Origin of the sequence: Streptomyces sp. NPDC090127, from assembly GCF_044746945.1 — a bacterium.
Taxonomy (GTDB): Bacteria; Actinomycetota; Actinomycetes; order Streptomycetales; family Streptomycetaceae; genus Streptomyces.
This window is the reverse complement of sequence record NZ_JBIVDE010000004.1, coordinates 625,723-681,845: the sequence shown is the minus strand read 5'-3', so window position 1 is coordinate 681,845 and position 56,123 is coordinate 625,723. Positions and strand designations below refer to the sequence as shown.

The following is a 56,123-nucleotide window of genomic DNA, read 5'->3' as shown; positions in this document are numbered from 1 at the left end:
GGCGCCCGTGAGGACTAGGACGAAGAACCGTCGGGGGAATTGTTGGTGTTCGACAAAAGTCTAGGACTGTGAATCGCCGTCGGCCAAGCGTCCCAGGATCAGCGCGATTCGCAGCGTGAACGCGGACCGGACATCGGAGGGTGACCAACCGGTGACGTCTGTCACACGTCGAAGCCGGTAGCGCACGGTGTTGGGGTGCACGAAGAGCATCCTCGCCGCGCCTTCCAGACTGCTCGCCTGCTCCAGATAGACACTCAGAGTTTCCAGCAGCGCCGAGCCCGCTTCCTCCAGCGGTCTGTAGATCTCCTCCACCAACTGGTCGCGGGCAGAAGGGTCGGACGCGATGGCGCGCTCCGGCAGGAGATCGTCCGCCAGGACCGGCCGGGGAGCGTCCTGCCAGGCCGTACACGCCTTGAGTCCGGCGGCGGCGGCCTGCGCGGAGCGGGTCGCGGCGAGCAGGTCGGGGACGACGGGCCCGGCGACGACCGGCCCGGCGGCGTACGGCCCGATCAGCGCCTTGGCGACGGCGAGGGGGTTGTCGTTGCCACCGGCGATGACGACCAGCCGGTTGCCGAGGACGCCGGTGAGGACCTGGAGCTTGGCGTGCCGGGCGGCGCGCCGGATCGCCTCGACGGTCAGCTCGCTGTCGCCGTCGGGGGCGGTGCCGAGGACGACGCAGACGTGGTCGGGCGAGTTCCAGCCGAGGGCGGCGGCCCGTGAGACGGCGCCCTCGTCGGCCTCGCCGGAGAGCACCGCGTTGACGACGAGGGACTCCAGGCGCGCGTCCCAGGCGCCCCGGGCCTCGGCGGCCTGGGCGTAGACCTGGGCGGTCGCGAAGGCGATCTCGCGGGCGTAGACGAGGAGGGCCTCGCGGAGGATGGACTCGTCGCCGGGGGCGGCGACCTCCTCGATCGCCGTCTCCATGACCTCGATGGTGGTGCGGACCATCTCGACGGTCTGGCGCAGTGTGATGGCGCGGGTCAGCTCGCGGGGCGCGGTGCCGAAGACGTCGGTGGAGATGGCCTGCGGGGTCTCCGGGTGCCGGAACCACTCGGTGAACGCGGCGATACCGGCCTGGGCGACCAGACCGATCCACGACCGGTTCTCGGGCGGCATCGCCCGATACCACGGGAGCGTCTCGTCCATACGGGCAATGGCGTTGGCGGCGAGCCGACCGGACGACTGTTCGAGGCGCTTGAGGGTCGCGGAATGGGGATGAGCGGCGTTCGTGGGTTCGGGCACGGGAACAAGACTGCCTTATCGGGACGCCCGGGTGCGGGGTCGGGGCCGTTTCCCCCGTGGGGCCGCACCTCCCGGCCGCCGCGCCGCCGGGTGGCGCTCCCGGGCTACCGTTTGCGGGTGATGCGTATCCAGCGGGCCGGGGACCGTTACCCCGGGGGCGACGCGGCGGGTGGGATCGAGACGTGGCACGCGTTCTCGTTCGGGCCGCACTACGACCCCGACAACCTGCGCTTCGGCGCCGTGCTCGCCTGCAACGAGGAGCGGCTCGCGCCCGGGGCGGGCTTCGACGAGCACCCGCACCGGCACACCGAGATCGTCACCTGGGTCGTCGAGGGCGAGCTGACCCACCACGACACGGCCGCCGGTCACACCACGGTCGTCCGCCCCGGTGACCTCCAGCGGCTCAGCTCCGCCGGGGGCGTACGGCACGAGGAGCGCAACGACGCCGACGTGCCGCTGGTCTTCGTCCAGATGTGGCTCGCCCCGCTGGAGCCCGGCGGCGACCCCGCGTACGAGATCGTCCGGGGCATCGCCGACTCCACCCCCTACGCCCTCCCGGAGGCGGCCGCGATGCTCCACGTCCGGCGCCTGGAGCAGGGCGCGCGCACGGCCGTCCCCGACGCCGACCTCGTCTACGCGCACGTGGTGCGGGGCACGGTCCGCCTCGCCGGCGAGGAACTCGCCGCCGGTGACGCGGCCCGCGTCACCGACACCCGCGACCTGGCCCTCCTCGCCACCTCGGACGCGGAGCTGCTCCTCTGGGAGATGCGGCGCCCCTGAGGCACCCCGCCCGCGTCAGCGGGCCACCGCGCTCTTCGCGCGCCACTGCTCCCAGCCCACGTTCCACGCCCCGTAGCCGTTGCCCTCCGCCACCGTGCCCTTCGTCTCCGCGCCCTGGATCTCGAAGGGGTCCCCGGGGCGGACCTGGCCGTAGAACCACGCCGCGTCCGCGTCGCTCATCCCGATGCACCCCGAACTGCGGTTCGCACGGCCGAAGTTGGCCGCGTTCCAGGGCGCCGCGTGCGCGTACATGCCCGACCACGTCAGCCGCATCGAGAAGTCGACCATCTTGTCGTACGCGTCACCGAGCCCGACCGTCTCCGAGTTCATGTTGATCGTGCCCTCCTTCGCCATCAGCACCGCCGTACCCCGCCACGACCGCTTGTCGCCCCCGGGTGTCCCACCCGATACGGGGATCGTGCGCACGGCCCGCCCGTCGCGCTCCAGGACCAGCCGCTTGGTGTCCAGGTCCACTTTCACCACCTGCGCCGCCCCGGCGACCGTGAACCCGGTCCGGTAGTCCCGCACGAACCAGCCGCCGCCCGAGTCCGTCCCGTCGAGCGTCGCGTCCAGATCGACCCGGGTTCCCGGCTTCCAGTACTCCTTCGGCCGCCAGTCCACCCGGTCTCTGCCCGAGTAGTCCTTCAGCCAGCCCCACGAGCCGACCGTCCCGTTCGAGGTCGTCACCTTGAGCTGCTTCTCCACCTCGGCCCGGTCCGTCACCGGCAGGTCGAAGACGATCGACAGCGGCTGCCCGACCCCGACCGTCGTGTTCTTCCCGGGCGCCAGCGTCAGCTTGTTGACCCGCGCCGCCGGGGCGGTCGTGAACCTCGAGTCGGTCGTCGCCTCCTTCCCGCCCGCCGTACGGGTCGTCGCCTCCACCCGGTACGAGGTGCCCGGCACCGCCTTGCGGTCCGAGACCCAGGTCGTCCCGTCGGCCCCGGTACGCCCCACCAGCAGACCACCCTCCGCGTCCACCACCCGCACGCTCCTCAGCGTGCCGCCGGCGGCCGTGACCGTCACCGGCCGGCCCGCCGCCGGGCGGACGACGGTCACCTTCGCCGCCGCCTCCGCCTGCTCGGAGGCGCCGGGACCGCCCGTCGCACGGGGCGCGCCCACCGCCCCCGCCGAACAGGCGGCGAGCGAGCCGCAGAGGGCGACGGCCGCGAGCGTCCGGCGTATTCGGGTCCGTGCGGGGCGTGCGGGCGCGGGGCGGTCAGGGCGTGCGGGAACCACGGAAACCTCCGGAAAAAAGTGTGGGATGCCCGGACTGTAGGCCGCCGCACCGCCCTCCGGCGCTCTGTGACGAGGGGTGGTGAGGAACGGTCATCGTCCGGTCACACACGACGCGCGGCCCGGTCAAGGACGGCTGTGAGCATCCTGTGCGCCCCCGACCGAGGGGGCGGACCAAGGAGGCTCACGTTGTGTCAGCTCTGCTCGTGACGGCCGCACCGCCGCAGACCACTCGGCTCGAGCCCGTCACCGTCGAGACGTACCGGGCCTTCCTCGCGCGCGGCGAGGTGCGCCCCAGCTTCCTCCAGTGCCCCTCCTGGGCCGACGTCAAGGACGGCTGGCGCCACCAACTCCTCGGCTGGGGACCGGAGTCGGGCTCCGGTCCGACGGGTGTCGCCCTCGTGCTGCTGCGCCCCTTCCCCGGCACCCGCAAGTTCTTCGCCTACCTCCCCGAGGGCCCCGTCGCCGACTGGTCCGACCCGGACATCGACGGCTGGCTCGGCCCGCTGCTCCGGCACCTGCGCGCCGCCGGCGCCTTCGCCGTACGGATCGGTCCCACGCCGGCCTTCCGCCGCTGGAACGCCCTCACCCTCAAGGCGCACACCGGGCCGGGGCGGCGGCTCTCCGACGTCCTCGCCGACGAGGTCGACCCGCTCGGCACCGCCGTCGCCGAACGGCTCCGCTCCCGTGGCTGGCGCCGCTGCGGCGGGGACTCCACCGGCGACTCCGACGGAGCCGACGCCCAGCCCCGCCACGTCTACCAGGTGCCGCTCCTCGGCCGCAGCTCGGACGACCTGTGGAAGGGGCTCAACCAGGAGTGGCGGCGCAACGTCCGCAGGGCCCGCACGTCCGGGGTCGAGGTCGTCGTCGGCTCGGCGGCCGACCTGCCGGACTTCTTCCGGCTGCTGCGGATCACCGAGGAGCGTGACGGCTTCCGGCTCGGCCGCTCCCTCTCCTACTACGAACGTCAGTACGCGGTCCTCAACGCCGAGCAACCCGGACGGATGAAGCTCTACCTCGCCCGCCACGAGGGCGAGACCCTCGCCGCCCACACGATGATCACGGTGGGGAAGCGGGTCTGGTACCAGACCGGCGCCTCCGCCGACCACCGCCGCGAGGTCCGCCCGTCCAACGCCCTGCAGTGGCGGATGCTGCTCGACGCCCACGCGCAGGGCGCCGATGTCTACGACATGCGCGGGATACCCTCCACCCTTGACCCGGACGACCGCGCCCACGGTCTGCTGCGCTGGAAGCTCGGCACGGGCGGGCAGGCCGTCGAGACGCTGGGGGAGTGGGAGACACCGTTGGCCGGAACGACCAACCACGCGCTGTACCGGGCGTTCCAGGCGTACCTGGCCCGCCGATGACGACCACCCTCGCGAAGCCGGAGCGGGGGCCGGAGCCCGGGGCGAGGCACCGCGCCGCCCCCTCCGTGCTGCGCAGCGGCGCGCTCATGGCCGCCGGATCGCTGGTCTCGCGCGCCACGGGATTCGTCCGCTCGGCGATCGTCGCCGCCGCGCTCGGCGTCGGCGGGATCGCCGACGGGTACGCGGTCGGCAACTCCATCCCCACCATCGTCTACATGCTGCTCCTCGGCGGCGCCCTGAACGCGGTCTTCGTGCCCGAACTGGTCAAGGCCGCCAAGGAGCACGAGGACGGCGGCGTCGCCTACACCGACCGGCTCCTCACCGTCTGCGTCTGCGCCCTGCTGGTGCTGACGGCGGGCGCGGTGTTCGCGGCGCCGGCGATCGTCGACGCGTACACCGACTACAGCGGCGCGCGGGAGTCGATGACGGTCGCGTTCGCCCGGTACTGCCTGCCGCAGATCTTCTTCCTCGGCCTGTTCACCCTGCTCGGCCAGGTGCTCAACGCGCGCGGCCGGTTCGGCGCGATGATGTGGACGCCGGTCCTCAACAACGTCGTCGTCATCGCCGTGTTCGGGCTGTATCTGACGACGGCCGTGACGGGCTCCGAAGGGCTCTCGGCGGCGGAGACCGCGCTGCTCGGCTGGGGCACCACAGGAGGCATCGCACTCCAGGCACTGGCGCTCGTGCCCTCGCTGCGGGGCGCCGGCTTCCGCTGGCGGCCGCGGTTCGACTGGCGCGGCAGCGGTCTGACGTCGCCGCTGCGGTCGGCGGGCTGGCTGGTGCTGCTCGTCCTGACCAACCAGGCCACGTACTGGGTGACGACGAAGCTCGCGACGGCGGCGGGGACCCGGGCCGAGGAGCTGGGCGCGGGCGGCGGCCTCGGCTTCGCCGCGTACAACAACGCCTATCTGCTGTGGGCCGTGCCGCACGGCATCGTCACCGTCTCGCTGGTGACCGCGCTGCTGCCGAGGATGAGCGGGGCCGCCGCCGACGGCGACCTGGCGGGGGTCCGGCGGGACGTCTCGTACGGGCTGCGCGCGTCGGCCGCGGCGGTCGTCCCCTCGGCCTGCGCGCTGTTCGTGCTCGCGGTGCCGCTGATGAGCCTGGTCTTCCAGTACGGCAGGACCGACGCGGCCGACGTCCGGGGGATGGCCTGGATCCTGATGGCCTTCGCGCCGGGCCTGGTCGCCTTCTCGGGCCAGTACGTCTGCACCCGCGCCTTCTACGCGCTGCGCGACACCAGGACCCCGTTCCTGCTGAACCTGGTCATCGCGGCGCTGAACGCGGGCCTCTCCCTGACCGCGTACCGGCTCCTGCCCCCGACCTGGGCGGTCGCGGGCATCGCCGCCGGGTACTCGCTGGCGCTCTGGGCGGGCTGGGCCCTGACCGCGTACGCGCTGCGGCGCCGGCTGGGCGGTGCGCGGAGCGACTCCGTGCCCGGGGCCGCCGGGTCGCTCGCGCGCCTCGGCGTGGCCGCCCTGCCCGCCACCGGGTACGGGCTCCTCGCCACCGACGTCACCGCCCCGGCGGGCGCGTTGCCCGCCACGCTGGCCGGCGGGCTCGCCGTCCTCGCGGTCTTCGCGGTACTGGCCCGGCCGCTCCGGCTCACGGAGGTGAGCGGCCTGCTGACCACCACGGGCCGCCGCCTGCGCGTGATCCCCCGCCCCCGCCGCGGCTGAGCCCGCCGATCCGGCCGACATGGCCGACCCGCCCGACCCGCCCCACGCGGCCGACCCGCCCGACGCGCCCCACGCGGCCGACGCGCCCGACGCGGCCGACCCGCCCCACGCGGCCGACCCGCCCGACGCGCCCGACCCGCCCCACGCGGCCGACGCGCCCGACGCGGCCGATCCGGCCGGCCGGAGCCCCGGGGGCACCCGGCGCTCCCTCCTCTCACCTTGGGATACTCCTCGAATGCCTCGCGTGCTGCTCATAGAAGACGACCCCTCCGTCCGCGAAGGGGTCGAGCTGGGCCTGCGGCGGCGCGGGCACGAGGTGCGGGCCGCGGCGACCGGAGAGGCGGGGCTCGCGCTGCTCACGGAGTTCCGGCCCGACCTCGTCCTGCTCGACCTGATGCTGCCCGGCATGAACGGCGTCCAGGTCTGCCACCGGATCCGTGAGACCAGCCAGCTGCCGATCATCATGCTCACCGCACGCGGCGACGACTTCGACATCGTCGTCGGTCTGGAGGCCGGCGCCGACGACTACATCGTCAAGCCCGCCCGCACCGAGGTCATCGAGGCCCGCATACGCGCCGTCCTGCGCCGCATCGAGGAGCCGGGGAGCGGCCGCCCCGCCGCCGAGTTCCACGGCGAACTCGCCATCGACCGCGCGGGCCTGACCGTCGCCAAGTCCGGCGAACGGCTCGCCCTCGCGCCCTCCGAACTCAAGCTGCTGCTGCATCTGACCGCCCACCCGGAGCAGGTCTTCAGCCGCCAGCAACTCCTCGAACACGTCTGGGAGCACAGCTACCACAGCGACGCCCGGCTGGTGGACGCCTGCGTCCGCCGCCTCCGCAACAAGATCGAGGACGCCCCCGGCACCCCCCGCTACATACAGACCCTGCGCGGCTTCGGCTACCGCTTCGGACCGCTGTGAAGCGCCGGAAGCCCGACGAGGCCGCCCGGTCCGGCTCCCGCGGGCCGCGCCTCCTGCGGAACCGCCTCCGCCCGTTCGGCCTGCGCACCCGACTCGTCCTCGCCTTCCTCCTCGTCGCCGCCGTCGGCTGCGGCACCACCGCCGCCCTCACCTACCGGGCCGCCCGCAACGCGATCCTCGAACAGGCCCAGGACAACGCCGTCTCCGCCTTCCGCGAGCAGGTGGGGACGCTCTCCACCACGCTGCCGGTCGACCCGGACGACCTGCGCGCCGAGCTCTTCCGGATCGCCAAGCAGGGCAAGCCGCACCCCTGGCGGGTCTACGCCGAGTACGGCGACATCTGGGTCTCCTCCACCGACCGCCCCACCTCCAGCGTGCTCACCGCCGAACTGCGCGCCCGCGCCCGGGGCACCACGCACGCGGGTTTCCAGCGGGTCCTCAAGGACGGCACCGCCTACCTCACGATCGCCGTCCCCACCCTCCTCAAGCCGGGCCCCGGCGCCGAAGGACGGCCCACCGGCCTGGTCCTCTACGCCGTGGTGGACATGAGCAACGAGCAGGAGAACATCGAGGCCATGGTGGCCGCCGCGCGCGGCGGCGCCCTGCCGGCCCTCGCCGTCGCCCTCATCCCCGCCCTGATCGCCGCCCGGAGCGTGCTGCGTCCGGTGCGGGACCTGCGGCGCGCCGCGCACAGCATGGGCCGGGGCGAGCTGGACACCCGTATCCACGCCAAGGGCAGCGACGAACTCGCCGACCTCGCCCGGACCTTCAACGAGTCCGCCGCCGCACTCCAACGCTCGGTCGCGGAGCTCCAGCGCGCCGAGGCCCGGGCCCGCCGGTTCGCCTCCGACGTCTCCCACGAACTGCGCACCCCGCTCGCCGGGATGCTCGCCGTCACCGAGGTCCTCGACGAGGACGCGGCCCATCTGCACCGGGACACGGCCGCCGCCGTCCGGCTCATCAGCGCCGAGACCGGCAAGCTCGCCGACCTCGTGGAGGACCTGATGGAGATCTCCCGCTTCGACGCCCGCGCCGCCGAGCTGCACACCGACGAGGTGGACGTCGCCGAAACGATCCGCCGCACCCTGGCGAGCCGCCACTGGACCGACCCGGACCAGCTGGTCACCGACCTCCCGCCCGGCATCCGCGCCCCGCTCGACCCGCGCCGCTTCGACGTGGTCGTCGCCAACCTGGTCGGCAACGCGCTGCGGCACGGCCGCCCGCCGGTGACGGTACGGCTCTTCACCGACGGCCCCTGGCTGGTCACCGAGGTCGCCGACCGGGGGCCGGGCATCGCGTCCGAGGTCCTGCCGCACGTCTTCGACCGCTTCTTCAAGGCCGACCCGGCGCGCGCCCGCTCCTCCGGCAGCGGCCTGGGGCTCGCGATCACCCAGGAGAACGTACGGCTCCACGGCGGCACCGTCCTGGCCGCCAACCACCCCGACGGCGGGGCCGTCTTCACGGTGAGGATCCCCCGGTGAGCCGGCAGGCGCGCACCCACCGCCGGGTCACGGCCGCGCTCGCCCTGCTCCTCGCCCTCGGGGCCTGCGGCATCCGGGGCACCGAGGTCGTCGAGGCCGGCGACGCGGCGGCCGTCCCCGTCCAGCCGCCGACCGCCCTCAGGATGACCCTCTTCTTCGTCAGCGCCGACGGGCGCCTCCTGCCGGTGGTACGGGAGGGGGACGGCGTACCGGAGAACCGGCCGGTGCCGGCCGCCACCCGCCCCGACGGCACGCCCCTGACCGACGACGAGCAGCCCTGGGGCGCGCGGGCGGACGCGGGCAAGCCCCTGAAGGTGCTCGCCGCCCTGATGGCCGGCCCCACCGACGCCGAACGCGCCGCGGGCCTGCGCACCCGGCTGCCGGGGCCGGAACACCGGGTGCACGAGCTGTTCGTGAGCGCGGACGCGGCGGCACCGGCGCGGGACGACGGCCTGCCGGTGTTCCGGGTGCGGTACACGGGCCCGGTCATGGACCTGCAGCCGCTCGCCGTCCGGCAGATCGTCTGCACGACCGTCTTCTCCCAGCACCCCGCGGGCCTGGTCTCGGTGCTCCTCACCGGCCCGGACGGCTCCCTGCCGGCCCAGTCCTGCCCCGTGACGACGGACGGACCGGAGTAGCTCCCACCTCCGGCCCTCAGGCCGCGGCGCTCCGGTCTCAGGCCCCGGTGCGCAGCTCCGCGAGCACCGCGTCGGTGAACGGCGGCCACGCCTCGACCGCCCACGGCCCGAAGGGCCGGTCGGTCAGCGCCACGCACGCGGCCCGCGCGTCCGGGTCGATCCACAGGAACGTGCCCGACTGCCCGAAGTGCCCGAACGTACGCGGCGAGGACGAAGTCCCCGTCCAGTGCGGCGACTTGGCGTCGCGGATCTCGAAGCCGAGCCCCCAGTCGTTCGGCCTCTGGTGGCCGTAGCCGGGCAGGATGCCGGTCAGACCGGGGTACGTCACCGTCATCGCGTCCAGCACCGTGCGCGGGTCGAGCAGCCGCGGCGCCTGCACCTCGGCCGCGAACCGCACCAGGTCGTCCACCGTCGACACGCCGTCCTTGGCGGGCGAGCCGTCGAGCGTCGTGGACGTCATCCCCAGCGGCTCCAGGACGGCCTGGTGGAGGTAGTCGGCGAAGGCGATGTCCGTCGCCTTGGCGACATGGTCGCCGAGCGCCTCGAACCCGGTGTTGGAGTAGATCCGCCGGGTGCCGGGCGCGGCCGTCACCCGCTGCTCGTCGAAGGCGAGCCCCGAGGTGTGGGCCAGCAGGTGCCGGACCGTCGCGCCCTCGGGCCCGGCGGGCTCGTCGAGGTCGATCGCCCCCTCCTCGTACGCGACGAGGACGGCGTACGCGGCCAGCGGCTTGGTGACCGAGGCGAGCGGGAACCGCTGTCCGGTGGGGCCGTGCGCCCCGGCCAGGGTGCCGTCCGCGCGGACGACGGCGGCGGCCGCCGTGGGGACGGGCCAGTTCTCGATCAACGCCAGGCTCTGGAGGGACATGGGGCCGAGCCTACTTGCTTCGAGTGCACTCCAAGGTCCTAGCGTGGTGGCCATGAGCGTGATCGAGAGCAGCGCCGCCCACTACACCATCAGCGAGGTCGCCGCCCTGACCGGGCTGTCGGCGCACACCCTGCGCTGGTACGAGCGGATCGGGCTGATGCCGCACGTCGACCGCTCGCACACCGGGCAGCGCCGCTTCTCCCGGCGCGACCTGGACTGGCTGGCGTTCGTCGGCAAGCTCAGGCTGACGGGGATGCCGGTCGCCGGGATGGTGCGGTACGCGGAACTCGTGCGGGAGGGCGACCACACCCGGGAGGAGCGGCGCGAGCTCTTGGAGGCCACCCGCCGGGACGTGCTGTCCCGGATCACGGAGCTCCAGGACGCGCTGGCCGTGCTCGACATCAAGATCGGTCACTACGGAACCACCTGCGGAGGCACGACCCCATGACCAGGATCGACACCGTACGACTCGGCGGCCAGGACGGACCCGAGATCGGCGTCCAGGGCTTCGGCGCCATGGGCATCAGCGAGTTCTACGGCGACACCGACGAGGCCGCCGCCCGCGACACCCTCGACGCCGCGCTGGAGGCCGGCGTCACCCTGATCGACACCGCCGACATCTACGGCAGCGGCGCCAACGAGGAGTTCCTGGCGCCGTTCCTCGCCCGCCACCGCGACGAGGTCGTCCTCGCCACCAAGTTCGCCATCGAGCGGCGCGCCGACGCCCCGGAGTACCGGGGCATCCGCAACGACGCCGCGTACATCCGGGGCGCCGTGGAGGCCAGCCTGCGCCGCCTGGGCGTCGAGACCATCGACCTCTACTACATGCACCGGCGCGACCCGCGGATCCCCTTCGAGGAGTCGGTCGGGACGATGGCGGAGCTGGTACGGGAGGGCAAGGTGCGGCGGCTCGGCCTGAGCGAGGTCACCGGCGCCGAGCTGCGCGAGGCGCACGCGGTGCATCCGATCGCGGCCCTGCAGTCGGAGTGGTCGCTCTTCTCGCGCGACGTCGAGCGCAGCGCGGTCGGCGCGGCGGCGGAGCTCGGGGTGACGTTCGTGCCGTACTCGCCGCTCGGCCGGGGCTTCCTGACCGGCGCGTTCGCGGACGCCTCGAAGGACCTGTCGGGCGGCGACTTCCGGGCGTACCAGCCCCGCTTCACGGGCGACAACGCGACACGGAACGCGGCTCTGCTGGCACCGGTCCACACGATCGCGGCCGACCACGGGGCGACGGCGGCGCAGGTCGCCCTGGCCTGGGTCCAGCAGCGCGCGGACGTCCACGGCCTGACGGTCGTCCCGATCCCGGGCACCCGCAAGCGCGCCCGCCTGCTGGAGAACGCGGCGGCGACCAGCCTCCGGCTCACCGCCGAGGAGCTGGCCGTGCTGGAGCCGATCGCGGCGCAGGTCGCGGGCGACCGCTACCCGGACATGAGCTCCACGTCGGCGGCGCGCGAGTAGGCACCTCCTCGCGTGAGCGCGACCCCTGAGTTTGGCGCTCACGCAGGGCCCCGGGGTCCGTGCTCACGCGAGCCCCAGGGCGAAGACCGCGAACCCCGCGGCGAGGAGGCCGGCCGCGGTGCGCCGGCCGGGACCGGTCTTCGTCCAGGGGGACTCGAAGCGGCGCGCGTACCGCCCGATCAGGACCAGCAGCCCCGCGAAGAGCGGCATCCACGCGAGGCGGGCGAGGATCCAGCCGACCGAGTCCGGCGCCCCGACCAGGCCCGGGACCTCACCCGCGTACGCGGCGGGGATCGCGGCGGCGAGCATCGCCGTCTGGTGCCAGCACAGGACGGTCATGGCCGACAGGTTGACGACCACGACCGGCGCCCACAGCGCGGGCCTCCTCAGCAGCGTGCCGAGCCGGTCGCGGAGCAGGATCGCGGCCCCGCCCTGCGCGGCGGCCAGAGCGAGGACGAGCAGCGACGGCGGGTGCGAGTTGGTGCGGACCTCGCCCGGCACGCCGACCATCGACGCCGGGTAGCCGAAGACGAGCAGCAGCGCGGCGAAGAGCGCGGCGCCGCCGAGCAGCAGCCCCCACGCGTGGCGCCGGGTGACCCGCCCCTCGCCCCAGGAGACGCCGAGCTGGTAGGCGAAGAGCCAGCCGGGCAGGATGTTCAGGACGCTGAGCCAGGACGGCACGGCGTCCGCGTACGGCCCGTAGCGCAGGAGGTCGACGACGGCGACGGAGCCGAGCAGCGGGGCGGCGGCCCAGACACCGGTCCGGCGGGCGGCGCGCAGACAGAGCGGGGTCAGGGCGGTGACGACGGCGTACACCCCGACGAACCAGAGCGGCTGGATCACCAGCGTGGACGCGGTCCGCAGGGTGTCGCCCGGCACCCCGAACCCGTGGTGGAGGAGGGGGAGGAGGGCCGCCCAGACGGCGGTGACTCCGAGGACGGGCCGGCCGAGCCGGGCGAGCCGCCCGGTGAGCCAGGCGCGGGTGGAGCCTTCGTGCCGTCGGAAGGAGAGCGCCGAGGCGTACCCCCCGACGAGGAAGAAGATCCCGAGCATCTGCAGGATCCAGCTGACGGGCGCGAGGCCGGCGAACGCGGCGAGCGGGCTGGCGTTGTGGATCGCGCCGTCGGCGGAGAGGGTGAAGCCGCCGAGCAGCCAGTGCCCGGTGGGCACGGCGAGCAGGGCGAGGGCACGCAGGCCGTCGACGGCGCGGTCGCGGTGGGCGGGGGTACGGGCCTCGACGCGGGCGGCCAGCCCGCGCATCGTCGTCGTGCTCATCGGACGTCCCCCTGGGCGATGGCGGCGAAGGTGCGGAGGGAGTCGGTGCCGGGCGCGAAGTAGCCGTCGTGACCACGGGCGTCGGCGGCGGGAACGCGGCGGGCGCCGAACGCGGGGTCGGTGGGGTCCGCGCCGTGCCCGAGTCCGGCGAACTCGACGTTCGGGATCCGGTCGATCCAGTCGGACGGGTCCTTGGCGGCCCAGACACGGGCCGAGGTGCCCAGCGCGCCGACGTTCGCTGCGCGCATGCCGGGGGAGCCGAGGACGACGAGGTCCTTGGCCTTCAGTCGGTGCGCGGCGAGACCGCAGACGACGGAGCCGTAGCTGTGGCAGAACACGGACGGTTCGGGCGCCCCGACGGCCGCGAGCCCGTCGACCAGCCGGGTCAGCCTCTCGGCCCCGGCCTCGGCGAGGTCCCCGGTGGCGGCGTCCACGCCGACGCCGACGGGGGTGGTGTAGCCGGCCCAGGCGATGACGGCGGTACGGCCGTGGGTGGCGCGGCGCAGGGACTCGGCCATGTCGGTGAGGGGCCGGATGTTCCCGGCGTCGATGTCGGACCCGGGGACGACGACGGCCACCTGCTCGGCGGTGGCGAGGTCGCCGTGGACGAGGGCGACCTGGCCCCGGCCGCGCGGGTCGGAGGCGAGGACCTGCCGGCCGGCGAACCGCCCGCCGAGGGTGCGGGCGTTGGCCTCGTACCGCAGCGGGAGCGGCACGCCGTCGAGGTTGCCGACGACGGAGGGGTGCGTGCGCACGAGCTCACGCTGCCGGGCGGGGCTCAACCCCGCGAAGAACGCGGCGATTCCGGCCGGAGTGGTGGTCTCGGGATCGGGCAGCCCGTCCGCCCGCCAGGCCTCCGCCCCGACGGGCGCCCCGGTCACGGCCTGCTGCGCGTTCCCGGACGCCCACCCGGCGGTTCCGGCCACCACGGTCGTGGTCAGCGCGGCGGCGACCAGGGTCCTCGTGTAGCGACGCATGCGACGCCCTCCCTCTTCGTGTCTCTCGTCGTCGGCGAGAGGAAGGTAGGAAGGGCACGCATGACGGCACGTCACACCGGAGGGCCAAGTCGCGGGTGATACCGGGGTAGGGGAGGGAGGAGGCGCGAACCCCCCTTCGCGGGTGGGGTTTTCCCCCGCCGGCTCAGCGGCTCGGGTCGCCCGGGACGACGAGACCCGACTCGTACGCGAAGATCACGGCCTGCGCCCGGTCCCGCAGGTCCAGCTTGGCGAGCACCCGCCCGATGTGCGTCTTCACGGTCTGCTCCGCCAGCACCAGCCGCTCCGCGATCTCCTGGTTCGACAGACCCCGCGCGATCAGCTCCAGTACCTCGGTCTCACGCGGCGTCAGCCCGTTCAGCCGTAGCGCCGCGCGGTCCGCGCGCGGCGCCGGCCGCGTCGCCGCGAAGTCGGCGATCAGCCGCCGCGTCACCGACGGCGCGAGCAACGCCTCGCCGGCCGCCACCACCCGTACCGCCGCGATCAGGTCCGCCGGCGGCGCGTCCTTCAGCAGGAACCCCGACGCGCCCGCGCGCAACGCCTCGTAGACGTAGTCGTCCACGTCGAACGTGGTCAGCATCAGCACCTTCGGCCGGTGCACGACCCCCACCGGCGGGTCCAGGATCTCCCGCGCCGCCGCGAGCCCGTCCATCTCCGGCATCCGTACGTCCATCAGGACCACGTCCGGGTGCGTCGACCGGGCCACCTCCACGCCCTGCCGGCCGTCCGGCGCCTCGCCGACCACGTCGATGTCGGCCTGCGCCGACAGCAGCGCGGCGAACCCCGCCCGCACCATGGCCTGGTCGTCGACGATGATCACGCGGATGGGGGTCACGGCAGTCCGTCCTTCGTGCGCAGCGGGAGCCTGGCCGCGACCCGGAAGCCGCCGTCCGGCAACGGCCCGGTGTCCAGCGTGCCGCCGGTCAACCGTACGCGTTCCCGCATGCCGACCAGCCCGTGCCCCGTACCGTCCCCGCCCTCCAGCGGAGAGGTGGGGCGTGGCGCGGCCCCGTTGACGACCACCACGAGCAGCGCGCCCTCCTCGGACCGCACCGACACCCGGGTCTCCGCGCCCGGCGCGTGCCGGACGATGTTCGCGAGCGCCTCCTGCACGATCCGGTACGCCGACAGATCCACCGCCTGCGGTACGTCCCCGAGCTCGGCGGCCATCGACAACCGCGCCGGCACCCCCGCCCGTACCGACGCCTCGATCAGCTGCTGCACCCGGTCGAGGCCCGGCTGCGGCGCCCGTTCGCCCTCCGCGCCCTCGCTGCGCAGCACCACGAGCAGCCGGCGCATCTCGGTGAGCGACTCCCGCGCGCTCGCGGCGATCGAGGTGAACTCCTCGCGCGCCGCCTCCGGAAGATCCGGGATCCGGTACGGCGCCGAGTCCGCCTGCACGGTGATCACGGACATGTGGTGGGCGACGACGTCGTGCAACTCGCGGGCGATCCGGGCCCGTTCCTCCAGGAGCGTGGTGCGGGCCCGTTCCTCCCGCGTACGGCGCTCGGCGACACCGCGCTCGCGCAGCGTGGCCGTCAGGAGCAGCACGACCCCGACCAGGACGAAGAGGAGGACATGGACCCGGTCGTCGTGCTCCGGCGCCAACGCCACGAGCAGGAACCCGGCGGCTCCGGTCACCAGCCACACCCCGAGCAGCGCCTTGCGGGACTCGCGGAGCGCGAGGGCGAGCATCAGGGCGAGGTAGCCGACGACCACCATGGGCGTCCACGGCCAGGAGCGGCCGTCGGGACCGCCGTTGCCGAGCAGCACGATCGCGCCGAGGACGTCGGCGACGCCGATGATCCACCAGGCCTGGAGGGGGCGGGTGACCGCGAGCAGCAGCGGCGCGGCCTGCGCGGTGGCGAGCGCTCCGGCGAGGGCACCGTTCACGCCGTAGTCCTGGACGAGGACGGTGACGGTGACGGGCAGGAGCGAACAGACGAAGGCCAGGGCGACGACGTACGGGAGCAGCCTCAGCCACCGGTTGCGCACATCGGCGAAGAGGGGGGCGCCCGGCTCGGTGGGGGTCGCGAGGGCGACCCCGAGGGCCCGCAGCGCCCCGCGCGCGGGTGCGAGTCGCGCCGCGAGGCCGGGGGAGATGAGTGTCTTCTTCATGGCCCGCCCAGGTTAGGCAGGCCGCCCGCCGCCGAACGTCATACCGAGGGGTCGACCGGGGGGTGCTACCGGGGTATGAGGGGCGCCTGCGATCACGGCCGTGATGTCGGGGCTTGAGGGGCGCCCGCGAGTGCGGCCGTGCTACCGGGGCTTGAGGGGCGCCCGCGACCGCGGCCGTGCCGCCGGGGTACGAGGGCCGCCCGCGACCACAGCCCTCACAGCTCCGCCAGCAACTCCGTCTTCTTCGCCGTGAACTCGTCGTCCGTCACCAGCCCCGCCCGGTGCAGCTCTCCCAGGTGCCGGATCCGGTCGGCGATCCCCGCCGGGTCGCGCACCTCCGGCACCGCGTCCACCGGGACCGGCGTCCGCCCCGCGCTCCGGATCGCCGCCAGGACCGACGCGGCGAACGGCAACGACTTGTGGACCGGGCCGTAGCCGAGGCCGAAGACGACGGCCGCCGGGTCGTGGTCCGCCTGGGCGGCCCGGGGTTCGCCGGAGCGGGGCAGCAGGCGCAGGTACCCGTCGAAGACGTCCGGCGAGCGCCACTCGACCCCGCCGAGCTCCCGTACCGAGAACGTCTGGTCGCCGGCCTTCCACTTCTCCGAGGACGCGCCCGTCCAGAACCAGCGGAACGCCACCTCCGACGCGCCGTCGAAGCTCGCGGTCCCGTCGTACGCCTTGAAGGACTGCGGCCCCTGCCGCGCCGCGACCAGGAAACCGCAGGCGGGCTCGTCCCCGGGGCCGCCCGCCAGCCGCTCGCGCAGCTCGTCGCGGTAGTACTCGGCCAGCGTCTCCCGTTCCGCCGGCAGCACCAGCCGGTACGGGTCGCTCCCCTCGTGCAGCTGTCCCGCGGCCGCCTCCATCAGCGGATCGGCGCCCCGGCGCGGCACGGCGTGCAGCACGACCGTGCCGCGCTTGCCGGGCGTGAGCGTCACCGACGCCAACGCCTCGTGCGGGACACGCCGTTCGCCGAGCGCCTGGAAGAGTTTCGGTGTGCGGTTCCCCCGTTCGAAGCGGATGACGACGGCGTCGCTCTCGAACTCCCAGGTGGCATGAATTCCGGCCAGCACATCACCCATGTGCCACATCGTAAGCGGCGTGCGCCCGCGCGTCGCCCCTGAACCGGGGGTCGACATATGCCGCTCTACGCGCGTCCGACCGCCACGGGCCGTCCGGGCCCCACCGCCCTGGACCGCGTCAGACCGCCCCGGCGCGCGTCGGTCCGCCCCGGAGCGCGTGGCTCCGCGTCAGCCCTCGTACGCGAGCTCGGTCTCGCTCCCGGTCCCGGTCCCGCCCGAGATCCCCCCGCGGCAGGCGCTGTCGGTGCTCGCGCAGGTCAGGCTGCGGTACGAACCGACTCCGATGGCCGCGAAGTTGTCCAGGCTCTCCGTGCCCGGCTCGAAGTAGCCGGTGTGGCCGTTCGCGCCCGCCGCCGAGAGCAGCCGCGCCCCGAACTCCGGCTCCACCGGGTCCGCGCCGTGCCCGACCCCGCCGAGCGCGAGGTGCGGCACGTCCGCGATCCAGTCGTCCGCGTCCCGCATCGCCCACACCCGGGCCCGGGTCGACAGCTCGGCCGCACGCTCCACCCGCATCCCGGGGCTCCCGGCCACGACGACGTCCGTCACCCGGGAGGGCAGGTCGGCGGCGGCGACCCCGCAGAGCACGGAGCCGTAACTGTGGCAGAACAGGCTGACGCGCGAGTCTCCCGGCAGCGCGTCCGCCAGGGCGACGAGCCGTACCGCGCCGGCCGAGGCGAGCCGCCCCATCGCGGCGTCGATGCCGACGCCGACGGGCGACGTGTAGTCGGCCCAGGCGATGACGGCCGTACGGCTCCCCGGCGCGGCCCGGCGCTCGGCGGCGTACAGCGACTGCGCCATCCCGACCGGGGCCGAGTACCGGCGGGCCGTCTTCTGGAAGGTGAGCAGATTGGTGTCGACGCCCGGCACGATCACCGAGACCTGGCGCGCCCGGTCCAGATCGCCCAACACCTCGGCCATGCGGCCGCCGCCCGTCGGGTCGAAGGCGAGGATCTGCCGCCCGGGCTCCATGAGGGAGGCGAACCGGTGCGCCCGCCGCACGGCCTCGCGTCGCCCGTCGGTGGTCAGCCGGGCGTGGTCGACCCTGTCCTGCTCCGCGTCCAGGGCCCGGGCGAGGGACACCCGGTTGGCGCGGTAGCGGAGCGTGACGGGAGCGCCGTCGAGATTGCCGACGACGAGCGGGTGCGCGTCGGCGAGGAAGGCGCCCTGCGAGGGGCCGATCGAGGAGAAGAAGGCGGCGATCGTACGAGCGGGTGCGGCCGGGTCGGGCAGCGTCCGGTGGCCGATCCTGCCGTGCGCCCAGGAGACGAGCGCGGCCTGGCGGGACTCCCCTGGCCCGCGCTGATGACTGAGCGTGGTCCATCCGGTGGTCGCCAGGAGGATGAACACCACGGCCAGCGCGAGCAGCAGCCGCCAGAGGGAGAGCGTGGGGGAGGAGTCGAAGGAAGTCACTGCGGGACACCCTAGGAGACGGGCGCGGGGGGTCGGGTGACCTAGTGAGGGGGATCACGCGGGGAGAGCGGGTGTGGTGACGCTCCGTACGGGAAGGCGCACGGGCCGGTCCGCGTACGGCGTACGGGACGGCGACCGGCCCGTTCGTCCCGGTCCGCGTACGGCGTACGGGACGGCGACCGGCCCGTTCGTCCCTGTCCGCGTACGGCGTACGGGACGGCGACCGGCCCGTTCGTATACGAAGGAGCGGCGCGCCGGGGCGGGTGGGACAGGGTCTCGGGTACCAGGAGGGTGCGCCGGACGGCGGGCGTGGCGGGATCTCGGGTACGAGGAAGGCCGCGCGGAGGCGTCAGTTCCGCCAGTCCCGGGCCAGCGCCGGGCCCAGGTGGTCCAGATAGTCCTCGGTCAGGGCGCGGATGCCCTCCACGCTCAGGTCCGTGCCCCGGCCCCACAGCTGGCCCGTCACCCGCATGACGCCGCTGAACGCCGCCACCACGATCCGCGGCCGCGGGTCCTCGTCCAGGTCGACGTCCTCGCGCGCGGCGACGAGGCGGGCGATCGCCTCCTCCATCTCCATGGAGCGGCGCAGGTGCACGGCGAGCAGCGCCGGAGTGGACTCGATCATCTGGAAGGTCCGCAGGTACAGCTCGACCGGCACGACCTCCATGATCGCCTCGCCGATGCTGTCCCAGGCGGAGAGCACCGCGTTGCGCAGCGCGTCGAGCGGGGCCTCCTCCGCGGGCCGCTCCGCCAGCGCCCGGACGAAGCGCTCCTCGACCGTCTGCTGGACGGCGAACGCGACTTCCTCCTTGGAGGCGAAGTAGCGGAAGAAGGTGCGCTGGGAGACCTCGACCGCGTCGGCGATCTCGTCGACGGTGGTCTGCTCGTACCCCTGGGTCGTGAACAGCTCCAGGGCCACGCGGAGCAGCGCGTTCCGCGTGCGCTGCTTCTTCCGCTCCCGCAGACCGGAAATCGTCACCGGATGGCCCTCTTTTCGCCACTTTCCGACGCTTCGTGCCGCTCAGCCTACCTGTGAGCTAAGTGACAGTTACTGTCGCATGAATTGCTTTGTCAATTGTCAGTGACTGACATTAGCCTCATTCGCATGACTAGTCAGACCACCGTGGAAAAGGCCCCGCAGGGTCAAGGGGGTGACCGGAGCCCCGCGTCCGCTCCGTCGAAGGGCCTGCGCGGCCACCCCTGGCTGACCTTGTTCGCCGTCGCCGCCGGCGTGATGATGGTCGCGCTCGACGGCACGATCGTCGCGATCGCCAACCCCGCCATCCAGGCCGACCTCGGAGCCTCGCTCGACCAGCTCCAGTGGATCACCAACGGCTACCTGCTCGCGCTCGCCGTCGCCCTGATCACGGCCGGCAAGCTCGGTGACCGGTTCGGCCACCGCCAGACCTTCCTCATCGGCATCGCGGGCTTCGCCGCCGCCTCCGGGGCGATAGGCCTCTCGGACTCGATCGGCCTCGTGATCGCCTTCCGTGTCCTCCAGGGCCTCTTCGGCGCCCTGCTGATGCCGGCCGCGCTCGGCCTGCTGCGCGCCACCTTCCCCGCCGAGAAGCTGAACATGGCCATCGGCATCTGGGGCATGGTCATCGGCGCCTCGACGGCCGGCGGCCCGATCCTCGGCGGCTTCCTCGTCGAGCACGTCAGCTGGCAGTCCGTCTTCTTCATCAACGTGCCGGTCGGCGTGCTCGCCCTCGTGCTCGGCCTGGTGATCCTCAAGGACCACCGCGCCGAGAACGCCCCGCGCTCCTTCGACATCCTCGGCATCGTGCTGCTCTCCGGCGCCATGGGCTCCCTCGTCTGGGGCCTGATCAACGCCGGTGCCAAGTGGGGCTGGGCCAGTGGCAACACCGTGGGCTGCCTGGCCGCCGCGGTCCTGCTCTTCGTCGTCTTCGCCCTCTGGCAGACGAAGGTCAAGGAGCCGCTGATCCCGCTGGCCATGTTCCGCTCCGTCCCGCTGACGGCGGGCGTGGTGCTGATGGTCCTGATGGCCTTCGCCTTCATGGGTGGCCTCTTCTTCGTGACCTTCTACCTCCAGGGCGTCAAGGGCCTCAGCCCGATCGACAGCGGTCTGCACCTGCTGCCGCTGACCGCGATGATGATCGTCTCCTCGCCGCTGGCCGGCGCGCTGATCACCCGCTTCGGCCCGCGCATCCCGCTGGTGGGCGGCATGGTCTGCACGGCCGCCGCGATGTTCGGCATGATGTCGCTCTCCGCGGACACCGGCACGTTCACCATGGCGCTCTGGTTCGCGCTGCTCGGCCTGGGCCTCGCCCCGGTGATGGTCGGCGCCACCGAGGTCATCGTCGGCAACGCCCCGCTGGAGCTCTCCGGCGTGGCCGGCGGTCTGCAGCAGGCCGCCATGCAGGTCGGCGGCGCGCTCGGTACGGCGGTGCTCGGCGCGGTCATGTCCTCCAAGGTCTCCAGCGCGCTCGGCGAGAACTGGACGGCGGCCGGTATCCCGGGCGAGCCCGCCCCGGGCCTGGAGGAGGCCGCCGAGTTCGGCATGGTCCCGCCGGGACTGGCGCAGGCGCCCAACATGACCCCGGACCTGGCCGAGACGATCGGTGGCGTCATCCACCGGACGTTCCTCGACGGCATGGGCCTCGCGTTCACCGTCGCCGGTGTCGTCGCCGTCGTCGCGGCCCTGGTCGCCGTGCTGACCAAGCGCGGCGAGAACGCGGAGGCGGGTGCGGGCGCGGCCCACATCTGACCTCGCGTTTCTTGTACGGAAGGAAGCCCCGCCGGGCCCGCCCGGCGGGGCTTTCACCTGTCCGGGTGAATCGACCCTTGGCCTCTTCCCAACAGGGGGTTATCTCCGCCAGAGTTCTGATTACAGAGAGTGACGAAACGGGGGTCATGGAAATGACGACGAAGCACACACGACCGATGTCCGTACTCCTGGCCGCACTGGCGGCCACGCTGCTCACGGCCCTGCCGGCGACAGCGCTCCCGGTGCCCGCCGGTGCCGCGGCCGCCGCACCCGGGACCAGGCTCGGCGCCTGTGGGCCCGGGCAGCTGTGCCTGTGGCCCAAGGCCGACTTCCGGGGCTCGGCGTGGACGCACGAGCTGGCCGGCACCGACCTCGAGAGCTGCGTGGCCCTGCCCCCGGGCGCGAGCGCTCAGGCCCTCGCGAACCGGACGGGGCGGCCGGTCACGACGTACCAGTCCGTGGAGTGCGCGGAGACGGGGGAGTTCGAGACCTACCCGGGGCGCGGGACGTGGGTGCCCCAGACGCCGTACCAGGTCAGAGCCTTCAAGATCTGGGAGCGCTAGGGACCTCGGGGAACTCCCGGGCTTTGGGGAACGGCGGGGCGGTGGATGTCTCAGGGGCGGCGGCCGTCTCTGGGACGGCGGGCGACTGCGGGGCGGCGGCCGTCTCTGGGACGGCGGGCGACTGCGGGGCGGCGGCCGTCTCTGGGACGGCGGGCGACTGCGGGGCGTCGGGCGTCTCAGGGGTGGCAGGTGCCTCCGAGACGGCGGGTGTCTGCGGGATCCCGCGGGACTCGCCCTGCGGCGGCACGGGAGCGGGCACGGGAGCGGGCGCGGAGAGCCGGGACACCTCGGCGCGCAGCTCGCGGACCTCCGTGGTCAGCGCCTCCAAGAGCTCGGTGTGGCGCCGCTCGACGGCGTCGTCCCGCTCGAAGCGGGAGATGAACCAGGCCGCGATGTTGGCGGTCACCACACCCAGCAGGGCGATCCCCGAGAGCATCAGCCCCACCGCGAGGACGCGGCCGAGTCCCGTGGTGGGGGCGTGATCGCCGTACCCGACGGTCGTCATCGTGGTGAACGACCACCAGACCGCGTCGCCGAGCGTCCTGATGTTGCCGTCCGGGGCGGACCGCTCCACCTGGAGGACGGCCAGCGAGCCGAACATCATCAGCCCGACCACCGCGCCCGCCACATAGGTGGTGAGCGTGATCTGCGGGGCCATCCGGGCCCGCCGACCCACGAGGAGGAGCGTCGAGACCAAACGCAGCAGCCGCAGCGGCTGCACCATGGGCAGCAGCACGGCCAGCAGGTCCAGCGGGTGATGGCGCACGAAGTGCCACTTCCGCGGAGTCACCGCCAGCCGTACGGCGTAGTCGAGAGCGAACGCACCCCACACCACCCACTCCACGGCCAGACACAGCTCGTGGATCCAGGCGGAGGCATCCGGCGCCACGATCGGTACGGCGTAGGCGACGCCGAACGCCACTGCCAGGATCAGCAGTGGCGTCTGGGTGCGCTTCTCCCAGGCTTCCTTCATGCCGGGAATCGTAGGGGGGTGCGGGGGCGCGTCATCCCCCCCGCACCCGCACCCCACGACGAGGTCGTCACGCGCCGGGCGTCGCCGTCACGCGTCGCCGCCCGCGGCGCCGGGGTCGGCGGCCGCGACGTCGAGCAGCTGGTAGCGGTCGATGGCCTGCTTCAGGGCCGACCGGTCGACCTTGCCCTCGCGGGCCAGCTCGGTGAGGACCGCGAGCACGATCGACTGGGCGTCGATGTGGAAGAAGCGGCGGGCCGCGCCCCGGGTGTCCGCGAAGCCGAAGCCGTCCGCGCCGAGCGAGGTGTAGGTGCCCGGCACCCAGCGGGAGATCTGGTCCGGGACCGACCGCATCCAGTCGGAGACGGCCACGAACGGACCCTGGGCGGAGGACAGCTTGCGCGTCACGTACGGCACGCGCTGCTCCTCCTCCGGGTGGAGCAGGTTGTGCCGGTCGACGTCCACGGCCTCACGGCGCAGCTCGTTCCAGGACGTGGCCGACCAGACGTCCGCGCGGACGTTCCACTCCTCGGCGAGGATCCGCTGCGCCTCCACCGCCCACGGCACGGCGACACCGGAGGCCATGATCTGCGCGGGGATCGCTCCGGCCTCGCCCGCCCGGTAGCGGTAGATGCCCTTGAGGATGCCCTCGGCGTCCACGTTCTCGGGCTCGGCCGGGTGCTGGATCGGCTCGTTGTAGACGGTCAGGTAGTAGAAGACGTCCTCGGCGTCGGGGCCGTACATCCTCTTCAGGCCGTCCTGGACGATGTGCGCGATCTCGAAGCCGAAGGCCGGGTCGTAGGCGACACAGCCCGGGTTGGTCGAGGCCAGCAGGTGCGAGTGGCCGTCCGCGTGCTGGAGACCCTCACCGGTCAGCGTCGTGCGGCCGGCGGTGGCGCCCAGCACGAAGCCGCGCGCGAGCTGGTCGGCCATCTGCCAGAACTGGTCGCCGGTCCGCTGGAAGCCGAACATCGAGTAGAAGACGTAGACCGGGATGAGCGGCTCGCCGTGCGTGGCGTACGCCGAACCGGCCGCGATCAGCGAGGCCGTGCAGCCGGCCTCGGAGATGCCGTCGTGCAGCATCTGCCCGGTCGGGGACTCCTTGTACGCGAGGAGCAGCTCGCGGTCCACGGCCTCGTACTGCTGGCCCAGCGGGTTGTAGATCTTGGCGCTCGGGAAGAACGAGTCCATGCCGAACGTGCGGTACTCGTCAGGGGCGATCAGCACGAACCGCTTGCCGATCTCCTTGTCCCGCATGAGGTCCTTGAGCAGCCGGACGAACGCCATCGTGGTGGCGATCGACTGCTGGCCGGAGCCCTTCTTCACCGCGTCGTAGGTCTTGTCCTCGGGCAGCGCCAGCGGCTTCGACCGCACCACACGCGTCGGGACGTACCCGCCGAGCGCCTTGCGGCGGTCGTGCATGTACTGGATCTCCTCGGAGTCCCGGCCCGGGTGGTAGTACGGCGGCAGACCGTTCTCCAGCTGCGCGTCCGTGATCGGGATGTGCAGCCGGTCGCGGAAGCGCTTGAGGTCGTCGGTCGTCAGCTTCTTCATCTGGTGGGTCGCGTTGCGGCCCTCGAAGTTCGGGCCGAGCGTCCAGCCCTTGACCGTCTGCGCGAGAACGACGGTCGGCTGGCCCTTGTGCGCCTTGGCCGCCGCGAAGGCCGCGAAGATCTTCTTGTGGTCGTGGCCGCCACGGCCCAGGTGCAGGATCTGGTGGTCCGACATGGACTCGACCATCGAGCGCAGCCGCTGGTCCTCGCCGAAGAAGTGGTCGCGGATGTACGCGCCGGTCTCCGTGGCGTACGTCTGGAACTGGCCGTCGGGCGTGGTGTTCAGCTTGTTGACCAGGATGCCGTCGCGGTCCTGGGCGAGCAGCGGGTCCCAGGATCGGTCCCAGATGAGCTTGATCACGTTCCAGCCGGCGCCGCGGAACTGCGACTCCAGCTCCTGGATGATCTTGCCGTTGCCGCGCACCGGGCCGTCGAGGCGCTGCAGGTTGCAGTTGACGACGAAGGTCAGGTTGTCCAGGCCCTCACGGGCGGCGATGGAGAGCTGGCCGAGCGACTCCGGCTCGTCCATCTCGCCGTCGCCGAGGAACGCCCAGACGTGCGACTTGGAGGTGTCGGCGATGCCGCGCGCCTCCATGTAGCGGTTCATCCGCGCCTGGTAGATCGCACCGAGCGGGCCGAGGCCCATGGAGACGGTGGGGAACTCCCAGAAGTCCGGCATCAGCCGCGGGTGCGGGTACGAGGACAGGCCGTCGGGGAACTTCGACTTCTCCTGGCGGAACGCGTCGAGCTGCGTCTCGCTCAGCCGGTCGAGCAGGTAGGCGCGGGCGTAGATGCCGGGCGAGGCGTGGCCCTGGAAGAAGATCTGGTCGCCGCCGTCGCCCTCGTCCTTGCCCCGGAAGAAGTGGTTGAAGCCGACGTCGTAGAGCGAGGCGGAGGAGGCGAAGGTGGCGATGTGGCCGCCGACCCCGATGCCCGGGCGCTGGGCGCGCGAGACCATCACGGCCGCGTTCCAGCGGGTCGCGTTGAGGACCTTGCGCTCGATCTCCTCGTTGCCCGGGAAGAAGGGCTCGTCCCTGGTCGCGATGGTGTTGACGTAGTCCGTGCTGCGCATCTCGGGCACGGCGACGCGCTTCTCGCGGGCGCGTTCGATGAGGCGGAGCATCAGATAGCGGGCCCGCTCACGGCCTCTCTCGTCCACGGCCGCGTCGAGGGAGTCGAGCCATTCCTGGGTCTCTTCGGGATCGAAATCCGGGACCTGGCTGGGAAGGCCGCCAATGATGATCGGGTTGCGATCGGATCCGGAAGCCACGCTGTTCCTTCGCTGTTCGGTGGAGCCCACGGAGGCCGGACACCGGCCGGGATGTCCATCGTGTACCCCGTCAGTGTCAAACGTCATCTCTACCGAGGGGTAACCCCCGTCGGGCGCCTGGTCGGGTCAAATCGCAACCTTACGCCCAACCCGCGCATGCGTTTCGGCTGCACGTTCGGCAGACTGAAAGCCTGGAAGCTCGCAAAGCGGGACGAAGCGTGTGCCATGTGTCACGGAGCGGAGTGGAACCGACCCGGGAGATGCGGCGAGACGGCCCCAAACGTCACCGTTTCGGCGGTCTCGGCGGCCGGGTACTTGCGCGATCCGCCCAGCCCGTGTGGACTACGGCCAGCGCCGCGCGTACGCGCGTGGCCGAAGCATTTTCCGATACATGATCAGGAGGCAAGCCGTGAGCGCGACCGCGGACCACGCGGAGGAGCGGACCAACCCGGCAGCGAGGCTGGGGTTCGAGCCCGGACAGGTGGTCCAGGAGATCGGTTACGACGAAGACGTCGACTTCGATCTCCGCGAAGGCATCGAGTCCATCATCGGGTCGGACCTCGTCGATGAGGAGTACGACGACGTCGCCGACGCGGTCGTCATCTGGTTCCGTGACGAAGACGGAGACCTGACGGACGCCCTGGTCGATGCCATCGGCCTGCTGGAGGACGGCGGGGACGTATGGCTGCTGACGCCGAAGACGGGCCGAGACGGTTACGTCGAGCCGAGCGACATCAACGACGCGGCCCAGACCGCCGGCTTCTCCCAGACCAAGAGCATCAGCGTGGCAAAGGACTGGGCGGGTAGCCGTCTGGTCGCACCCAAGCGCTGAGCACCCGAGCAGCAGGAGCCTCCGTCGGCGCGAGCCGGCGGGGGCTCTGCGCGTTCTCGCCCCCGAAGGGGGTCCTAAGCTGGGCCTTCAGCTGTCCGGTCCGGTGAAGGGAGCGCACGCCATGGCGATCGAGGTCGGCACGAAGGCCCCGGAGTTCGCACTCAAGGACAACCACGGCCGCACCGTGCGCCTCGCGGACTTCCGAGGGGCGAAGAACGTCGTCCTGCTCTTCTACCCCTTCGCCTTCACCGGTGTCTGCACCGGGGAGCTCGGCGAGCTGCGCGACAACGCGCCGCGGTTCGTCAACGACGACACCCAGCTCCTCGCCGTCTCCACCGACTCGATCCACACCCTGCGCGTCTTCGGCGAGCAGGAGAGCCTGGAGTACCCGCTGCTCTCCGACTTCTGGCCGCACGGCGAGGCCGCCCGCGCCTACGGCGTCTTCGACGAGGACAAGGGCTGTGCCGTGCGCGGCACCTTCGTCATCGACAAGGAGGGCGTGGTCCGCTGGCGCGTCGTCAACGCCCTTTCGGACGCCCGCGACCCCGACGACTACCTCAAGGCGCTCGACACTCTCTGAGGATCGGGGCGAATCGTCTGTCCAGGCCGGGAACCCGTCACTAGGATCCAGTCGTTGATCCGAATGCCAACGCACGACGGGGGCGCTGCCCCTGGAAACCACATGGAGGGACTCGTGGGAGTCAGCCTCAGCAAGGGCGGCAACGTCTCGCTGACCAAGGAGGCCCCTGGCCTGACCGCCGTCACCGTCGGTCTGGGCTGGGACGTCCGCACCACCACCGGTACGGACTTCGACCTCGACGCCAGCGCCATTCTGGTCAGCGCGGAGGGCAAGGTCCGTAACGACCAGGACTTCGTGTTCTTCAACAACCTGAAGAGCGCCGACGGCTCGGTCGAGCACACCGGTGACAACCTCACCGGCGAGGGCGAGGGTGACGACGAGCAGGTCAAGGTCAGCCTGGCCACGGTGCCCGCCGACGTCTCGAAGATCGTCTTCCCGGTGTCGATCTACGACGCCGAGAACCGCCAGCAGTCCTTCGGCCAGGTCCGCAACGCGTTCATCCGCGTCGTGAACCAGGCCGGCGGCGCCGAGATCGCCCGGTACGACCTCTCCGAGGACGCCTCGACCGAGACCGCCATGGTCTTCGGCGAGCTGTACCGCAACGGCGACGAGTGGAAGTTCCGCGCGGTCGGCCAGGGCTACGCCTCGGGCCTGCGCGGCATCGCCGCGGACTTCGGCGTCAACGTCTGAGTCGCGCAGCACCGATACGTCCGGCGTCGCACGTTCCGTGCGGCGCCGGACGTGCCTCATCAGCAGGACCATCAGCGGGAACACCGCAGTTTCACCGGGGAGGACACACACATGGGCGTCACGCTCGCCAAGGGAGGCAATGTCTCCCTCTCCAAGGCCGCACCCAACCTCACCCAGGTGCTGGTGGGCCTCGGCTGGGACGCGCGCTCCACCACCGGAGCCCCCTTCGACCTCGACGCCAGCGCCCTGCTGTGCCAGTCGGGCCGGGTGCTCGGGGACGAGTTCTTCGTCTTCTACAACAACCTCACGAGCCCCGAGGGCTCCGTCGAACACACCGGCGACAACCTCACCGGCGAGGGTGACGGCGACGACGAGTCGCTGATCGTGGACCTGGTCAAGGTCCCGGCCCACTGCGACAAGATCGTCTTCCCGGTGTCGATCCACGACGCCGACAACCGCGGCCAGACCTTCGGCCAGGTCAGCAATGCCTTCATCCGCGTCGTGAACCGCGCGGACGGCCAGGAGCTGGCCCGCTACGACCTGTCCGAAGACGCCTCCACCGAGACGGCGATGATCTTCGGCGAGCTCTACCGGTACGGCGGTGAATGGAAGTTCAGGGCGGTGGGACAGGGGTACGCGTCCGGGCTTCGGGGCATCGCTCTAGACTTCGGGGTCAACGTTTCGTAAAGCCGCGTAATTACACGATGAGGTAGACAGTGGTACTGAAAACCTTCGGCTGGTCGTTCGCCGTCACGGCGCTCGGACTGGTCGCAGCGGTGCTCTTCGGGGGGTGGGAAGCGCTCGGGGTCGTCGCGATCCTGTGCATCCTCGAGATCTCGCTCTCCTTCGACAACGCGGTGGTCAACGCCGGAATCCTGAAGAAGATGAGTGCCTTCTGGCAGAAGATCTTCCTCACGATCGGCATTCTGATCGCCGTCTTCGGCATGCGGCTGGTCTTCCCCGTCGTGATCGTCGCGATCAGCGCCAAGATCGGCCCCATCGAGGCCGTCGATCTCGCGCTCAACGACGCCGAGCGCTACGAGCAGCTCGTGACCGACGCACACCCGTCGATCGCGGCCTTCGGCGGGATGTTCCTGCTCATGATCTTCCTCGACTTCATCTTCGAGGACCGTGACATCAAGTGGCTCGGCTGGCTGGAGCGCCCGCTCGCCAAGCTCGGCAAGGTCGACATGCTGTCGGTCTGCGTCGCCCTCATCGTCCTGGCGATCAGCGCCATGACCTTCGCGACCCAGGCCCACCAGCACGGCGGTACGCACGTCGACAAGGCCTCGACCGTCCTGCTCTCCGGTGTCTTCGGCCTCATCACGTACCTCGTCGTCGGCGGTCTCTCCGGCTTCTTCGAGAACAAGCTGGAGGAGGAGGAAGAGCGCGAGCACGAGGCCGAGGAAGCGGCCAAGCGGTCCGGCAAGCAGGTCTCGGCCGTGCAGCTCGCCGGCAAGGCCGCCTTCTTCATGTTCCTGTACCTCGAGGTCCTCGACGCGTCGTTCTCCTTCGACGGTGTCATCGGCGCCTTCGCCATCACCAACGACATCGTCCTGATGGCGCTCGGCCTCGGCGTCGGCGCGATGTACGTCCGTTCGCTCACGGTCTACCTGGTCCGCCAGGGCACCCTCGACGACTACGTCTACCTGGAGCACGGCGCGCACTACGCCATCGGCGCGCTCGCGGTGATCCTCATGGTCACCATCCGGTACCAGATCAGCGAGCTCATCACCGGGTCCATCGGTGTCATCCTGATCGCCTGGTCCTTCTGGTCCTCCGTCCGCCGCAACAAGGCCCTCGCGGCGGCCGAGGGAGAAGCTGACTCCTCGGGCAAGACCGAGGTGTCGTCCGGGGTGTGACACCCCCGGCATTGAGGAACGCTTCACTGCGGGGCGGCCGGTGCACCCGGCCGCCCCGTGGCGTACGGCCAGGTTTCGAGTGGGGGGTGGGGCACATGGGCTTCTGGGACGGCCTGTTTCCGGGAAGGGCGTGGGCGCAGTTCGATTCGGGCAGCGCCGCGAGCAACTCCATCGACCTCACGAAGCGACGCCCGACGGTCTCCCTCACCCAGCAGGGCGCGGCCACCGGCAATCTGCGCGTCAACCTCTCCTGGCGGATGCGCACCTCCGACATAGAGGGCCGGTCCCGGCAGAGCGGCCAGCTGCTGCGCCACCCCTCGAAGCTCTTCAAGCCCGAGGTCGTCCAGGCGCACACCCAGAGCATGGTCAACGTCGACCTGGACCTCGGCTGCCTCTACGAGCTGGCCGACGGCAGCAAGGGCGTCGTTCAGCCCCTCGGCAACTTCTTCGGCTCGCTGAACGCCGCGCCGTACGTCAACCTCAGCGGCGACGACCGGTTCGGCGGCTCGTCGGGCGAGACGATCTTCGTCAACCTCGACCACCGCGACGAGATCAAGCGACTGCTCTTCTTCGTCTACATCTACGACCAGACCCCGGCCTTCGACCGCACCCACGCCAAGGTGACGCTCTACCCCAGCAACGGGCCGCGGATCGAGATCGAACTCGACGAGCGGGCCCCGCAGGCCCGCTCGTGCGCCGTGTTCACCGTCGAGAAGGTCAAGGACGAGCTGGTCGTCCGCCGCGAGGTGAAGTTCGTGTACGGCTTCCAGGCGGAGCTGGACCGGCTGTACGGATGGGGCCTGCAGTGGGGGCGCGGCTACAAGACCAAGGCCTGAGCCGGTGCGCTCCGGCTTACGGGCGGACGAACTGGGGGCCCATCGGCGGCAGCCGGAAGTTCGGGTCGGGCGCGTGCGCGGCGGCGGCCGCGGGCTGCGGATAGCCGTAGCCGGGCCGGTCGCCGGTGACCGGCTGCGGGTAGCCGTAGCCGGGCGCGGGCGCCGGGGGAGCGGTCGGCTGCGGCGGCACGGACACCGGGACGGGCGGTACGCGGCCGGTGTCGGAGGCGCCCACGGGCGGGTGGACGACCGTCGCGTCGAGGTCGACGCCCGCGGCCCCGTCCTGCGCCCGCGCCGGGCCGGAGCCGGCGCCCGGCGCCGTACCCGCCTCCTCGGTGCCCTCGTCGACGGAGATCCCGAAGTCGGTGGCCAGGCCGACGAGCCCGGTCGGGTAGCCCTGCCCGACCGCGCGGAACTTCCAGCCGTCCCCGCGGCGGTACAGCTCGCCGCAGATGATCGCCGTCTCCTCGCCCGTCTCCGCCTTCACGTCGAACAGGGCCAGCGGCTCGCGGTCCGCCGCGTTCGCGTCGTAGAGGAGGATCCGCAGGTCGGAGACGCGACGGAAGGTGTCGCCGTCCGAGGAGGCCGCGATCACCACCCGGTCGGCCGACGGGTCGAGGGCGCCGAGATCGGCCTCCACGGTGTCGGTCAGACCCTCGGCCACCCGCTTCTTGGGCAGCCGGCGCACCAGCCCCGAGGGATGGCGCGGCTGGTTGTAGAAGACGAAGTCCTCGTCGGAGCGCACGCGCCCGTCGGCGCCGAGCAGCAGCGCCGAGGCGTCCACGTCGGGGACCCCGGGGCCCGGGGTCCAGCGGAGCACGGCCCGTACGGCCGCGGTGTCGAGAGGGACGTTGGAGCCCTTCAGCATCGCGTGCGTCATGACCGTCATCCTGCCTTCCCCGCCGACCGTGGGACAACGCGGGGGGCGTACCGATCCGCGCGTCGCACGAGCAGGCGAAGCACACGGCATGCGACGGATGCGGACGAGTTACCTGGATTTCATACACGAGGGGAACTAAGGACACCCGTACCTACGTACTATTACCGGCCACACGCCATCAGGGCCCACAGAGGCAGTCGGGGGAGTCACATGCGTCATTTCGGGCACATCCCGGCCGCCGCACGCGCCGGACTGTTCCACCGGCAGCCCGCCGAGTTCACGGCCGACTCGCCCGCGGGCACGCTCGCGGTCGCCCTGGGAGCCACCCTCTACAGCCCGGCCACCCGCCCGCGACTCGCCGACGACGTGCGTAAACAGACCGCACGCGGGGTCGTCTCCATGGTGCTGTGCCTGGAGGACTCCATCGCCGACGCCGACGTGGAGGCGGCCGAGGCCAACCTCGTCCACCAGTTCGCCGAGCTCGCCCGGAGCGCCGCGGCCCACGGCGCGGACGCCGACGTGCCCCTGCTCTTCATCCGTGTCCGTGAGCCCCACCAGATCACCGATCTGGTCACCCGCCTCGGAGACACCGTCCGTCTGCTGTCCGGATTCGTACTGCCCAAGTTCACCGAGACCCGCGGCCGGGCCTTCCTCGAAGCCCTCACCACCGCCGAGCGTTCGAGCGGCCGACGGCTCTTCGCCATGCCCGTCCTGGAGTCGCCCGAGCTGCTCCACCTGGAGACCCGCGCCGAGACCCTCGCCGGCATCGCCACGACCGTCGACAAGTACCGCGACCGGGTCCTCGCCCTGCGCCTCGGCGTCACCGACTTCTGCTCCGCCTACGGACTGCGCCGCTCGCCCGACATGACGGCGTACGACGTCCAGCTCGTCGCCCACGTCATCGCCGACGTCGTCAACGTCCTCGGCCGCTCCGACGGCACCGGCTTCACCATCACCGGACCCGTCTGGGAGTACTTCCGGCTCGGCGAGCGGATGTTCAAGCCCCAGCTGCGCCGCAGCCCCTTCCTGGAGGGCAGCGCCGAGGACCTGCGGACCGCGCTCATCGAACACGACCTCGACGGGCTGCTGCGCGAGATCGAACTCGACCGGGCCAACGGCCTGCTCGGCAAGACCTGCATCCACCCCACCCATGTGGTGCCGGTGCACGCGCTCTCCGTGGTCAGCCACGAGGAGTACAGCGACGCGCAGGACATCCTGCGACCCGAGCGCGGCGGAGGCGGAGTGATGCGCTCGGCGTACACGAACAAGATGAACGAGGTGAAGCCGCATCGCGCGTGGGCCGAACGGACCCTCATGCGCGCCGAGGTCTTCGGCGTCGCCAAGGAGGACGTCGGCTTCGTCGATCTGCTCACCGCCGGCCTGGCCGGCTGACGGAAGGTGAATCGCACCGTGGTGTGGTCGGGAACGTGGGTCGCCGAGCGACTCGGCGTCGAACTGGACGGCGACGAGACGCTTCCGGGAATGGTGGGCCTCGCGCTGCGCCGCAACCCCAGGCGGGCGCATCTGCTGGTCTCCAACGTGCTCGGCAAGCACGTGCCGCAGCGGCCGAGCGTCGTCTACGGCTCCGGATTCTCGCTCGGGCTGCGGGTGCGCGAGCTCCTCGGCGCCGAGGAGGCCGCGCGCAGCGTCGTCGTCGGCTACGCGGAGACCGCCACCGGCCTCGGCCACGCGGTGGCCGACGGGCTCGGCTTCGCGCCGTACCTGCACTCCACCCGGCGGCCCGTCGACGGCGTGCCGAGCGCGGGCGGCTTCGAGGAGTCCCACTCCCACGCCACCTCGCACCTCCTGCTCCCCGAGGACCCGAAGCTGCTCGCCGGCGACGGGCCGCTGATCCTCGTCGACGACGAGTTCTCCACCGGCAACACCGTCCTCAACACCGTCCGCGACCTGCACGAGCGCTACCCACGCGAGCGGTACGTGGTGGTGGCCCTCGTCGACATGCGCTCCGCCGCCGACCTCGGCCGCCTGGAGGGCTTCGCGAAGGAGATCGGCGCCCACGTCGACCTGGTGACCGGCGCGGCCGGCACCGTGACGCTGCCCGAAGGGGTCCTGGAGAAGGGCCAGGCGCTGGTCGCCGCCCACGAGACCGCCCCCCTCCCGCCCCGCACGCCCCGCACCACCCCCGTACGGGTCGACCTCGGCTGGCCGGCCACCGTCCCGGACGGCGGCCGCCACGGCTTCCGCGCGCCCCACGCCGCCGCCCTGGACGAGGCCCTGCCCGCCATGACCGACCGGCTGGACACGGCCCTCGGCGACGCGCGCCGGGTGCTCGTCCTCGGCTTCGAGGAGCTGATGTACGCCCCGCTGCGGCTCGCCGTCGCCCTGGAGCGCGCCGGCCGGGACGTCTCGTACTCCACGACCACCCGCTCACCCGTCCTCGCGGTCGACGACCCGGGCTACGCGATACGCACCCGACTCGTCTTCCCCGCCCACGACGCCCCCGCCGACGGGCCCGGCGAGCGGTACGCGTACAACGTGGCCGGCGCCGGCTTCGACGCGGTCGTCGCCGTCGTCGACTCGGTCGCCGACACCCCGGAACTGCACGCCCCGGACGGCCTCCTGGCCCAACTGGCCGGCCACCTCCCGCGGGTGGTGCTCGCGGTGGTGCCGTCGTACGTACCGGCTCCGGCGACGGGCGCGGCGGCAGGGGCCGTCACGGCTGTCGCGGGACCCGGCCTCGCGTCCGCGTCCGTCACGGGCGTCACGGGCGTCAGGGGCGTCAGGGGCGTCACCGGGCTCGCGTCCACGGGACCCGGCCGCCCCTCCGAAGCGTCGTCCGCGTCCGTCACGGGACCCGGCCGCCCCTCCGAAGCGTCGTCCGCCACGACCCAAGCTCCCGAAAGGAGCTCCATGCTGCCCGAGCCCCTCCGCGGCCCCGCCTTCTCCTCGTACGCCCCCGAGGAGGTCGGCTGGCTCCTCCAGGACCTCTCGGACGTCGATCTTGAGGCCCCGACCGAGGAGCGCGAGGAGGCGATCCAGAGCGGCGGCGCCCACTACGCCGAGTCGCTGCCGGTCGAGTACCAGCCGAGCGACCGCTACCAGGAGCTCTTCCACGCCGCCCTGGAGACCTCCGCGGCCCGGATCGCCCGCGCGGTCGGCACCGTCACCGAGACCGTCCTCGCGGAGAAGCGGGGCACGCCCGTGCTCGTCTCCCTCGCCCGGGCCGGCACCCCCGTCGGCGTCCTCATGCGCCGCTGGGCCCAGGCCCGGCACGGCCTCGACCTGCCGCACTACGCCGTCTCCATCGTCCGCGGCCGCGGCATCGACGCCAACGCGCTGCGCTGGCTCGCCGCCCACCACGACCCGGCCGACGTCGTCTTCGTCGACGGCTGGACCGGCAAGGGCGCCATCACCCGGGAACTCGCCGACGCGATCGAGGAGTTCGAGCGCGCGGAGGGCATCACCGGCTTCGACCCGCAGATCGCGGTCCTCGCCGACCCCGGCTCCTGCGTCCGCACCTACGGCACCCGCGAGGACTTCCTCATCCCCTCCGCCTGCCTCAACTCGACCGTCTCCGGCCTGATATCGCGGACTGTCCTGCGCGCCGACCTCGTCGGCCCGGACGACTTCCACGGCGGCAAGTTCTACCGCGAACTGGCCGGCGCCGACGTCTCCCGCGCCTTCCTCGACGCCGTCGCCGTGCACTACGACGAGGTCGCCGACGACGTCGCGACCGCCGTCAAGGAGCTCCTCACCGCCGACCGCACGCCCACCTGGGAGGGCTGGGCGGCCGTCGAGCGGATCAGCGAGGAGTACGGCATCCACGACGTCAACCTGGTCAAGCCCGGCGTCGGCGAGACCACCCGCGTCCTGCTGCGCCGCGTCCCGTGGAAGATCCTCGCCCAGCGCGGCGCGGGCGCCGACCTCGCGCACGTACGCCTCCTCGCCGAGCAGCGCGGAGTCCCCGTCGAGGAGGTCGACGGACTGCCGTACACCTGTGTGGGGCTGATCCACCCCCAGTTCACGAGAGGCGCGACGGGCGCCGACGGAAAGACGGTGGTCTCCCAGTGACGTCGACGCACAGCATCGTGATGGTCGCGAGCGACCTCGACCGTACGCTGATCTACTCCTCGGCCGCCCTGGCCCTCGGCATGCCCGACGCGCAGGCGCCGCGTCTGTTGAGCGTCGAGGTGCACGAGTCGAAGCCGCTGTCCTACCTCACCGAGGAGGCCGCCGGACTGCTCGAACTGCTGGCCGCCGAAGCCGTCTTCGTCCCCACGACGACCCGCACCCGCAAGCAGTACCAGCGGATCCAGCTCCCCGGCACCGCGCCGGCGTACGCCATCTGCGCCAACGGCGGGCACATCCTGGTCGACGGCGTCGCCGACGAGGAGTGGCACGCGTCCGTGCTGCGCAGGCTCGCCGAGGAGTGCGCGCCGCTGTCCGAGATCCGCGCGTACTTCACCGCCACCACGGACCTGTCCTGGGTGCGCAAGCACCGGGTGGCCGAGGACCTCTTCGCGTACCTGGTGGTGGAGCGCGAACGGATGCCGGAGGACTGGCTGAAGCGGTTCGGCGAGTGGGCGGAGGAGCGCGGCTGGACGGTCTCGCTCCAGGGGCGGAAGGTGTACGCGGTGCCGAAGCCGCTCACCAAGAGCGCGGCGATGCGCGAGGTCGCCCGGCGCTGCGGCGCCGACCTCGTGCTCGCCGCCGGCGACTCGCTGCTCGACGCGGACCTGCTGCTCGCCGCCGACCGGGCTTGGCGCCCGGGCCACGGAGAGCTGGCCGACACCTCCTGGACCGCCCCGCACCTCGACGTGCTCGCCGAGCGGGGCGTGGCGGCCGGGGAGGAGATCCTGCGCCGGTTCCGCGCGGCGGTGACCGAGCACCGGGCGTTCGCGCCCCTGCCGGACCAGCTCAACGGGACCCCTGTCGGGCTCCCCGACCCGGCCTGAGAGGGAGTGCGGTTTTCCGCAGTACGGGCGAGGCCGGCCGACGGCTAGCGTGACGGACCATGAGGAACGGACCGGGAACCACCGACGACGCCGAGGAGCCTGAGGCGGGCCGGGGGCGCGGGGTCGACGGGGGGCGGAGACGAGGGCGGGGGCGCGGGCGGGGGGCTGTCGCGGGCCGGGAGTTCGGCTCCGTCGCGGATCCGGATCGCGGCGCCGCCCCGCGGCCCGGTCCGGAGCGTGGGTCCTTCCCGGAACGGCCGGAGCGGGAGCCAGGGGCCGTCGCCGGTGGACTCGTCGCCGGTGGACTCGTCGCCGGTGGACACGTGGACGGTGGACTCGGCGCCGCTGAACACGTCGCCGGTGGACTCGTCACCGGCGCGTCGCCCGGACCCCCGCTGCCCGGGCGGCAGGTCGGCGCGTACCTGCTCCGCTGGATCAGGCTCGGCCTCGGACTCGGCCTCGGGGCCGGGACCGCCGTCCTGGAGCTGCTCGGCTGCGTCCTCGGGGGCCTCGCGCTGCTACCCGTCCTCGCCTGGCCGCGCGGCAGGCAGGCCGTCCTGCGCCCGCTGACCGCCGCCGCCCGCTTCCTCACCCGGGTCGAACGGGCCCGGCTCGGCCGCTTCCTGGACGTGCGGCTCCCGCCGGTCCACGAGGACGGCGCGGCCCTCCGCCACCTCGCCACCCGGTGGCCGGTCGGCCTCCTCGGCGCGGTCGTGCTCGGCTGCGCCGCGTACGGCATCGGCCTCGGCACGTTCGGCTTCCTCGGCTGGCTGATCACCGACATCGACCACCCCTGGCTCGTCGCGTTCGGCGGCGTGGCGGGGTTCTTCCTGCTCTTCCTCTCCGCGCAGGGCGCGCTCGGCGTGGTCGCCCTGGAGGGCGGCCTCGCGCGGCACTTCCTCGGCCCCCGCCACGCCGACGCCCTGGAGGCCCGGATCGCCCAGCTCGCGACGAGCCGGGCCGAGGTCATGGACGTCGTGCACGACGAGCGGCGACGGATCGAGCGCGACCTCCACGACGGCGTCCAGCAGCGGCTCGTCGCCCTCGGCATGCTGCTCGGCCGGGCGCGCCGGATCCGGGCCAGGGATCCTGAGGGCGCGGACGCGCTGCTGCTCCAGGCCCACGAGGAGAGCCGGCGCGCACTGGCCGAACTGCGGGAGGTGGCCTGGCGGGTGTACCCGGCCGTGCTCGACGAGGGGGGTCTGCGGGTCGGCCTGGAAGCGGTCGCGGAGCGCAGCCCGGTGCCGGTGCGGCTCGGGTACGCCGTGGGGCGGGCGCTCCCGAGAGCGGTGGAGACGGTCGCGTACTTCCTCGTCTCGGAGGCGGTCACCAATGTGGCCAAGCACGCGGGGGCGACCCGTATCGACGTACAAGTAATGCTGGAGGGCGTGGAGTTGAGCGTACGGGTGGCGGACGACGGGGCGGGTGGCGCGGACGCGTCCGGCAGCGGGCTGAGCGGGCTCGCGAGCCGGACGGCGGCGCTGGACGGGCGGTTCGCGGTGGACAGCCCGGCGGGCGGGCCGACGGTCGTACGGGCGGTGCTGCCGTGCGCGTGATCCTGGCGGAGGACTCGACGCTGCTACGGGAGGGTCTGGTACGGCTCCTGGCCGAGGAGGGCCACGAGGTGACGGCCGCGGTCGGCACCGGGGTCGAACTGCTCGCGGCGGTACGGGCGGACCCGCCGGACGTGGTCGTCGCCGACGTCCGGATGCCGCCGACGCACACGGACGAGGGGCTGCGGGCTGCCCTGGAGATCCGGCGGGAGTGGCCGGCCGTCGGGGTCCTCGTCCTCTCGCAGTACGTGGAGCGGCGGTACGCCACCGAGCTGCTGACGGGCGAGTCGGGCGCGGTCGGCTATCTGCTCAAGGACCGGGTGGCGCAGGTGGACGAGTTCCTGGAGGCGCTGGAACGGGTGGGCGAGGGGCGGACGGCGTTCGACCCGGAGGTCGTCCGCAGACTGCTCGTCCGCACCTCGCACACCGATCCGCTGGCGCGGCTCACGCCCCGGGAGAGCGAGGTGCTCGCGGCGATGGCGCAGGGGCACACGAACGCGTCGATCGCGGGTCGGCTGCACGTGTCGCGGAGCGCGGTGGAGAAACACATCAACGCGATCTTCGACAAGCTGGAGCTGACGGGGCGGGGCGAGGGGTACAGCAGGCGGGTGCTGGCGGTGCTGCGCTATCTGGGCAGCTGACGGCCGCCGCCGCAGCCGTCGGTCCGGACCCGCCACCACCCGCTACCCGCAGCAGCCACCCCCGCAGCACCCGCCGCCACCGCCGCCACCGCTGCTCTGCGAGGGCGCGGAGGTCCCACCCACGGCGACGGCGGAGAGCAGCTTGACGGTGTCCTCGTGCCCGGCGGGGCAGGAGGCGGGGGCGGACGACTCGGCCATGGGCCGGTTGAGTTCGAAGGTGTCTCCGCAGGAGCGGCAGCGGTACTCGTAACGAGGCATGGGCACGAGGTTAGCGGTGCTGTCCGCCGCCCCGCTCCTCCCTGATCTGTTCGACGACGTGCGCGGCGGCGGCGCGGATGGCTTCGAGCTCGGTGAGGAAGTGCCAGTAGTCGGGGTGGCGCCCTTCCTCCAGGGAGTGGACGGCCCGGTCGAGTCGCCCGACGGCGTCGTCGAGGGGCCGGGCGTGGCGGGGGTCGGGGGTGGTACGGCCGTCCATGGCGAGGCGCTGGGCGTCGCGCACGGCGAAGCGGGCGCGGTCGATCTCGGCCTGCGGGTCCTTGGCGACGGCGTTGAGGCGACGGAGCCGGTCACCGGCGGCGGAGACGGCCTCGTCGGTGGAGTTGAGGAGGGCGCGGGCGGTGGCGAGGAGGCTGGTGGCGTCGGGCCAGCGCTGCTCGTCACGGGCCTTGGCGGCCTCGGCGAGCTTCTCCTCGGCCTTGCGGACGGTGTCGGCGGCCTGGGCGGGGACGGACTGAAGGTCCTGCCAGCAGGCGGCGGAGAAGCGGCGGCGGAGCTCGGAGAGGATGGGGTCGACGCCGGCGGCGCGGGTGGTGAGGGCCTCGGCGCGGGTACGGAGGGAGACGAGGCGCTTACGGGTCTCGGCGGCGCGCTCGGGGAGGCGCTCGGCCTCGGTGCGGACGGCCTCGGCGTCGCGCAGGACGCGGTCGGCGCGCTGGAGGGTCTCGGCGACGCCGTGGCGGCCGGCGCCCTCGTTGAGGCGGGTGAGCTCGGGACCGAGGCGGGCGAGACGGGTGGCGAGGTCGTCGGCGCGGAGGCCTGCCTCGCGGGCGGTGTCGAGAGCGGTGCTCGCGTTCCGGAGCGCCTGTCGCGCCCGCTCGACGGCGGGGGCGAGCCGGGCGAGCTGGGTCTCGGCGGTGTCGAGGAGCGGCCCGAGCCCCTGGGCGAACCGGTCGAGTTCGCCCTGGACCCGTACGAGCTCCTCCTTGGCGCGGGTCAGCTCGGCGCGGGCGCGGTTGGCGGTGGCGGCGTCGAGCTCGTCGCGGTCGAGGTCGTGGGCGTCGACGGCGGTGATGTAGGCGTGGCTGACCTCGTCGATCCGCCGGCCGAGGGCGGCGAAGCCGTCGACGGCGTGGCGGGCGCCGGGGGAGTCGTCGACGGCGGTGATCGTCTCGATGGAGATCCGTAGATCGCGCTGGGCGGTGTCGAGCTCGTAGAACGCGGCGGCCGCGTCGTCCTTGGCGGCCTGCGCCTCGGCCCGCTGGCTCTCGCCGCGCCCACCGAACCAGCGCCGGTTGCCGCCACTGGCGAAGGCGGCGGGAAGGAGGGCACCGACGAGGAGGGGAAGCAGGAGGGCAAGGGGCACGGACGGCGGGCGCGGCGGGCGCGACCGACCGGAGAGGCCCGCGCCCGCGGCTCCACCTTCGCCGGAGGCTCCACCTTCGCCGGGGGCTCCACCTTCGCCCCCCGAAGTCACGGCGCTCGTGGAACTGCTGCCCCTCGCGTGAGTCGCCGCCACGTCCCTCTCCCGTGCTGTGTCCGCTGCCCCGGTCCGGTTCATTGTCCCACCAGGTAAGGACGAACACACGGGTCCGTCAGTTCGCGCTGCGGACGACGACTTCTCCGTTGTCGCTGCGTGCGGTCACGACATGGCCGCTGCCCTTGAGGGTGGGCACGTCGACGCGGACGTCGCCGTTGTCGCTGCGACCGTCGACGTCGTAGGTGGCGTCGGGCAGGGCGATGTCGATCTCCCCGTTGTCGCTGGCGGCCTCCACGCGGGCGGGGACGGCGCTCAGCGTGATCCGCAGGGCCCCGTTGTCGGACCGCGCGGTGACCTGCCCGGAGGTGGTTCCACCCTCCACGAGGACGTCCCCGTTGTCACTCCCGAGATCGAGCTTCCCGGCGGAGCCGCGCACGACGACGTCCCCGTTGCCCGCCCGCACGGTCAGATCGGCGTCGAACCCCTCGGCCGTCACCTTCCCGTTGTCGTCCTCGACGGTGACGGCGACGCCCCGGGGCACCTGGATCCGGTGCACGGAGTCGCAGTCGGAGGCGACGGCGTCGCAGTCGACCCGGAGGGTGAGCCGCCCGTCCTTGAGCGCCCAGGAGGCCTCGGGCCCGTCGCCCATGAACACCCACCCGTCGACCTGCCGGCTGACGCGCACGTCCTTGATGTCGGCGGGGACGAGCTCCAGCTCGGAGTCGTCGGCGTCGACGACGAGCGTGTCCCCGGAGAAGGCGAAGCTCCTCTCCTCGACGGGTGCCCCGCCCGCCTCGGCACTCCCACACCCGACGACCCCGAGGAGAACCCCACCACAGAGCAGGAGCGCAGGAACGCGACGACGACCGACCATGACGAGAACCCCCAGGAAACGCGAACGGACCCCTCACGTTACGGACCACGCCCCACCACCCACGATCCGGCGACCACCCCCCCAAGGGTGGGGCTATCCCCCGTGAAGAACCGGTTTGCGGGACCCACCCGTGGGCCATGTACGCTGTTGCCTCACTCCACGGGTGCGTAGCTCAGGGGTAGAGCGCTGCTCTTACAAAGCAGATGTCGGCGGTTCGAAACCGTCCGCGCCCACCAGCACAAGTCACGACGAAGGCCCAGGTCACCGGTACTGAACCGGGAACCTGGGCCTTGTTCGTTCCTAGGGCGCGGAAGTTCAGCGAGGGGCCCTCTCGGGTGGCGGAGGGGTTCGGGTGACGCGGACATGGTCGGTTAGGGTGGGCGGCGTCGGGGGGCGCGTGGGGTCCCCGTGTGTGGACACACCTCGGAGAGTTCAGTTGGCCGTACGTCATCCTGTGAACGCCCTGGTCGGCGCGGCCTCGCGGCTGACCGACTCCTCCCGGCCGGAGCGCGTCGAGGACCCGGTCATCGCCCGGGTGCAGAGCCTCCGAACCGCGCTCGGGCTGATCGCCACGGTGTGGCTGCTCTTCGCCTATCCGATGCGGGTGGACCGCCAGAGTTTCGTGCTCGGCAAGCTGGAGGAGCTGCTGATCGGCTGCGGCATCGTGCTCGCCGCCGTCGTCGTCGGCATCGGTTGCTTCGTCGTCCTGGCCCGAGCGCCCCTGGGGCGCATGTACGCGCGCCGGGTCGGCGGTCCGCTGGTCGCGCTCGGCGCGATACCCCTCGGGGCCGGGGCGGTCTGGGTGATGGCGGCGGCCCTGGCGGGCGACATCGTCTCGCCCGGCGACGTCGGCCCGCACGACTTCACCTTCGGGCTGTTCGGGGCCACCTTCGGCACGATGATCACCGGCCTGGTGATCACTCTGCTGTTCTTCGCGGCCGCGCTCGTCTGCGCCGTCGCCCTCGTCGCGGCGCTGTGCTTCACCCTCGCGGCCGCTGTCAAAGGCATGAACTCCTGCTTCCGCGCGGGGGACGTCCATGAGCTCCTGCCGGCCCTGGTCTCCCCGCTGCTGGTCTGGTCGCTCTTCGCCCTTCAGCTCTTCGACGACGCGGACGTGGCCGCTCCCCCCGTCGTCATCTACGCCTTCTCCTTCGGCGGACCGCTGTCGGTGACCCTCCTGTCCGTCTGGGAGGTCCGGCGCCTGCGCGTCCGGTACGGCGTGACCCTTCGGTCCGCCCTGGGGCGGTAGGCGGCCGGTCGGAGCCTCCCGCGGGGACTCCCACGGGAGTTGGGGGCTGCGAGGTCGCCGGCTTGCGGCGGGTCCGTGGTGGGTAGTCGTCCGGTGGTGTGCGTGGACGGGGGCGGGGTTCGCCGGGCGGGCTGTGCCGTCGTCGTGTGCGCCCGCTCCTTCTGCCAGCGCCTGTCCGGGACCTGAGAGAGAGTCACGTGCATCTTCGAGAGATCTGGCGATTCCCCGTCAAGTCCATGCGTGGGGAACAGTTGAAGAGCGTCGAGCTCACCGACGACGGGCTGGCCGGCGATCGGCACGTGCACGTGCGCGACGCCAGGGGGCTGCTGACGGCCCGCGTACGGTCGCGGCTGCTCGGGCTCTCGGCGACCACGGCCGACGACGGCGGCGTGCTCGTCGACGGGCACCCGTGGGGCAGCCCCGAGGCGGCGGCGCTGATCCGGGGCGCGGCGGGTCCCGACGCGGAGGCGGTGTACTACGCGGGCCGGGAGAGGTTCGACGTGCTGAACCTGACGGTCATCACCGACGGCGCCGCCCAGGCCCTCGGCCACGACCCGCGCCGGCTCCGGTCCAACCTCGTGATCGGCGGCGTCCCCGGCCTCGCCGAACGCGACTGGCCCGGCCGCACCCTGCGGATCGGCGACGTCGTCATCGGCGTCCTCAAGCTGCGGTCCCGCTGTGTCATGACGACGGTCCATCCGGACACCGGCGAGCGTGACCACGACGTCCTGCGCGACATCCACCGGCTCTACGACGGCACCTTCGCGCTGGACTGCTGGGTGGCCTCGCCCGGCACGGTCACCGAGGGGGACGAGGTCCGGCTGACCGACGAGGAGTGGCCGCAGCCCGCCCGTGGCGGCTGGATCGTCGGGGCGCCCTACCTGGTGCCCTGAGTCCGGCCGACTCTGCTCCGGAGGGAGAGGGAGAGGGAGAGGGAGAGGGAGAGGGAGAGGGGCGGGGGAGGGGTGGGAGAGGAATGGGGGAGGGTGGGGCGGGGGAGCGGGTGTGAGTCGGCTTCAGGCGTCGAAGTCGTACTCCAGTACGTACGACGCCGAGTCCAGCGTCATCTCGTTGAGTTCCACCGCGACCCCCTTCTCCGTGAACGCCGTACGGCCGATCAGGATCACCGGCGTCCCGAACTCCAGGGCCAGTCGCTCCGATTCCTCCGCCGTCGGCATGCGGCAGCGGATCTCCTCGCGGAAGTGGACCGGCTGGTGGCCGATTTCCGCCAGTCGGGCGTACGTGCCGCCCGGGCCCGTGTCCGGTGTCGCGATCGGGGTGTCCTGGGCCAGGGCCGCCGGGAGGTAGGAGACCGAGAGCAGGACCGGTTTGTCGTCCAGGACGAAGCGGCGGCTGCGGACGCAGACCGGCGCGTCCGCCGGCAGCCCGAGCGCCCCGGCGACCCGGGAGTCCGCCGTCGCCCGGCCGACCTCCAGTTGATCCACCACCAGCGCGCGGTCCTCGATGTCCGCCGACCACACCGACCGTCCCGTGCCCCAGTGGTCCTGCGCCAGTCGGGGAATGCCCCGGCGGCGCAGCGGGCGGAACGTGCGGACGAAGACCCCGGCACCCTTGCGGGCCTCCGCCAGGCCCTCGTTGCGCAGCACGGACAGGGCCTGGCGGGCTGTCATCCTCGCCACCTCGTACGTGGTCATCAGATCGTTCTCGCCGGGGAGCCGGTCGCCGGGGGCGAAGGCGCCTGACTGGATGGCGGTTCTCAACTCGTCGGCGATGCGCTGGTACTTGGGCCGACGACCGCTGTCCTGGTCAGTCATGGGTGGACCACTCCCTTCGTCTGCGGGACACCCTACGGCGCACTCCGGCGAGGTGGTGCACGCGTCTGCGTCGACCTGTGCGAGTGATCCATCCATCGGGGGACATCTCTAGAGATACGTTGACAGGGAGGGGTCACCGGGCTTCTCTGGGTGTATCTCTAGAGATCCGTATCTTCAGGGGTCTGTAGCTCCGGGACGGAGGGGTTTCGTGCAGCCACTGCCCGAGGTCGGCGACCTCGTACGCGACACGTCCACCGGGCTTGTCGGCTTCTACGTCGACAGCGTCGCCGGCCGCTGTCTGATCCGGCCCGTCGACGGTGGCCGCGAGTGGGAGGCCGACCCCCACGACGTCCAGCTCGCCACCCCGCTGCGCGAGCTGCGGGCCCGCGCCGCCGAGATCAACGCGCGTAGTAGACGTGGTCTGACCTCGTAGGTCGCCCGTCGTGTCGTGGGCCGCCCGTCGAGGGTCGCCCGTCGTGGGGTCGCCCGTCGTGTCGTGGGCCGCCCGTCGGGTGTCGCCCGTCGTAGGTGGGGTGGGTGCCCGGGTGGTGCGCTGGGGTGGGTGCCCGGCGTCCGGCCTCGCCTTGTCAGTGGGGTGCGCGACACTGGAGACATGTGCCGCAGCATCAAGACCCTCCGGCCCCCGGCCCTGCCCGAAGAGGCGACCGAGGACGACATCCACGCCGCCGCCCTGCAGTACGTCCGTAAGGTGTCCGGTTTCCACAGACCAGCCGCCCACAACCAAGAGGTCTTCGACCAGGCCGTCGACGAGATCGCCGCCGCGACCGCCCGGCTCCTCGACGGACTCGAAGTGCGTGGGCTCAGGAAGCCGGAGCCGGTGCGGGAGCCGCAGCCGGACGCCGTATGACGTAGGCCGCCAACGCCCCCGCGAGGAACAGGGCGAGCACGGAGACGCCCGCGCCCACCCAGGTCGCGCCCAGCCACAGCCCGCCGAACCAGCCCAGCGCCACGCTGTAGCTCGCCCAGGCCACCCCGGCGAGGGCCGACCACGGCAGGAAGTCGATCACCCGGCGCTTCGCCGCGCCGGCGCCCAGCGAGACCACCGAGCGGCCCGCCGGGGCGAACCGCGCGATCACCACCAGCAGGCCGCCACCGCGGGCGAGGGCCGTGCCGAGACGTTCCTGCGCGCGGGTCAGCCTGCGGGAGCGGGCGATCGCCCGGTCCAGTCGTGCCCCGCCGCGCCAGGCCAGTCGGTACGCGACGAAGTCGCCGAGCACCGAGGCCGTGGCCGCGACGAGCAGGAGCGGGACCACGGACGGCACGTCAGGGGAGGCCGCCGTCGCGGTCGCCGCCGCCGTCGCGGCCGTGATCACCAGGACCCCGCTCGGCAGCACCGGCAGGAAGACGTCGAGCAGTACCGACGTGGCCACCGCCGCGTAGATCCAAGGGCCCGCGGTCAGCGACCGTAGTGACCCGATGCTGTCGAGCACGTTCACAGCGCTAGAGCGTACGCGGCGGTGGGGGGCGGAATCCGGCAGGGGCCGGAAACCGCCCATGTACGGATTCCGCCTGTCGTCTTCTGTTGCGAGGTGACCGTCTCGCGCCTGTTACGCGTGACCGTCCAGCGCCTGTTACGCGGCGACCGGCTCGCGCCGCTCCTCCCGCGCGCCGCCGAAGACCCCGTCGAGCGCGAGGGCGCCCGGGCCCGTGAAGACGATCAGCAGGAAGGCCCAGCAGAAGAGCGCCGAGGCCTCACCGCTGTTCTGGAGCGGGAAGAGCCCCTCGGGCTGGTGGACCGAGAAGTACGCGTACGCCATCGAGCCGGAGGCGAGGAACGCGGCGGAACGGGTGCCCAGGCCGACGAGCACCAGGGCGCCGGCGCCCAGCTGGATCACCGCCGCGTACCAGCCCGGCCAGGTGCCGGCCGTGACGGTGGGGCCGTCACCGAGCACACCGAAGAGCGAGGCGGCGCCGTGGCAGGCGAAGAGCAGACCTATGACGACGCGGAACAGCCCGAGCGCGTACGGCTGTGCCTGACGCAGTCGGTCGGTGAGGGGATTCATGGGGGGTGGGACTCCTTCGGTCGAGTCGGTCCCGGTGGGCCGGGACGCGGGGGGACGGAACCGATGAGGTCGTCAGGTTAGGCACCCCTCACTAGTGCTTGCAACTTCAACATTCGAAGATGGCGCTCTCTGTGGCCCTCGTCACGTCCGTGCGCCGTCGCTCCGAGGCCGACCGTCGACCCGCCGCCGTCAACTCCCGCTGAGCGGACGCTCGTCGACCTTCACCAGGCGGCCGTTCGGGCGGGCCTGGCTGAGCGTCAGGCGGGCCGAACGGGCGTGCAGGGTGAGCGTCATGAGCTGGTTGCCGAACCAGGGTCCGCCCGTGCGACGCCAGCTGATCGGCGGGCGGCCCGCGCGACCGTGGCGGGCGAGCGCGCGGCCCAGGCCCCGGCCCACCCGGCTCCACCCGAAGCGGAAGCCCAGGCGTACCGAGCGCGGCACCGCGTTGTGCAGCGGCGAGCAGGTCAGCTGCACCACGCGGGCCTCGGGAGCCGTGCCCTGCGCTCCGTGACGTCGTTCGTGGCGGTCGAGTCCGCTGCCGCTGTCGAGTGCGCTACCGCCGTCGCTTCCGGCGTGTGTGTCCGGGCCGTCCGCGCCGTGCCGCCCCCACTCCGGCTCCGCCACGTACGCGTGGTGGACGTCCCCGGACAGTACGCACACCGTCGCCGGCGCCTCCGGCCCGCTGCCCGCCTCCGCGAGCAACCGGGTCAGGGCCTCGAACGACGACGGGAACGCCGCCCAGTGCTCCAGGTCCGCCCGCTGCCGCAGGTCCTCCGCGAACCGCGCCCACCGGCCCCCCGGGCCGCCGCGCTCGCCCCGGCACAGCGCCGCGTTCCAGGTCTCCGCGTCGTGGATCAGCGGCGGCAGCAGCCAGGGCAGCGAGGTGCCGACGAGGAGATGGTCGTACGAACCCCGGTCGGCGAGCGCCTGTTCGCGGACCCAGGCCGCCTCGGCCGGGTCCAGCATCGCCCGCGCGCCCTCCGTCAGGAGCCGGGCCGCGCGGGTGTCGATCATCAGCAGCCGGGTCCGGCCGAGGTCCCTGCGGTAACTCCAGCGCACGCACGCCGGATCGGCGTCCGCCTCCGCCGCGAAACGCCGCAGCAGGTCCGTGCCGTCGGGTACCGAGCGGATCTCCGCGTACAGCGGGTCGGCGGCCAGTTCGGCGGGGGAGAGGTTGCCGAGGTGCTGGTACACCCAGTACGACATCAGCCCGCTCAGCACCCGCTCGCCCCACCAGTGGGTGGCCCGAATCCGCGCGAGCCAGGCCGCGCTGGTGTTCCAGTCGTCGATGACGTCGTGATCGTCGAAGATCATGCAGCTGGGGACGGTGGAGAGCAGCCAGCGGACCTCGGGGTCGCCCCAGGACTCGTCGTAGAGCCGGGTGTACTCCTCGTACTCCCCGACCTCCGAACCCGGCGGGTCGCGCAGGTCCCGCCGGGCGGCGAGCCAGCGACGGGTCGCGGCCGAGGTCTCGTCCGCGTACACCTGGTCGCCCAGCAGGACCAGCAGGTCCGGGCGTTCGGCCGTGTCGGGGTCGGCGGCGAGGTGCGTCGCCAGCGTGTCGAGGGCGTCCGGGCCCACCGGGTCCCTGCCCTTGGCCGGCTTCGCCGCCCAGCGACACGAACCGAACGCCACCCTGACCGGGGATGCCGGGGGTGCCGGGGATGCCGGGGGTGCCGGGGGTGCCGGGGGCGCCGGGGATGTCGTGGAGGTGGTGGCCGTCCCCGTCGGCATCCCCGTTGCGGGTGGGGCCGCCGGGGTGCGGATGGTGCTCGGGGGGAAGCGGGAGTCGGGCGGCGGCCAGACCGCGCGGCCGTCGAGCCGTACCTCGTACTCCGTCGTCGTGCCGGGCGTCAGGCCCGTCACCGGTATCAGGGCGTAGTGGTGGCCCGCCACCTGGAAGGTGCGGGTGGAGCCGCCGGCGCCGGTGGCGCCGCGGACCTCCGCCGTGCACGGGCGGTCGGTCTCGACCCAGATCGTCGCGGAGTCGCCCGTGACCCCGTCGACGTAGCGCAGCAGTGGTCCGAGTCTCAGTCCGGCCGCCATCGTTCTTCCCGTCCCCCTCTGTCGGTCCAGCCCGTACCGTACGGAACGACAGAGGGTGGCGGAAGCGGTCTCAGCAGCCGTTGAGGACGGACTGGAGGGCGCTCTTCTCGGCGGAGTCGACGCTCAGCCCCCAGTGGTACTTCACGTGCACCCACGCGCGGACGTACGTGCAGCGGTACGAGGTGCGCGACGGCAGCCACTCGGCGGGGTCCTGGTCGCCCTTGGACTGGTTGACGTTGTCCGTCACGGCTATGAGCTGCGGGCGGGTCAGGTCGTTGGCGAACTGCTGGCGGGTGGCGGTGGTCCAGCCGCTCGCGCCGGAACGCCAGGCCTCGGCCAGCGGCACCATGTGGTCGATGTCGAGATCGGCGGCGGCGGTCCAGGTCGCGCCGTCGTACTCCGAGTACCAACTGCCGCTGACGGCGGCGCAGCTGGAGTCCTGGACGACGCCCGAGCCGTCGCGCTTGAGGACGACCTCGCGGGTGTTGCAGGCGCCGGACTGGGTGCTCCAGTGCGGGAAGAGGTCACGGCTGTAGCCGGAGGAGGAACCTTCCGCCTTGACCGTGAGCGAGGCGAGGTACGTACGGGCGGTGGCCGCGCTGACGGGCGTGGGCATGGCCGCCTGGGCGGCCGGCGCGGTCGCGAGGAGGCCGGTGACGGTCAGGGCGGCGGTGGCGGCGAGAACGGCCGTGCGGCGGAGCGTTCGACGCGCGTAGACGTGGGTGCCGGCGGCGAGCATGGGGACTCCCTAGGAGGTGGGGGGCGGGCCGTGCGGGGTGCCTGGGTGGTGCTGGGTGGTGCGTGGCGGTGCTGGGTGGTGCGTGGCGGTGCCTGGTGGTGCTGGGTGGTGCTGGGCGGTGCCTGGTGGTGCGTGGCGGCGCTTGGGGGTGGCTGAGGAGGTGGTGGTGTCCGGGCGTGCGTGCGGTGGGCCCGGCGCCCGGTCATCGTGGCGGCGCCAGGTTTCGGTGGGGGGTGCGCCAGGTAACAGGGTGGCGACATGGGCACGTCACATCAAGAGGTGTGACGGAACGACAGTTCCGTTTTCCGGCCCTAGGGTTGCCGTGTGCTTCTGGAAGTGAACGTCGCCTTTGGGGTGGTTCTCGCCGTTCTGCTGCTCGTGGCCGCAGGCGTCGTCGCGTTCGCCCGGCTCGGCCGCGCCCGCGACTCGCTGATCGCGGGCGGGCGCGCGGCGGTCCAACTGGTCGCGGTCTCACTCGTGATCGCCTGGGTGATGCGCCATCTGCCGCTGCTGCTGGGTTTTCTGCTGGTGATGTACGGGGTGGCCGTCTGGACCGCCGGACGGCGCGTCGTCCCCGGGGCGGGGCGCGGCTGGTGGTGGGCCGCCGTGCCGATCGCGGCGGGCGTCGGGCCCGTCGTCGGGGTGCTGCTGCTCACCGGGCTCGTACCGGTACGGGGCGTGGCGCTCATCCCGGTCACCGGCATCCTCATCGGCGGCGCCCTCACCGCGACGGTCCTGAGCGGACGGCGTGCGCTGGACGAGCTGGAGACGCGGTGGGGCGAGGTGGAGGCGGGGCTCGCGATCGGGCTGCCGGAACGGGAGGCGCGGCTCGAAGTGGCGCGGCCGGCCGCGTCGGACGCGCTGCTGCCGGGGCTCGACCAGACCAGGACGGTCGGTCTCGTGACGCTGCCGGGCGCGTTCGTGGGGATGCTGCTGGGCGGGGCTTCGCCGTGGGAGGCCGGCGCGGTACAGCTGTTCGTGCTGGTCGCGCTGATGGTGGTGCAGGCCGTGGCCGTGGCGGTGGTGTTGGAACTGGTGGCCCGGGGAGCGTTCGTCCGCGAGGGCGGCCGGGGCTCGGGCGGCGGCCGGGCGGCGGCGCGCGGGCGATGACCTGCGGCGGCTCCGGGAGGCTCGGAAGGTTCGGGAGCCTTGAAAGGTTCGGGAGGCTCGGGGCTCGCGCTGGTGGTGGGCCCCGTGGCTCGGCTCACCCCGCGGTCACTCGGCGAGCGGGGTGAGTCCCGGGGTTCACTCCGCGATCACTCCGCGAACGTCAGGCGGATGCCTTCCGTGGTCGCCTCGACCGTGATCTCCGTGAGGTCCATGACGTGGACGTCCGGGGCGAAGGCCGCCGCCCTCGGGCCCACGCCCACCACGCGCATACCCGCCGCGCGGCCCGCCTGGATGCCCGCCTCGGAGTCCTCGAAGACCACGCAGTCGGCCGGGTCGACGCCCAGTTCCGCCGCGCCCTTGAGGAAGCCCTCCGGGTCCGGCTTGCTCGCGCCGACGCGCTCCGCCGTCACCCGGGTCTCCGGCATCCGCAGCCCCGCCGCGCCCATCCGGGCCTGGGCGAGCGCCTCGTCCGCCGACGTGACGAGGGCGTGCGGGAGCTCGTCCACGGCGGCCATGAAGGCGCCGGCGCCCGGCACGGGAATGACACCGTCGAGGTCCGCGGTCTCCTCGGCGAGCATCACCCGGTTGTCCGCGTAGTTCTCCTCCATCGGCCGGTCCGGCAGAAGGACGGCCATCGTGGCGTACCCCTGGCGGCCGTGGACCACCTTGAGCGCCTGCTCCGGGTCCAGGCCGTTCCGTTCGGCCCAGCGCCGCCAGCAGCGCTCGACGACGGCGTCCGAGTTGACGAGGGTGCCGTCCATGTCGAGAAGGAGAGCGTGGGCGGTGAGCGCGGGCATCCGGGGTCTCCAGAGGGGTGGGAGGAGAGCAGAGCGGTCCCGCCCGCCGGTCAGGGGGTGCGGGCGGGGCCACTTTGTTCCTCGACGATACAAAACGGAGGGCCTTCGGCGCCAATCCGTCCCGCATCGCGGACCCCCGGAACCCGGAGTGCGCGGGCGTCAGCCCGTGGTCTGCGCCTCCAGCGCGCGGCGCGTCTCCGGGCCGTACACCCCCTCCTCGTCCTCCTCGATGTACTGCCACGACTGGTACCACTCCACCGCCCGCCGGACCTGCCGGGAGTACCGGCCGTCGACGTCGCCCTGGTACGCGGACACCTGCCTCAGCCGCCGCTGGAGCTCCTCGACCTCCGGCCCCGTGTCGCCGTAGCGCAGGGTCGGGCCCTGGGGGGCCTCGGTGGGCGTCCGGGTGGGGGAGGTGGGCGCGGTCGTCGTCCGAGTGGCCGAGGGCGGCGGCGGTCCGGCCGGCGTGGTCGCGCCGCCCCCGCCCGTGGCCGTCGGTGTGGCGGTGGCCTCCGCCGAACGGGTGGAGGGGGACGGCGAGCCGGAGGGCGAGGCCGAGGGCGATCCGGAGGCCGTCGGGGAGGCCGGAGGCGACGAGGAGGGGGAGGGCGGGGCCTCCGACACCGCCACGTTCTCCGAGGCGCTCACCGTGGGCGTGGGTATGGCCGCCCGGTCGTCCGTCCCGCCGTCCCCGCCGAGCAGCCCTGTCGCGATCGCCGCCGTGGCGACCACCGCCACCGCGACCGCCGCCGCCAGCGCCACGAGGGCGCCGCGCCGGCGCGTGGCCGGCCGCTCGGGCTCGTAGGACGCGTCCCCGTACGGTTCGTCACGGTACGGCTCGTTTCCGTACGGCCCACCTTCGTGCGGCCCATCTCTGTACGGCCCGCCGTCGTGCGACCCGTCTCCGTACGGCCCGCCTTCGTGCCGCCCGCCGTCGCGCGACCCCTCCGCGTGCGGCCCGTTTCCGTGCGGCCCGTCTCCGTACGGCTCGCCCCCGTACGAGCCATCCCTGACCCCCGGCAGGAGCAGTGGCATGGTCTCCGTCGGGTCCGGCCGCGCCGTCGGTGGCGCGCCGAGCGCGGGCAGCGGCGGCTCGCCCGGCGGCTCGCCCGGCCCCGCCGCAGGCCCGACCGGCGCGGTGGCCTCCGGCCCGGTCCCCACCTCCGCGCCGATCCGGCCAATCTCCGCCCCCGAGCGCCCAACCTCCGCCTCAGGGCGCCCGACCTCCGCGCCGGCGCGCCCGGCCCCCGCCCCGACACCGCCCGTCGGCCCCACCTCCGGCCGTGTCGGCGGCTCACCTACCGGCTCCCCGCCGGCTTCCAGCGTCACGTACGGACGGATCCGCAACGGGTCGAAATCCTCCGCCGCCGCGACCTCCGCCCGGTAGCAGGCGCAGCCCGGTCTGTGTCCACCGCATTCAGGACATACGTGTCCGGTCATGGTGGGTCCCCTCCCCAGTTCAACTGGCAGCGATTATGCAGGCCGCCCGTCCGGCCCAACGGAACGGCTATGTTTCCGCAGGCCGTAACCGGACATTCCACTCAGGATGGGAGAGAACGGAAGCGAGGAGGCGCCCATGGCTCAGGACGAACGTACGGCGGACCTCGGCGGTGGTGGCCCGGTACCTGGGGAGACCGGGAGCCACCGCTCGGTGATGGTGGCCATCGGCGCCCTGCTCCTCGGCATGCTGCTCGCCGCGCTCGACCAGACCATCGTCTCCACGGCCCTCCCGACGATCGTCAGCGAGCTCGGCGGCATGGAACACCTCTCCTGGGTGGTCACGGCCTACATGCTCGCCTCGACGGCCGCGACCCCGCTCTGGGGCAAGCTCGGCGACCAGTACGGCCGGAAGAAGCTCTTCCAGGCCGCCATCGTCATCTTCCTCATCGGCTCCGCGCTCTGCGGCATCGCGCAGAACATGCCCCAGCTCATCGCCTTCCGCGCCCTCCAGGGCCTGGGCGGCGGCGGGCTCATGGTGCTGTCCATGGCGATCGTCGGCGACCTCGTCTCACCCCGGGAGCGCGGCAAGTACCAGGGGCTGTTCGGCGCCGTCTTCGGCGCCACCAGCGTCCTCGGCCCGCTCCTCGGAGGCCTGTTCACCGAACACCTCTCCTGGCGCTGGGTCTTCTACATCAACCTGCCCATCGGCGTCGTCGCCCTCTTCGTGATCGCCGCCGTCCTGCACATCCCCGTCAGCCGCACCCGGCACCGCATCGACTACCTCGGTACGTTCCTCATCGCCTCGGTCGCCACCTGTCTGGTCCTCGTGGCCTCCCTCGGCGGCACCACCTGGGCCTGGGGCTCCCCGCAGATCATCGGACTCGCGGTCCTCGGCGCCGTCCTCCTGGTGTGGTTCGTCCGGGTCGAGAAGCGCGCGGCCGAGCCCGTGCTGCCGCTGAAGCTCTTCCACATCCGGACGTTCACCCTCGTCTCGGTGATCAGCTTCGTCGTGGGCTTCGCGATGTTCGGGGCGATGACGTACCTGCCGACCTTCCTCCAGGTGGTCCAGGGCGTCACCCCGACCATGTCCGGCGTGCACATGCTGCCCATGGTGCTCGGCCTGCTCATCACCTCCACCGCCTCCGGCCAGATCGTCTCCCGTACCGGGCGCTGGAAGGTCTTCCCCATCGCCGGCACCGGCATCACTGCCCTCGGGCTGCTGCTGCTCCACCAGCTGACGGAGACCAGCTCCACCTGGGAGATGAGCGCCTACTTCTTCGTCTTCGGCGCCGGACTCGGCCTCGTCATGCAGGTCCTCGTCCTCGTCGTGCAGAACGCCGTCTCCTACCAGGACCTCGGCGTCGCCACCTCGGGCGCGACCTTCTTCCGGTCCATCGGAGCCTCCTTCGGCGTCGCCGTCTTCGGCACGATCTTCACCAACCGGCTCCACACCAAGCTCGACGACGCGCTGGCCGGCCAGTCGCTGCCGCCGGGGGCGAGCCCCGACCGGATCGCCGCCGACCCGCGCGCCATCGACTCACTCCCGGCCGATCTGCGGCCGTCGGTCCTGCACGCGTACGCGACCTCGATCACCGACGTCTTCCTCTACGCGGCGCCGGTCGTCCTGGTCGCCTTCGCGGTCGCCTGGTTCCTCAAGGAGGACAAGCTGCGCGGCTCCGTCACCGCCCCCGACACCAGCCAGACCCTGGCCTCCAACCCCGTGGAACGCTCCTCGTACGACGAGTGCGCGCGGGCCCTGTCCGTGCTCGGCTCGCGCGAGGGCCGCAAGGCGATATACGAGAAGATCACGGCCAAGGCGGGACTCGATCTGCTGCCGGCCGCGAGCTGGCTGCTCCTGCGGATCCGCCGCCACGGGACCGTGGAACCCGCGCGGCTCGCCGAGACCACCCCCGTACCGCTGCGGGCCATCACCGAGGCGTCCCGGCAGATCGAGGAGCGCCGTCTGGCGCGCCGGGAGGGGCTCCAGCTGATCCTCACCGAGGAAGGGCTCGTGACCGCGACCCGGCTGGCGAAGGCGCGCGAGGAGTCGCTCGCCGAGCTGCTCGGCGACTGGTGGGGGCCGGACCGGCCCACCGACCTGGTGCAGTTGGTGGAGGAGCTGACGGCGGAGCTGAGCGGTTCGGACGCGGAGCGCCCGCACGCGCCCGAACCGCCCCGGGACCACCACGCCTAGGGGCGTCGTGTGCACCCCCTAAGGTGCGGGCGACGCCTGGAGATCCTTCCCGTACCAGATGTCCATGTACGGCCCCTCGCAGTACGCGGGTATCTCCGTGTAGCCGTGGCGGGCGTACAGCGCGCGGGCCTCGACGAGGTCGAGCCGCGTGTTGAGGACCATCCGCCGCGCGCCCAGGTCGCGTGCCGCCTCCTCCAGCCGGCCGAGGAGCGTCCCGGCGCCGCCGGTGCCCCGGAAGGCGTGGCGCAGGAACACGCGGGTCAACTCGGCGCGCTCCGGGTCGAGGAGCAGCACGCCGCCGCAGGCGGCCGGCTTCCCGTCGTACCGGCCCACCAGGAAGTGGCCCGTCGGCGAGGCCAGCCGCTCCACGCCGTCGCCCGCCAGGCCCTCGTCGATCTCCGCCGAGGTGGCGGGCCGCCGCCAGTAGCGGCTCGCCACGTCGTCGTAGTAGTCCCGGCGCAGGGCCGTCGCCTCCGCGGTGTGCACGTCCTCCGGGAGGAACGACCAGCCGCTGGTGCCGGATCCGCTCACTTCGGGGACGCCTGCTGGACGACCTCGAAGGACCAGAGCGTGGACCCGGTGGCCGCCGGCTTGGGCCGCTCGCCACCGCCGGCCGGACCGCCCGCGCCCTGGCCGCCGCCCCCGTGCGCGGCCCGCATGGAACCGCTCATCCAGTTCTGGAAGTCCTCCTCGCTGCGCCAGCGGGTGTACACCAGGTACTGGTCGGTCCCCTCCAGCGGCCGCAGCAGCTCGAACCACTCGAAGCCGTCGGAGCCCTCCACGGCGCCCGCGCGGGAGGCGAAGCGCTGCTCCAGAACCTCCCGCTGCTCGGCCGGGACGGTCAGGACGTTGATCTTTACCACACTAGGCACATGACACCTCTCAGGAAGCACAGGCCGGGCGCTGCGCCGAGCCTTGATCACGTACGTGCAGTCTCGTACATCCGCCAGTCAAAGCGGCGTGAGGACGACTCCCAGGCATCGCCCGTGGCGCAGCGCGAACGGTGCTCCTCGCTGATCGCGTCGAAGGGGTGGAGCGACGCGGGCCACTTCGAGGACGTCGGCAAGTCCGGATGGGACCCGAGCATCCACCGCCCGGGGTTCGAAGAGATGATGACGGCCGTGCGCGGCGGGCACGTGGACGCCGTGGTGGTCTTCTCGCTGTCCCGCTTGACACGCCGTGGCGCGCTGGAAGCGATGCGCATCATCGAGGAGCTGGAGGCGCACGGCGTCCGGCTGGTGAGCGTCGAGGAGCCGTACCTCGACACGTCCACGCCGGTCGGTGTCGGAATCCTCGCGATCATCGCAGGCCTGGCACAGCAGGAGTCCGACATGAAGTCGGCCTACGTCTCTGCCACCAAGGACACGTTGCGGCGGGCTGGTAGCCACGTTTCCGGCGTCGCCCCGTACGGCTTCACGTCGGAGAGGGCGACCAGCGGCAAGCTGTCCGTCGTCCGACTCGTCCCGGACCCGGTGGAAGCCCCACACGTCCGGGACATGGCCAAGTGGGCGGCGGAGGGCGTGTCCGCCTCGCAGATCGCCAAGCGACTCAATGAGGACGGCGTTCCCACGAAGGCGGTGTCCCTGGGGGAGTCGGGGGCCAAGCGCCTCGCCTCGCGCCGTGCGCGTGGAGTCTCGGAAGCCGTGGAGCGCCCGGCGTGGGTATCGTCCACCGTCCTCCGCATCCTGCGGGACCCGCGCCTTGCGGGGTACGCGATCGAGTGGCAAGGACGGGTACAGGCGACCAAGGACGCCGACGGCAATCCC

The 56,123-nt window shown here is 72.7% G+C and carries 52 protein-coding genes, 1 tRNA gene and 1 pseudogene (1 of these 54 running past the window's edge); 29 read left to right on the top strand and 25 right to left on the bottom strand.

All coding sequences use genetic code 11. From position 1 onward, the window contains the following. Positions 1-60: 60 nt before the first annotated feature. Positions 61-1,242: a fatty acid biosynthesis transcriptional regulator FasR gene (gene fasR, locus ACIPPS_RS18675; RefSeq protein WP_401432958.1), complete on the bottom strand. Its 1,182-nt coding sequence runs from the start codon at positions 1,240-1,242 to the stop codon at positions 61-63. 120 nt (positions 1,243-1,362) lie between these two features. On the opposite strand from fasR, the gene ACIPPS_RS18670 reads away from it, so the two are divergent. Beyond that, the gene (locus ACIPPS_RS18670) at positions 1,363-2,022 is read left to right on the top strand and encodes a pirin family protein (protein WP_401433168.1); all 660 of its coding nucleotides are present in this window, start codon (positions 1,363-1,365) and stop codon (positions 2,020-2,022) included. A 15-nt stretch (positions 2,023-2,037) separates the two neighbouring features. On the opposite strand, the gene ACIPPS_RS18665 is transcribed toward ACIPPS_RS18670, so the two are convergent. Next, entirely contained in the window at positions 2,038-3,258 is a 1,221-nt protein-coding gene (locus ACIPPS_RS18665) for an Ig-like domain-containing protein (RefSeq protein WP_401432955.1), read from the bottom strand. A gap of 188 nt (positions 3,259-3,446) precedes the next feature. Here ACIPPS_RS18665 and ACIPPS_RS18660 point away from each other — a divergent pair, with 188 nt between their 5' ends. From ACIPPS_RS18660 to ACIPPS_RS18640, 5 genes are all read left to right on the top strand, one after another. Further along, complete coding sequence (locus ACIPPS_RS18660) at positions 3,447-4,622, top strand: lipid II:glycine glycyltransferase FemX (protein WP_401432953.1); 1,176 nt, start codon at positions 3,447-3,449, stop codon at positions 4,620-4,622. Further along, the gene (gene murJ / locus ACIPPS_RS18655) at positions 4,619-6,301 is read left to right on the top strand and encodes a murein biosynthesis integral membrane protein MurJ (RefSeq protein ID WP_401432950.1); all 1,683 of its coding nucleotides are present in this window, start codon (positions 4,619-4,621) and stop codon (positions 6,299-6,301) included. The genes ACIPPS_RS18660 and murJ overlap by 4 nt, the downstream gene beginning before the upstream one ends. A 235-nt stretch (positions 6,302-6,536) precedes the next feature. After that, positions 6,537-7,220, top strand: coding sequence for a response regulator (locus ACIPPS_RS18650; protein WP_401433165.1), 684 nt, complete (start codon positions 6,537-6,539; stop codon positions 7,218-7,220). Further along, positions 7,217-8,701: an ATP-binding protein gene (locus ACIPPS_RS18645; RefSeq protein WP_401432947.1), complete on the top strand. Its 1,485-nt coding sequence runs from the start codon at positions 7,217-7,219 to the stop codon at positions 8,699-8,701. Before ACIPPS_RS18650 ends, ACIPPS_RS18645 begins: the two co-directional genes overlap by 4 nt. Beyond that, positions 8,698-9,339, top strand: coding sequence for a hypothetical protein (locus tag ACIPPS_RS18640; RefSeq protein WP_401432944.1), 642 nt, complete (start codon positions 8,698-8,700; stop codon positions 9,337-9,339). The genes ACIPPS_RS18645 and ACIPPS_RS18640 overlap by 4 nt, the downstream gene beginning before the upstream one ends. A 37-nt stretch (positions 9,340-9,376) precedes the next feature. On the opposite strand, the gene ACIPPS_RS18635 is transcribed toward ACIPPS_RS18640, so the two are convergent. Further along, positions 9,377-10,204: a serine hydrolase domain-containing protein gene (locus tag ACIPPS_RS18635; RefSeq protein ID WP_401432941.1), complete on the bottom strand. Its 828-nt coding sequence runs from the start codon at positions 10,202-10,204 to the stop codon at positions 9,377-9,379. 52 nt (positions 10,205-10,256) lie between these two features. Here ACIPPS_RS18635 and ACIPPS_RS18630 point away from each other — a divergent pair, with 52 nt between their 5' ends. Further along, on the top strand, positions 10,257-10,652 hold the full coding sequence (locus ACIPPS_RS18630; protein WP_401432939.1) for a MerR family transcriptional regulator: 396 nt from the start codon (positions 10,257-10,259) through the stop codon (positions 10,650-10,652). Continuing rightward, a complete protein-coding gene (locus ACIPPS_RS18625) occupies positions 10,649-11,662 on the top strand; it encodes an aldo/keto reductase (protein ID WP_401432936.1) in 1,014 nt (337 codons plus the stop codon). The genes ACIPPS_RS18630 and ACIPPS_RS18625 overlap by 4 nt, the downstream gene beginning before the upstream one ends. A 63-nt stretch (positions 11,663-11,725) precedes the next feature. On the opposite strand, the gene ACIPPS_RS18620 is transcribed toward ACIPPS_RS18625, so the two are convergent. The 7 genes from ACIPPS_RS18620 to ACIPPS_RS18590 all read right to left on the bottom strand — a co-directional run bounded on the left by ACIPPS_RS18620 (position 11,726) and on the right by ACIPPS_RS18590 (position 19,518). Continuing rightward, positions 11,726-12,937, bottom strand: a complete 1,212-nt coding sequence (locus ACIPPS_RS18620) for an acyltransferase (protein WP_401432934.1) — start codon at positions 12,935-12,937, stop codon at positions 11,726-11,728. After that, the gene (locus ACIPPS_RS18615) at positions 12,934-13,914 is read right to left on the bottom strand and encodes an alpha/beta hydrolase (RefSeq protein ID WP_401432931.1); all 981 of its coding nucleotides are present in this window, start codon (positions 13,912-13,914) and stop codon (positions 12,934-12,936) included. Before ACIPPS_RS18615 ends, ACIPPS_RS18620 begins: the two co-directional genes overlap by 4 nt. A gap of 163 nt (positions 13,915-14,077) precedes the next feature. Continuing rightward, positions 14,078-14,767, bottom strand: coding sequence for a response regulator (locus ACIPPS_RS18610; protein ID WP_401432928.1), 690 nt, complete (start codon positions 14,765-14,767; stop codon positions 14,078-14,080). Further along, positions 14,764-16,050, bottom strand: a complete 1,287-nt coding sequence (locus ACIPPS_RS18605; protein WP_401432925.1) for a sensor histidine kinase — start codon at positions 16,048-16,050, stop codon at positions 14,764-14,766. Before ACIPPS_RS18605 ends, ACIPPS_RS18610 begins: the two co-directional genes overlap by 4 nt. Positions 16,051-16,265: 215 nt before the next feature. Further along, on the bottom strand, positions 16,266-17,129 hold the full coding sequence (locus ACIPPS_RS18600; protein WP_401432923.1) for a DUF4429 domain-containing protein: 864 nt from the start codon (positions 17,127-17,129) through the stop codon (positions 16,266-16,268). A gap of 168 nt (positions 17,130-17,297) precedes the next feature. Beyond that, positions 17,298-18,539, bottom strand: a complete 1,242-nt coding sequence (locus ACIPPS_RS18595; RefSeq protein ID WP_401432920.1) for an alpha/beta hydrolase — start codon at positions 18,537-18,539, stop codon at positions 17,298-17,300. 349 nt (positions 18,540-18,888) lie between these two features. After that, complete coding sequence (locus ACIPPS_RS18590; protein ID WP_401432917.1) at positions 18,889-19,518, bottom strand: TetR family transcriptional regulator; 630 nt, start codon at positions 19,516-19,518, stop codon at positions 18,889-18,891. A 126-nt stretch (positions 19,519-19,644) separates the two neighbouring features. On the opposite strand from ACIPPS_RS18590, the gene ACIPPS_RS18585 reads away from it, so the two are divergent. Beyond that, positions 19,645-21,267, top strand: coding sequence for an MFS transporter (locus ACIPPS_RS18585; RefSeq protein ID WP_401432914.1), 1,623 nt, complete (start codon positions 19,645-19,647; stop codon positions 21,265-21,267). Positions 21,268-21,443: 176 nt separating this feature from the next. Then, a complete protein-coding gene (locus tag ACIPPS_RS18580; RefSeq protein ID WP_401432911.1) occupies positions 21,444-21,830 on the top strand; it encodes a peptidase inhibitor family I36 protein in 387 nt (128 codons plus the stop codon). Between the two features lie 235 nt (positions 21,831-22,065). Here the strand turns inward: ACIPPS_RS18580 and ACIPPS_RS18575 are convergent. Then, a pseudogene (locus ACIPPS_RS18575) lies at positions 22,066-22,803 on the bottom strand (potassium channel family protein); the annotation flags it as partial. Positions 22,804-22,890: 87 nt separating this feature from the next. Beyond that, positions 22,891-25,623 carry a pyruvate dehydrogenase (acetyl-transferring), homodimeric type gene (gene aceE, locus ACIPPS_RS18570; RefSeq protein WP_401432908.1) on the bottom strand — a complete coding sequence of 911 codons (2,733 nt, stop codon included), beginning with the start codon at positions 25,621-25,623 and terminating at the stop codon, positions 22,891-22,893. A 409-nt stretch (positions 25,624-26,032) separates the two neighbouring features. Here aceE and ACIPPS_RS18565 point away from each other — a divergent pair, with 409 nt between their 5' ends. The 6 genes from ACIPPS_RS18565 to ACIPPS_RS18540 all read left to right on the top strand — a co-directional run bounded on the left by ACIPPS_RS18565 (position 26,033) and on the right by ACIPPS_RS18540 (position 30,423). Beyond that, on the top strand, positions 26,033-26,455 hold the full coding sequence (locus ACIPPS_RS18565; protein WP_401432906.1) for a DUF3052 domain-containing protein: 423 nt from the start codon (positions 26,033-26,035) through the stop codon (positions 26,453-26,455). 121 nt (positions 26,456-26,576) lie between these two features. Next, positions 26,577-27,035, top strand: a complete 459-nt coding sequence (locus ACIPPS_RS18560; protein WP_401432903.1) for a peroxiredoxin — start codon at positions 26,577-26,579, stop codon at positions 27,033-27,035. Between the two features lie 114 nt (positions 27,036-27,149). Further along, the gene (locus tag ACIPPS_RS18555) at positions 27,150-27,725 is read left to right on the top strand and encodes a TerD family protein (protein ID WP_401432901.1); all 576 of its coding nucleotides are present in this window, start codon (positions 27,150-27,152) and stop codon (positions 27,723-27,725) included. 111 nt (positions 27,726-27,836) lie between these two features. Then, complete coding sequence (locus ACIPPS_RS18550) at positions 27,837-28,412, top strand: TerD family protein (RefSeq protein WP_401432898.1); 576 nt, start codon at positions 27,837-27,839, stop codon at positions 28,410-28,412. Between the two features lie 29 nt (positions 28,413-28,441). Continuing rightward, positions 28,442-29,587 (top strand): DUF475 domain-containing protein, encoded by a 1,146-nt coding sequence (locus ACIPPS_RS18545; RefSeq protein WP_401432895.1) that lies wholly within the window; start codon positions 28,442-28,444, stop codon positions 29,585-29,587. 95 nt (positions 29,588-29,682) lie between these two features. Further along, positions 29,683-30,423, top strand: a complete 741-nt coding sequence (locus tag ACIPPS_RS18540) for a Tellurium resistance (protein WP_401432892.1) — start codon at positions 29,683-29,685, stop codon at positions 30,421-30,423. Positions 30,424-30,439: 16 nt separating this feature from the next. Here the strand turns inward: ACIPPS_RS18540 and ACIPPS_RS18535 are convergent, their stop codons facing one another. Continuing rightward, positions 30,440-31,312 carry a TerD family protein gene (locus tag ACIPPS_RS18535; protein WP_401432889.1) on the bottom strand — a complete coding sequence of 291 codons (873 nt, stop codon included), beginning with the start codon at positions 31,310-31,312 and terminating at the stop codon, positions 30,440-30,442. A 201-nt stretch (positions 31,313-31,513) separates the two neighbouring features. Here ACIPPS_RS18535 and ACIPPS_RS18530 point away from each other — a divergent pair, with 201 nt between their 5' ends. From ACIPPS_RS18530 to ACIPPS_RS18510, 5 genes are all read left to right on the top strand, one after another. Further along, positions 31,514-32,695 carry an HpcH/HpaI aldolase/citrate lyase family protein gene (locus tag ACIPPS_RS18530; protein ID WP_401432886.1) on the top strand — a complete coding sequence of 394 codons (1,182 nt, stop codon included), beginning with the start codon at positions 31,514-31,516 and terminating at the stop codon, positions 32,693-32,695. An 18-nt stretch (positions 32,696-32,713) separates the two neighbouring features. Further along, positions 32,714-35,335, top strand: a complete 2,622-nt coding sequence (locus tag ACIPPS_RS18525) for a phosphoribosyltransferase (RefSeq protein ID WP_401432883.1) — start codon at positions 32,714-32,716, stop codon at positions 35,333-35,335. A 20-nt stretch (positions 35,336-35,355) separates the two neighbouring features. After that, a complete protein-coding gene (locus ACIPPS_RS18520) occupies positions 35,356-36,219 on the top strand; it encodes an HAD family hydrolase (RefSeq protein WP_401433162.1) in 864 nt (287 codons plus the stop codon). 434 nt (positions 36,220-36,653) lie between these two features. Then, positions 36,654-37,775 (top strand): sensor histidine kinase, encoded by a 1,122-nt coding sequence (locus ACIPPS_RS18515; protein ID WP_401433159.1) that lies wholly within the window; start codon positions 36,654-36,656, stop codon positions 37,773-37,775. Next, a complete protein-coding gene (locus ACIPPS_RS18510; RefSeq protein ID WP_401432881.1) occupies positions 37,766-38,413 on the top strand; it encodes a response regulator in 648 nt (215 codons plus the stop codon). The genes ACIPPS_RS18515 and ACIPPS_RS18510 overlap by 10 nt, the downstream gene beginning before the upstream one ends. Before the next feature lie 42 nt (positions 38,414-38,455). Here the strand turns inward: ACIPPS_RS18510 and ACIPPS_RS18505 are convergent, their stop codons facing one another. From ACIPPS_RS18505 to ACIPPS_RS18495, 3 genes are read right to left on the bottom strand one after another with little or no spacing between them, the layout of a single operon-like run. Next, positions 38,456-38,671 carry a zinc ribbon domain-containing protein gene (locus ACIPPS_RS18505; protein ID WP_401432878.1) on the bottom strand — a complete coding sequence of 72 codons (216 nt, stop codon included), beginning with the start codon at positions 38,669-38,671 and terminating at the stop codon, positions 38,456-38,458. Between the two features lie 10 nt (positions 38,672-38,681). Next, positions 38,682-40,190 (bottom strand): hypothetical protein, encoded by a 1,509-nt coding sequence (locus tag ACIPPS_RS18500; protein ID WP_401432875.1) that lies wholly within the window; start codon positions 40,188-40,190, stop codon positions 38,682-38,684. Positions 40,191-40,224: 34 nt separating this feature from the next. Beyond that, the gene (locus tag ACIPPS_RS18495; protein WP_401432872.1) at positions 40,225-40,983 is read right to left on the bottom strand and encodes a DUF4097 family beta strand repeat-containing protein; all 759 of its coding nucleotides are present in this window, start codon (positions 40,981-40,983) and stop codon (positions 40,225-40,227) included. Between the two features lie 161 nt (positions 40,984-41,144). Here ACIPPS_RS18495 and ACIPPS_RS18490 point away from each other — a divergent pair. The 3 genes from ACIPPS_RS18490 (at position 41,145) to ACIPPS_RS18480 (ending at position 43,125) form a co-directional block, all read left to right on the top strand. Next, positions 41,145-41,219 (top strand) — tRNA-Val (locus ACIPPS_RS18490). A gap of 200 nt (positions 41,220-41,419) precedes the next feature. Continuing rightward, the gene (locus ACIPPS_RS18485) at positions 41,420-42,232 is read left to right on the top strand and encodes a hypothetical protein (protein WP_401432869.1); all 813 of its coding nucleotides are present in this window, start codon (positions 41,420-41,422) and stop codon (positions 42,230-42,232) included. 98 nt (positions 42,233-42,330) lie between these two features. Beyond that, positions 42,331-43,125: an MOSC domain-containing protein gene (locus ACIPPS_RS18480; protein ID WP_401432867.1), complete on the top strand. Its 795-nt coding sequence runs from the start codon at positions 42,331-42,333 to the stop codon at positions 43,123-43,125. A gap of 123 nt (positions 43,126-43,248) precedes the next feature. Here ACIPPS_RS18480 and ACIPPS_RS18475 read toward each other — a convergent pair whose 3' ends face one another. Next, positions 43,249-44,007, bottom strand: coding sequence for a GntR family transcriptional regulator (locus ACIPPS_RS18475; RefSeq protein ID WP_401432865.1), 759 nt, complete (start codon positions 44,005-44,007; stop codon positions 43,249-43,251). 208 nt (positions 44,008-44,215) lie between these two features. On the opposite strand from ACIPPS_RS18475, the gene ACIPPS_RS18470 reads away from it, so the two are divergent. Continuing rightward, positions 44,216-44,440 (top strand): hypothetical protein, encoded by a 225-nt coding sequence (locus ACIPPS_RS18470; protein ID WP_401432863.1) that lies wholly within the window; start codon positions 44,216-44,218, stop codon positions 44,438-44,440. Between the two features lie 180 nt (positions 44,441-44,620). Continuing rightward, positions 44,621-44,875, top strand: coding sequence for a DUF2277 domain-containing protein (locus tag ACIPPS_RS18465; RefSeq protein WP_401432861.1), 255 nt, complete (start codon positions 44,621-44,623; stop codon positions 44,873-44,875). Here the strand turns inward: ACIPPS_RS18465 and ACIPPS_RS18460 are convergent. From ACIPPS_RS18460 to ACIPPS_RS18445, 4 genes are all read right to left on the bottom strand, one after another. Continuing rightward, positions 44,829-45,458, bottom strand: a complete 630-nt coding sequence (locus ACIPPS_RS18460) for a DedA family protein (RefSeq protein ID WP_401433157.1) — start codon at positions 45,456-45,458, stop codon at positions 44,829-44,831. The two genes, ACIPPS_RS18465 and ACIPPS_RS18460, sit on opposite strands and share 47 nt — an antisense overlap. A gap of 141 nt (positions 45,459-45,599) precedes the next feature. After that, entirely contained in the window at positions 45,600-46,031 is a 432-nt protein-coding gene (locus tag ACIPPS_RS18455) for a DoxX family protein (protein ID WP_401432858.1), read from the bottom strand. Positions 46,032-46,220: 189 nt separating this feature from the next. Continuing rightward, a complete protein-coding gene (locus ACIPPS_RS18450; RefSeq protein ID WP_401432856.1) occupies positions 46,221-48,077 on the bottom strand; it encodes an alkaline phosphatase D family protein in 1,857 nt (618 codons plus the stop codon). Positions 48,078-48,147: 70 nt separating this feature from the next. Next, positions 48,148-48,816 (bottom strand): HNH endonuclease family protein, encoded by a 669-nt coding sequence (locus tag ACIPPS_RS18445; protein ID WP_401432854.1) that lies wholly within the window; start codon positions 48,814-48,816, stop codon positions 48,148-48,150. 324 nt (positions 48,817-49,140) lie between these two features. Here ACIPPS_RS18445 and ACIPPS_RS18440 point away from each other — a divergent pair, with 324 nt between their 5' ends. Next, entirely contained in the window at positions 49,141-49,926 is a 786-nt protein-coding gene (locus ACIPPS_RS18440) for an ABC transporter permease (RefSeq protein WP_401432851.1), read from the top strand. A 146-nt stretch (positions 49,927-50,072) separates the two neighbouring features. Here the strand turns inward: ACIPPS_RS18440 and ACIPPS_RS18435 are convergent, their stop codons facing one another. Both ACIPPS_RS18435 and ACIPPS_RS18430 read right to left on the bottom strand, forming a co-directional pair. Then, on the bottom strand, positions 50,073-50,723 hold the full coding sequence (locus ACIPPS_RS18435) for an HAD-IA family hydrolase (protein ID WP_401432848.1): 651 nt from the start codon (positions 50,721-50,723) through the stop codon (positions 50,073-50,075). A gap of 159 nt (positions 50,724-50,882) precedes the next feature. Beyond that, positions 50,883-51,884, bottom strand: coding sequence for a peptidoglycan-binding protein (locus ACIPPS_RS18430; RefSeq protein ID WP_401432846.1), 1,002 nt, complete (start codon positions 51,882-51,884; stop codon positions 50,883-50,885). A gap of 415 nt (positions 51,885-52,299) precedes the next feature. Between ACIPPS_RS18430 and ACIPPS_RS18425 the strand changes: the two genes are divergently transcribed. Beyond that, a complete protein-coding gene (locus ACIPPS_RS18425) occupies positions 52,300-54,357 on the top strand; it encodes a DHA2 family efflux MFS transporter permease subunit (RefSeq protein ID WP_401432843.1) in 2,058 nt (685 codons plus the stop codon). A gap of 18 nt (positions 54,358-54,375) precedes the next feature. Here ACIPPS_RS18425 and ACIPPS_RS18420 read toward each other — a convergent pair whose 3' ends face one another. Then, positions 54,376-54,888: a GNAT family N-acetyltransferase gene (locus tag ACIPPS_RS18420; protein WP_401432841.1), complete on the bottom strand. Its 513-nt coding sequence runs from the start codon at positions 54,886-54,888 to the stop codon at positions 54,376-54,378. After that, on the bottom strand, positions 54,885-55,229 hold the full coding sequence (locus ACIPPS_RS18415) for an antibiotic biosynthesis monooxygenase family protein (protein WP_401432839.1): 345 nt from the start codon (positions 55,227-55,229) through the stop codon (positions 54,885-54,887). The genes ACIPPS_RS18420 and ACIPPS_RS18415 overlap by 4 nt, the downstream gene beginning before the upstream one ends. Here ACIPPS_RS18415 and ACIPPS_RS18410 point away from each other — a divergent pair, their 5' ends adjacent. Further along, on the top strand, positions 55,230-56,123 hold the 5' portion of the coding sequence (locus tag ACIPPS_RS18410) for a recombinase family protein (RefSeq protein WP_401432836.1). The gene runs 855 nt beyond the window's last position; only the first 894 of its 1,749 coding nucleotides appear in the window; the start codon lies at positions 55,230-55,232; its stop codon lies beyond the right edge, outside the window.

Excerpts from the sequence above, each read along its gene's own strand:
- ACIPPS_RS18670 (WP_401433168.1), top strand. The coding sequence starts at position 1,363 with ATGCGTATCCAGCGGGCCGGGGACCGTTACCCCGGGGGCGACGCGGCG.
- murJ (WP_401432950.1), top strand. The coding sequence starts at position 4,619 with ATGACGACCACCCTCGCGAAGCCGGAGCGGGGGCCGGAGCCCGGGGCG.
- ACIPPS_RS18650 (WP_401433165.1), top strand. The coding sequence starts at position 6,537 with ATGCCTCGCGTGCTGCTCATAGAAGACGACCCCTCCGTCCGCGAAGGG.
- ACIPPS_RS18635 (WP_401432941.1), bottom strand. The coding sequence starts at position 10,204 with ATGTCCCTCCAGAGCCTGGCGTTGATCGAGAACTGGCCCGTCCCCACG.
- ACIPPS_RS18630 (WP_401432939.1), top strand. The coding sequence starts at position 10,257 with ATGAGCGTGATCGAGAGCAGCGCCGCCCACTACACCATCAGCGAGGTC.
- ACIPPS_RS18625 (WP_401432936.1), top strand. The coding sequence starts at position 10,649 with ATGACCAGGATCGACACCGTACGACTCGGCGGCCAGGACGGACCCGAG.
- ACIPPS_RS18620 (WP_401432934.1), bottom strand. The coding sequence starts at position 12,937 with ATGAGCACGACGACGATGCGCGGGCTGGCCGCCCGCGTCGAGGCCCGT.
- ACIPPS_RS18615 (WP_401432931.1), bottom strand. The coding sequence starts at position 13,914 with ATGCGTCGCTACACGAGGACCCTGGTCGCCGCCGCGCTGACCACGACC.
- ACIPPS_RS18605 (WP_401432925.1), bottom strand. The coding sequence starts at position 16,050 with ATGAAGAAGACACTCATCTCCCCCGGCCTCGCGGCGCGACTCGCACCC.
- ACIPPS_RS18600 (WP_401432923.1), bottom strand. The coding sequence starts at position 17,129 with ATGGGTGATGTGCTGGCCGGAATTCATGCCACCTGGGAGTTCGAGAGC.
- ACIPPS_RS18585 (WP_401432914.1), top strand. The coding sequence starts at position 19,645 with ATGACTAGTCAGACCACCGTGGAAAAGGCCCCGCAGGGTCAAGGGGGT.
- ACIPPS_RS18580 (WP_401432911.1), top strand. The coding sequence starts at position 21,444 with ATGTCCGTACTCCTGGCCGCACTGGCGGCCACGCTGCTCACGGCCCTG.
- ACIPPS_RS18560 (WP_401432903.1), top strand. The coding sequence starts at position 26,577 with ATGGCGATCGAGGTCGGCACGAAGGCCCCGGAGTTCGCACTCAAGGAC.
- ACIPPS_RS18550 (WP_401432898.1), top strand. The coding sequence starts at position 27,837 with ATGGGCGTCACGCTCGCCAAGGGAGGCAATGTCTCCCTCTCCAAGGCC.
- ACIPPS_RS18540 (WP_401432892.1), top strand. The coding sequence starts at position 29,683 with ATGGGCTTCTGGGACGGCCTGTTTCCGGGAAGGGCGTGGGCGCAGTTC.
- ACIPPS_RS18535 (WP_401432889.1), bottom strand. The coding sequence starts at position 31,312 with ATGACGGTCATGACGCACGCGATGCTGAAGGGCTCCAACGTCCCTCTC.
- ACIPPS_RS18530 (WP_401432886.1), top strand. The coding sequence starts at position 31,514 with ATGCGTCATTTCGGGCACATCCCGGCCGCCGCACGCGCCGGACTGTTC.
- ACIPPS_RS18520 (WP_401433162.1), top strand. The coding sequence starts at position 35,356 with ATGGTCGCGAGCGACCTCGACCGTACGCTGATCTACTCCTCGGCCGCC.
- ACIPPS_RS18505 (WP_401432878.1), bottom strand. The coding sequence starts at position 38,671 with ATGCCTCGTTACGAGTACCGCTGCCGCTCCTGCGGAGACACCTTCGAA.
- ACIPPS_RS18500 (WP_401432875.1), bottom strand. The coding sequence starts at position 40,190 with ATGAACCGGACCGGGGCAGCGGACACAGCACGGGAGAGGGACGTGGCG.
- ACIPPS_RS18495 (WP_401432872.1), bottom strand. The coding sequence starts at position 40,983 with ATGGTCGGTCGTCGTCGCGTTCCTGCGCTCCTGCTCTGTGGTGGGGTT.
- ACIPPS_RS18475 (WP_401432865.1), bottom strand. The coding sequence starts at position 44,007 with ATGACTGACCAGGACAGCGGTCGTCGGCCCAAGTACCAGCGCATCGCC.
- ACIPPS_RS18465 (WP_401432861.1), top strand. The coding sequence starts at position 44,621 with ATGTGCCGCAGCATCAAGACCCTCCGGCCCCCGGCCCTGCCCGAAGAG.
- ACIPPS_RS18455 (WP_401432858.1), bottom strand. The coding sequence starts at position 46,031 with ATGAATCCCCTCACCGACCGACTGCGTCAGGCACAGCCGTACGCGCTC.
- ACIPPS_RS18450 (WP_401432856.1), bottom strand. The coding sequence starts at position 48,077 with ATGGCGGCCGGACTGAGACTCGGACCACTGCTGCGCTACGTCGACGGG.
- ACIPPS_RS18445 (WP_401432854.1), bottom strand. The coding sequence starts at position 48,816 with ATGCTCGCCGCCGGCACCCACGTCTACGCGCGTCGAACGCTCCGCCGC.
- ACIPPS_RS18435 (WP_401432848.1), bottom strand. The coding sequence starts at position 50,723 with ATGCCCGCGCTCACCGCCCACGCTCTCCTTCTCGACATGGACGGCACC.
- ACIPPS_RS18425 (WP_401432843.1), top strand. The coding sequence starts at position 52,300 with ATGGCTCAGGACGAACGTACGGCGGACCTCGGCGGTGGTGGCCCGGTA.